Here is a 56,880-nt window from a genome sequence, read left to right as displayed (position 1 = left end):
AACTCGCGCATATCGCGGGGCTCCAGATCGACCGGCTCGCCAAGCGGCTGGCCGACCGGCGGCTCACCCTGGACGTCACCCCCGAGGCCCTGGAGTGGCTGGCCGAGGAGGGCAACGACCCGGCCTACGGCGCCCGGCCGCTGCGCCGCCTCATCCAGACGGCGATCGGCGACCGGCTCGCGAAGGAGATCCTCGCGGGCGAGGTCGCGGACGGCGACACGGTGCGCGTCGACCGGGCCGGTGACGGACTGCTCGTCGGCCGGGCGGTCTGAGCCGCCGCCGGAACGCGGACGTCGGGAATACGGTGATTACCGAGGAATAGGCGGGACGTCCCCCGTCCGGAGCGGTCCATTCCCCGGCATCGGTATCGCGCCAAACGTGCTGCCCCGCCCCCTGCGCGCGAACGCCCTTCCCAGGGCTTCGGTGACCACCTCGAACCCCCTCTGGCAAGGGAGTTCGAGGTGCGGAGCCCCGCTGCCCGGCCAGGGGTGCGCGTATAAACAGGACACCGCACCCCACCTGCGGCGACCTGCCCGCGGCTGGGAATAGAGGTCGAATTGTGAGGCCGGTAGCGTGCCCGCATGAACGAGCGGACAGGCGATGAGATAACCAACGGACCCAAGAAGTCCAGATCTGACAATCTCTTTCACCTTGGCGAATTCCGTACCCTTTGGGCTGCTTACGCTCAGTCGATCCTGGGCGACCAGCTGGCCCGTGTGGCGCTTTCGTTGCTTGTCTTCGAACGTACGGACTCGCCGGGATGGACCGCGGCGACCTATGCCCTGACCACCTTGCCGGCGCTGCTCTCCGGAGTGCTGCTCTCCGGTCTCGCGGACCGGTTCCCCCGGCGTACGGTCATGGTCAGCTGCGATCTGACCCGGATGGTGCTGGTCGGGCTGATGGCGCTGCCCGGGATGCCGCTGCCACTGCTCGCCGGACTGCTGGTGCTGGCGCAGCTGGCCGAGGCGCCCTTCGGCGCCGCCCAGGGCGCGCTCCTGCCCACCGTGCTGGGCGTCGAGCGGTACGAGCGCGGCCAGCGGGTCATGCAGATCACCCATCAGGCGGGCCAGCTGGTCGGGTTCGCCGGGGGCGGGCTGCTGGTCGCGTGGCTGGGCAGCAACCGCTCGCTGGCGGTGAACGCGGCGACCTTCCTGGTCTCGGCGGCCCTCATCCGGTTCGGTGTGAAGGCCCGCCCGGTGACGAGCGCCGAGGCGCGTACGGCGAAGCTCGGCGCCCAGGTCGGCGGCGCCGCAGCACTGATCTGGTCGGACCGCAGGCTCCGCTCGCTGCTGGCCCTGGGCTGGCTCGCGGGGTTCGTCGTCCTGCCGGAGGGGCTGGCCGCCCCGTTCGCCGACGAGGCCGGCGGCGGGACCTACGCGGTGGGGCTGCTGCTCGCCGCGCATCCGGCGGGCATGGTGCTGGGCGCAGCCCTGCTGGGACGGTCCGGGGTCGGGGACGAGACCCGGCGCCGGCTGCTCGGCCCGCTGGCCGTCGCCGCGAACCTGCCGCTGGTCGTCTACCTGCTCCACCCCAGTACGGAAGTGGCGATGTTCCTGCTGCTGGTCGCCGGGGTCTGCTCGGCGTACCAGATCACCGCGGGGGCCACCTTCGTCCTGCTGACCCCGCCCGACCGGCGCGGCCAGGCGCTGGGGCTCGCCCGGTCCGGGGTGACCGCCATGCAGGGCATCGGTGTGGCCGCCGGCGGGGCGGTGACCGAGCTGACCGGCTCCTCGGGGACCACCATCGGGGCCTCCGGGGTCCTCGGGGTGATCTGTGCCGTCCTGGCCGCCACCGCCTGGGCACGGGCACGGGGGACCGGGGCCGAGATGCTTCCCGGGAAGGCGTAGCACCCCTCGCACCGTCCCGCCCGGTCCGGACGCACGGCCAAGGCCCCGGGCGGTCTACGCTCCGGCGCCCAAACGCGGCTAGGGTCGTCGGCAGGAAACCACGCGCGATCCACAGGAGTACCCAGCGATGTCTATCGACCCGTCCTCGATCCCCAACTTCGGGGGCCAGCCCGAACCGCAGGCGGCAGGACCGGAGGGCCCCGTCGTCCCCGACCAGGACCTCGTCAAGCAGCTCCTGGAGCAGATGGAGCTCAAGTACGTCGTCGACGACGAGGGCGACCTCGCCGCGCCGTGGGAAGAGTTCCGCACGTACTTCATGTTCCGCGGCGAGGGCGAGCAGCAGGTCTTCTCGGTCCGTACGTTCTACGACCGCCCGCACGACGCGGACCAGCGCCCGGTCCTCCTCGACGCGATCGACGACTGGAACCGCCGCACCCTGTGGCCCAAGGTCTACACCCACACCCACGAGCCCGAGGAGGGCTCCGAGGAGACCGGCACCTCGATCCGGCTGATCGGTGAGGCGCAGATGCTCATCGGCACCGGCGTCTCGCTGGAGCACTTCGTCTCCTCGACGGTCAGCTGGGTGCGCGCCTCCATCGAGTTCGACAAGTGGCTGCTGGAGCGCCTGGGCCTGGCCCCGGCCGAGGAGAAGACGGAGGGCGCCGAGGGCGACCCGACGCCGCCGGGAGTCTGAGCCCCCGCGTCACGACACCGGGCCCGGCCCGGGAGCGGTCCCTGCGGACCGCCCCGGACCGGGCTCCGTCATGTCCGGGACGGGGCGGGCGGGAGCCCGGCCGCCCCCAGCGTCTTCAGCCGGGCCACGGCCTCCTCCAGGACCTCGGTGCGCTTGCAGAAGGCGAAGCGCACGAAGGGCGCGCCCTGTTCGCGGTGGTCGTAGAAGACGGCGTTCGGGACGGCGACCACACCGCAGCGCTCCGGGAGCGAGCGGCAGAAGGCGAAGCCGTCGCCGGTGGGGTCGAGGGGGCCGATGCCGGTGGTGACGAAGTAGGTGCCGGAGGGGCGGTAGACCTCGAAGCCGGCCTCGGCCAGCCCGTCGCTCAGCAGGTCGCGCTTGGCCCGCAGATCGGCGCGCAGCCCGTCGAAGTACGCGTCGGGCAGACGCAGCGCCTCGGCGACCGCGTACTGGAAGGGCCCCGCCGAGACATAGGTGAGGAACTGCTTCGCCGAGCGGACCGCCGCCACCAGCTCCGCGCCCGCGGTGATCCAGCCGACCTTCCAGCCGGTGAACGAGAAGGTCTTGCCGGCCGAGGAGATGGTGACCGTGCGCTCGCGCATACCGGGGAACGAGGCGATCGGGATGTGCTCGCCCTCGAAGACCAGGTGCTCGTAGACCTCGTCGCTGACCACGAGGAGGTCGCGTTCGCACGCCAGCTCGGCGATCGCGGCGAGTTCCTCGCGGTCGAGCACGGTGCCGGTGGGGTTGTGCGGGGTGTTGAGCAGCAGCAGCCGGGTGCGGGGGGTGACGGCGGCGCGCAGCTCGTCGAGGTCCAGCCGGTAGGTGCGCGTGGACGGTTCGGGGTGCAGGGTCACGGGGACGCGGGTGGCCCCGGCGAGGGCGACGGACGCGGCGTACGAGTCGTAGTACGGCTCCAGCGCGACGACCTCGTCGCCCGGTTCCAGCAGCGCGAGCATGGCGGCGGCGATGGCCTCCGTGGCGCCCGCCGTGACCAGGACCTCGGTGTCGGGGTCGTACGCCAGGCCGTAGCGGCGCAGCTGGTGGTCCGCGATCGCGGTGCGCAGCTCGGGGACGCCGGGGCCCGGTGGGTACTGGTTGCCGTGGCCGGCCCGCAGGGCGCGGACGGCGGCCTCGCGGACCTCCTCGGGGCCGTCGGTGTCGGGGAAGCCCTGGCCGAGGTTGATGGCTCCGGTGCGGGCGGCGAGCGCGGACATCTCCGCGAAGATCGTCGTGCCGAACTCGGCGAGGCGGCGGTTGAGCAGCGGTCGGCGCTGTGTCATGGACGTCATCCTGCGCGGAAGCTCTGGAGTTGCTCAAGTCGGCTTTGGTGCGGCGGCGGCGGGGGCATCCCCCAGGCACGCGGGAATCGGCAGGGAGCGGGGGCTCCGCCGCGGGGACGGAAGGACGTGAGGTCGATGGTGGCTCTGCTCGTCGGGGTGATCGTGATCGTGGGGGTCGTGCTCCTCGTCGTGAGGCTGGCGAACGCCGGAGGCCGGGGGAATCCGCTGGGCGGTGCGCCCCGGGGCCGGCGCGGGGCGCGCAGCGGGGGCGCGGCCGGGGGCAGCTGGTGGGTCGGCGGCGGGGACGGCGGCAGCGGCGGTGACTCGGGCGGTCACTCCGGGGGGCACTCGGGCGGCCATTCCGGAGGTCACGGGTGCGGTGGAGGCTCCTCGTGCGGCGGCGGCTCGTCGTGCGGGGGCGGGGGCGGATGCGGCGGAGGCAGCTGACACGGGGCAGCTGGTCCGCGCGGGCGGGCCCGTCCGGCCGGTCCGGTCAGGTCCGGCAGAAAGGTGTTCGGAGGGACCGGGGGGATGCATCGAAATCCCCCTAAGTCCCTTCGGACACCTTTTTGTTGGCCGTCCGGCGCGTGCGCGGTGAACATCAGAACCGGAGGGCCCCCGGGGGGATGGAAACCACGTCAAGTTGGGCAAAAACGCTGCGAGTGCGGCGTAGTCCGTGATTCCCTCATGAGAGAGAACATTCAGCCCTCGGACCCCAGTTGGACCTGATCGGGCGCTTCCCACCTCCCACGTGCACCACGTCGGGGCGCCCCCTGTCCACGTGTCCCATGTGTGTTTTGCGGAGCCGACCCATGCTCACGACCCTTCATACGGCCTATTCCGACACCCGCGCCGCCGATCTGGCCTGGGCGCTGGGGCGCGAACCGCTCCCGGCGCTCGCCGTGCTCGACCTCGAACTCGGCGGCGCGCAGTTGCAGCTGCGCCTGCTCGGCGCCTCCCACCAGGTGCTCCTCAAGGAGGAGTACGGCGACTGTTCCGAGACCGTCGCCTGTATCCCGGGCAGCAGCACCCCGCTGCCCCTCGGCGTCTCCAAGCGGCTGGGGGAGTGGGACTACGAGTTCGCCGCCCGCGTCGAGACGCTCACGCCGGGTTCGTTCGCCGGGCGGGCGCAGGAGCTGCTCGCGCTCGTCGCCGACCACCCGCACGGCCTGGCGGGAACGTTTCCCGGCAGCCCGCACGCCTTCACGGCGATGCTCGCCCAGCGGACCGAGGGCCAGGTGCGCTGGCGCACCTGGCACGCGTATCCGCAGGAGGGGCGCCTCGTGGTCACACGGACCCGGGTCGGTGTGCGGATGCCGGCCGCGGCAGCGCTGTGACCGGGCCCAACTCCGGTGCGCGTGCGCCGATTACACCCTTGTGGGTGACAAGCGGCGACGGGTCCGTGACGTAGCGTTCGCGGCATGATCGACCAGCAGGTGTCGCTGCGAGGGGGCGCGGCGCGGCTCCCCGTGCGGCCGAGGACCGGCCGGTACCTCGTGCTGGCCGCCGTCTTCATCTGCGCCGCCTGCGGGCTGGTGTACGAACTGGAACTGGTGGCGCTCGCCTCCTATCTGATCGGCGACTCCGTCACCCAGGCCTCCGTCGTGCTGTCCGTGATGGTCTTCGCCATGGGGATCGGCTCGCTCTTCGCGAAACGTTTACGCAACCACGCGGCGGTCGGGTTCGGACTGATCGAGGCGGCGCTCGCCCTGATCGGCGGCTTCTCCGCCCTGGTGCTCTACGCCTCGTTCGCCTGGTTCGGGGAGTCGAGAGTCGCCCTGGTCGGGTTCTCGCTGGCCATCGGCATTCTGATCGGTGCGGAGATCCCCCTGCTGATGACGCTGATCCAGCGGGTGGACCGGCAGGACGCGGGCGGGGCCGTGGCCGATCTCTTCGCGGCCGACTACGTGGGCGCACTGGTCGGCGGACTGGCCTTCCCGTTCCTGCTGCTCCCGATGTTCGGGCAGCTCACCGGCGCGCTGCTCACCGGCGCGGTGAACGCGGCGGCGGGCGGGGCACTGGTCCTGTGGGTGTTCCGCCGCGACCTCACCACGCGCTCGCGCTGGCTGCTGGTCGTCGCCAACGTCGGGGTGATCGCCGTACTGGCCACGGCGGCCCTGCTCTGCGACGACTTCGAACGGGCGGCGCGGCGGGCGGTGTACGGGGACGGGGTGCGCGTCGCCGTGCAGACCGAGGTCCAGGAAGTGGTGCTCACCGGCAGGGGCCGGGACTCCCTGGACCTGTATCTGGACGGGCGGCTGCGGGTCAGCTCCAAGGACGAGTACCGCTACCACGAGGCGCTGGTGCACCCCGCGATGAACGGGCCGCACGCCCGGGTGCTCATCCTGGGCGGCGGGGACGGCCTGGCCGCCCGCGAGGTGCTGCGCTACCCGGACGTACGCCGGGTGACGCTGGTCGAGCTGGACCCCGGCGTCACCCGGTTGGCCCGGACGGACCGCGCCCTGTCCGCGCTGAACGCGCACGCCTACCGCGACCCCCGGCTGACCGCCGTGACCGGGGACGCGTTCACCTGGCTGCGCACGGTGCGGGACCGCTTCGACGTGGTGATCGCCGACCTCCCGGACCCGGGGATCTCGGCGAGCACGAAGCTGTACTCCGCCGAGTTCTACGGGCTGGTCGCCGGGGCGCTGGCCCCCGGTGGCCGGCTGGTGGTGCACGGCGGCCCCCCGGTGAGCCGGCCGCACACGTTCTGGACGGTGGAGGCCTCGGTCCGGGCGGCGGGGCTGCGGACCCGCGCCTACCGGGTGAGCGGACGGTACGCGGGGTCCCCGGCCGGCCCCGACCGGTCGAGCCGCCGGGCCGGGGAGGTGCACGGCTGGGGGTTCGTGCTGGCGGCCCCCGGTGCGGTGCCGCGCCTCGGGCTGGCTCCCGGGGCCCCGCGCCTGCGCTCGCTGACCGGCCCCCTGCTGCGGGACGCCGGGCGGCTGGCGGAGGCCGGGCGGCTGCCGGACCAGGCGCCCTCGACGCTGGTGCACCCCCGGTACTGGGAGCGGTGAGCGGGGGTGTGCCGGGCCGGGGGAGGAGGGGGTGCGCCGGTCCGGAAGCGCTGACGCGGCGGCCGGGGTCCGAGTAGCCTCGGGTGCCATGGAGCATGAGGTGTTCGTACCGGTTCCGGTTCCGGCCCTGCGGCGGGCGCTGGACGATCCCGCCCGTGTCGCGCGCTGTGTGCCGGGGCTCCAGCGGGACGCCGACGCGTCCGCGGGCCCGCTGAGCGGCCGGCTCAGGATCAGGGCCGGCGGCCACACCATCACGTACCGGGGCGCGCTGCGGCTGACCCCGTCGCCGGACGCGGCGGACGGCGCGGCGTACGCCCTCTCCGTGGAGGGCGAGGGCGCCGAGGCCCGCGGCGGCGGTTCCGCCCTGCTGTCCCTGACCCTCCGCCTGACCGCCCGCGACGACGGCACGGCGATCACCTTCGCGGGCACCGCGACCGGCGAGGGCCGCATCCTGGAGCTCGACCCGGCCGCGGCCCTCTCGGCCGCCCACCGCCTGCTGGACCGCTTCGCGCGGCAACTCGTGACGGAATCCCTGGCCGCCCACGGGGAGGACGGCGCGGAGGGAGGCGACGGGGCCTCGGGTGGCTCCGCCTCGGGCGACTCCGTTGCGGATGACTCCGCTTCTGGTGACTCCGCTTCTGGTGACCCCGCTTCGGATGACTCCGCTTCGGGTACGGCGGTTCCGGCCGCCGGGAAGCCGCCCGTCCGCGGCGAGAAGACCTCCGGGGCGTCCGGAGAGAAGCCCGTCCCTGACGAGAAGGCTGTCCCGGACGAGAAGCCCGTCCGCGACGAGAAGGCCGTCCCGGACGAGAAGCCCGTCCCCGACGAGAGGCCCCCCGCCGTCTCCGCCGACGAGGAGCAGGCCGTCGGGGAGGCCGTGGAGCAGGCCATCGAGGAGGCCGCCGAGGAGGCGGACGAGGAGCGGGGGTCCGTGTTCGACGCCCCCGTGCCGCCGTCGTCGCTGGACCCGGTGGCCGGGATCGAGTTCACCGTTCCGGACGGGCCTCCGGCCGAGGCCGCGCACGCCCGGCGCACGATGATCGGGCGCAGCGCGGAGGAGGTCGACCACGCCCCGCCGCGCGGCCGGTACGCCCCGGTGCCGTCACCGGACGCGACCGGTGCGGGTGCCACGCTGCGCTGGGTGGCCCCGGCGGCCGCGCTGGCCCTCGCCTCGGCGGTGGTGGTCGGCCGGGCGCTGCGGCGCCGGAAGTAGGGGGTGGCTCCGGCCCGGCCGGTGGGACACCCCCGGTGGCCGACGTTTGGATCGGGTCCGGGCCGCGCCAGTAGTGTCGTCGGGTGAGCAGCAGCGAGAAGAGCGTCCGGCTGGCCGCCGGCGACGCAGAGTTGACCGTGAATCCCGACAACGGCTGCCGTATCGGCAGCCTGCGGATCGGTGGGACCGAACTGCTGCGGCAGGGGGAGCGCTACGGCTGCTTCCCGATGGTGCCGTGGTGCGGACGGACCGGTTACGGGCAGTTCCGCAACGGCGGTGTGCTGCACCGGCTCCCGCTGACCGCGCCGCCGCACGCCATCCACGGCACGGGCCGGGACACCGCGTGGCGCACCGCGCACGCGAGCGACACCGAGGCCGCCTTCTACTACGACCTGACCGACCCGTGGCCGTACCCGGGGCGGGTCACCCAGACCTTCGAGCTGACCGAGTCGTCGCTGACGGCCGCGTTCGGCATCGAGACGTACGGCGACTCCTTCCCGGCGCAGGCCGGCTGGCACCCCTGGTTCCGGCGCAGCCTCGGCGAGGGCGGGGACGTCCGGATCGCGTTCGACGCCGCCTGGCAGGAGGAGCGCGGCGACGACCATCTGCCGACCGGCCGCCGGATCCCGCCGCAGGCCGGCCCCTGGGACGACTGCTTCGGGATGCCCGACGGCGTCGAGGTGACGCTGACCTGGCCGGAGCGGCTGGAGCTCACGGTGAAGAGCCCGAGCGAGTGGGTCGTGGTCTACGACGAGCAGGACGAGGCGGTCTGCGTGGAACCGCAGTCGGGCCCGCCGAACGGGCTGAACACCGACCCGCGCTACGTCACCCCCATCGACCCCCTGGAGATCGCGACCACCTGGAGCTGGCGCACGCTCTGAGTGCCGGGGCGGACCGTGCCCGGCACGCCCCGTGCCCACGGCGCCTTATCCTCGTAGCCATGACTGACGTACGCGCTGAGCTGCTCCAGCAGATCAAGGACAAGGCCGTGGTGCACGGCAAGGTGACGCTCTCCTCCGGGCTCGAAGCCGACTGGTACATCGATCTGCGCCGCATCACGCTGGACGGCAAGGCCGCTCCGATGGTCGGTCAGGTCATGCTCGACGCGACCGCCGAGCTGGACTACGACTGCGTGGGCGGGCTGACGCTGGGTGCCGACCCGGTCGCCACCTCGATGCTCCACGCCTCCGCCGCGCGCGGTCAGGTGCTGGACGCGTTCGTGGTCCGCAAGGCCCAGAAGGCCCACGGGATGCAGCGCAGGATCGAGGGCGCGGACGTCAAGGGCCGCCGTTGCCTGGTCGTCGAGGACACCTCGACCACCGGTGGTTCGCCTCTGACGGCCGTCGAGGCGGTGCGCGAGGCCGGTGGCGAGGTCGTCGCCGTCGCCGTGATCGTGGAGCGGGGGGCCGCCCCGGCCATCGCCGAGGCCGGGCTGCCGTATGTCCACGCCTACACGGTCCCGGACCTCGACCTGTCCTGACCTGCGGTTCTTCGCGAAGGCGGTCGGTTTCACGTGAAACCGGCCGCCTTTGTCGTACCCCTTCAGACCCGGTCGCCGAACGCTGGGGGAGTACACCGGGTGGAGCCCAGGCCAGAGTCTGGGAGGATGGGGGCGACGATGACGTCGCCCCCAGGTCAGGGAACCAGCAACGCACACCCGCACATCCCAAGGAGCGGACAGATGCCCATCGCAACCCCCGAGGTCTACGCCGAGATGCTCGACCGGGCGAAGGCAGGCAAGTTCGCCTACCCGGCCATCAATGTGACGTCGACCCAGACCCTGCACGCTGCGCTGCGCGGCTTCGCGGAGGCCGAGAGCGACGGCATCGTGCAGATCTCGACCGGCGGCGCGGAGTTCCTGGGCGGCCAGTACAACAAGGACATGGTCACCGGCGCCGTCGCCCTGGCCGAGTTCGCGCACATCGTCGCCGCCAAGTACGACGTCACCGTCGCCCTGCACACGGACCACTGCCCCAAGGACAAGCTGGACGGCTATGTCCGCCCGCTGCTCGACATCTCCGCCGAGCGCGTCGCCAAGGGCCTGAACCCGCTGTTCCAGTCCCACATGTGGGACGGTTCGGCGGAGACGCTGGCCGACAACCTGGCCATCGGCCAGGAGCTGCTGGCCAAGGCCGCCGCCGCCAAGATCATCCTTGAGGTCGAGATCACCCCGACCGGTGGCGAGGAGGACGGCGTCACCCACGAGATCAACGACGAGCTGTACACGACCGTCGACGACGCGCTGCGCACCGCCGAGGCGCTGGGTCTGGGCGAGAAGGGCCGCTACCTGCTGGCCGCGTCCTTCGGCAACGTCCACGGCGTCTACAAGCCGGGCAACGTCGTCCTGCGTCCGGAGCTCCTCAAGGACCTCCAGGAGGGCGTCGGCGCGAAGTACGGCAAGCCCTCCCCGTTCGACTTCGTCTTCCACGGCGGCTCCGGCTCCACCACCGAGGAGATCGCCACCGCGCTGGAGAACGGCGTCGTGAAGATGAACCTCGACACCGACACCCAGTACGCCTTCACCCGCCCGATCGTGGACCACGTGTTCCGCAACTACGACGGTGTGCTGAAGGTCGACGGCGAGGTCGGCAACAAGAAGGTCTACGACCCGCGCAGCTGGGGCAAGTCCGCCGAGGGCGGCATGGCCAAGCGCGTCACGGAGGCCTGCGCCAACCTGCGGTCCACCGGCACCAAGCTGAAGTAGTCCCGTACGGATGTGCGGCGTGGGCCCGGCACCCCCTCGGGGTGTCCGGGCCCACGGCATGTCCGGACCCCACCCGCACGACCCGAGGGAACAGCTGTGAGCACGTCCTACGACTTCGACACCGTCATCGACCGCCGCGGCACCTGGTGCGTCCAGTGGGACGGGGTCGCGGACCGTTTCGGGGTGGACGGGCTGCTGCCGTTCACCATCTCGGACATGGACTTCGAGACCGCCCCCGAGGTGCTGGCCGCCCTCCGCGCCCGTCTCGACCACGGCGTCCTCGGCTACACCGACTGGCGGCAGGACGACTTCCGCTCCGCGATAGCCCACTGGTACGCCACCCGGTACGGCACCGCGATCGACACCGGGACCCTCGTCTACGGGCCCTCCGTGCTCAGCCAGTTCTCCCAGCTGCTCCAGATGTGGACCTCCGAGGGCGACGGTGTCGTCCTCCACACCCCCACCTACGACGGCTTCCGGAAGGCGATCACCGGCCTGGGCCGGGAGCTGCGCGGTGTGGCGCTCGGGGACACCGCCGCGTTGGAGCGGGAGCTGGCCCGGGAGGACAGCAAGGTCCTGGTGGTCTGCTCCCCGCACAACCCCTCGGGCCGGGTCTGGGCGGAGGCGGAGCTGGCGGACATGGCCGCGCTCGCCGCCCGCCACGGCGTCGCCGTGATCAGCGACGAGATCCACGCCGACTTCGTCCACGACGGCCGCCCGCACGTGCCCTGGTCGCGGATCGCGGGCGAGGGGCGCTGGGCGATCATCACCTCGGGCTCCAAGTCCTTCAACTTCCCGGCGCTGACCGGTTCGTACGGCTTCATCGGACGGCCCGAGGACCGCACGGAGTATCTGCGCCGGATGGAGACGGCGGAAGGCCTCGCCTCCCCGGCGGTGCTCTCGCTGACCGCGCACATCGCCGCCTACCGCGAGGGCGCGCCCTGGCTGGACGCCCTGCGCGACTACGTCGCCGGCAACCTGGCCCTCGTCGCCGAACGGCTGGACAGGGCCTTCCCCGGCCTGGGCTGGGAGCCGCCCCAGGCCGGCTATCTCGCCTGGATCGACGTACGGGCGGCGGGCGTCACGGACGACGAGGCGCTGCAGCGCGTGCTCGTCGAACAGGAACGGGTCGCCATCATGCCCGGCGGGGTCTACGGCGCCGAGGGATACGTCCGGCTCAACGTGGGCTGCCCCCGCAGCAAGGCGCTGGCCGGGATCGAGGCGCTGATCCGGGGGATCGAGACGGTGCGGTCCGCCGCGTAGGGCGTCGGGGCCGGCGGGTGCGGTGCGCCGCGTACGCCATCGGAACCGGGCGGTCCGGGGCGTCCGGGTAGGGCGTCCGGCCCACCCCGCTGGTCCGCCGCGCGCACGGCGGTGATGCTGGGGCCATGGCGAACAGCGAGGCGGACGGGCCCGGTATCCGGGTCGCCTCCGCCGCCGGGCGCTGGGTGGTGCTGACCACCGTGCTCGGCTCCGGCATGGCGATGCTCGACTCCACCGTCATCAACGTCGCCCTGCCCCGCATCGGCGAGGACCTGGGCACCGATCTGGCCGCGCTCCAGTGGACCGTCAACGCCTACATGCTCACGCTCGCCGGGCTGATCCTGCTCGGCGGCTCGCTCGGCGACCGCTACGGGCGGCGGCGGATCTTCGTCCTGGGCGTCGTCTGGTTCGCCGTCGCCTCGCTGATCTGCGGACTCGCGCCCAACGCCGCCGTGCTCATCGCCGCCCGCGCCCTCCAGGGGGTGGGCGGCGCCCTGCTCACCCCCGGTTCGCTGGCCCTGATCCAGGCGAGCTTCCACCCGGACGACCGGGCCCGCGCGGTCGGGCTCTGGTCCGGCTTCGGCGGGATCGGGGCCGCCGTCGGACCGTTCGTCGGTGGCTGGCTGGTCGACGGACCCGGCTGGCGATGGGTGTTCCTGCTCAACCTGCCGCTCGCCGCGCTCTGCGTGCCCGTCGCGCTGCGCCACGTACCGGAGTCCCGCGATCCGTACGCGCACGGCCGCTTCGACGTCCTCGGGGCCGCCCTCGGGGCGCTCGCGCTGGCCCTGGTGACCTATGCGCTGATCGAGGCGCCGGGGCGGGGCGCCTCCCCGGCGGTGATCGGCGCGGCGGTGGGCGGGGTGGTGCTCGGCGTGGTCTTCGTCGGGGTCGAGCGGCGGCGGGCCGACCCGATGCTCCCGCCGTCGGTCTTCGCCTCCCGGCAGTTCACCGCCGTCAACGTGGTCACCCTGTGCGTCTACGCGGCGCTCGGCGGCTACTTCTTCCTCTCCGCGATCCAGCTCCAGGTCGTCGCCGGCTACTCGGCGCTCGGCGCGGGCACCGCGCTGCTGCCCACCACCCTGCTGATGCTGCTGTTCTCGGCCGCCTCGGGCGAACTGGGCCAGCGCATCGGGCCGCGCATCCCGCTGACCGCGGGGCCGCTGATCGCCGCCGCGGGCATGCTGCTGATGCTGCGCGTGGGGCCCGGCTCGGCCTCCGTCACCGGCTACCTCACCGACGTCCTGCCCGCCGTCGTGGTCCTCGGCACCGGGCTCGTCGTCGTCGTCGCCCCGCTCACCGCGACCGTCCTGGCCTCCGTGGACACCGCCCGCGCCGGGCTCGCCAGCGGGATCAACAACGCCGCCGCCCGCGCCGCCGGGCTGATCGCGGTGGCCGCGCTGCCGCTGCTCGCCGGGATGGGGCCGGAGGCCTACCGGGACGCCGGGGAGTTCGCCGCGACCTTCCGGCGGGCCATGCCGATGTGCGCCGGGCTGCTGGCCGCCGGCGCGCTGATCGCCTGGGCGACCGTCCGCGACCCCGCGCCCGCCGTGCGCGACGCCGCCCGGCCCGAGTGCACCGTGCACTGCGGCGTCGCCGGCCCGCCGCTGGAACCCGCGCCGGAGACCGCCCGCCCGGACGGCGGCACGGCCACGACCGACGCCGACTGAACCGGCGTGCCCCGCGCGGCGCGAACCGGCGCGGACCGAACCGGCGTGCCCCGCGCGGCGCGAACCGGCGCGGACCGAACCGGCGTGCCCCGCGCGGCGCCCGGGACAGGCACACTGGAACCCATGTCGATCCACGAGAACCTGCTCGGGGGCCCGCCCCCGACCCACCTGCCCGACGACCCGGAGCCGCGCGACCTGCTCGCCGCCGGCACCGCGCCCGCCGACGTCGCCGCGAAGTACCCGACCTCCTCGCTGGCCTGGGCGCAGCTCGCAGACGAGGCCTTCGAGGGCGGCCGGGTCGTCGAGTCCTACGCGTACGCCCGCACCGGCTACCACCGCGGCCTGGACGCGCTGCGCCGGGCCGGCTGGAAGGGCCACGGCCCCGTCCCGTTCGAGCACGAGCCGAACCGCGGCTTCCTGCGCGCCCTGCACGCCCTCGCGCGTGCCGCGCAGGCCATCGGTGAGCAGGACGAGTACGAGCGCTGCTCGACGTTCCTGCGCGACTCCTCGCCGACCGCCGCCGAAACCCTCGGCTAGCCGATTCCCGCCCTGTGGGCCCCGCGGACGCCGCCGTCCGCGGGGCCTGCGCGTTCGCGGGGGCCGTGGTTAGGATGCGAACAGGGGACCGGGGCTCCACTTCCTCACCGGAAGGGGCGGACCGCTACCCGGAAGCTCGTGTCGAGGAGACAGCGATGTCGACGATCCACCCCGACCCCGAAGCCACCGGTGCGGCGACCCCGCACCTGGACTTCGCGGGAACGACTCCGTACGAGGACTATGTCCAGGCGGATGTTCTCACCCACCTCCAGCACCTCCGCTCGGACGATCCCGGCGAGATGGTCTTCCTGGTCACCACCCAGGTCATGGAGCTGTGGTTCACGGTCATCGTCCATGAGTGGGAGACCGCGGCGCACGCCCTGCGCCAGGACCGGCTGACGGTGGCGCGCGACGCGCTGAAGCGGTCGGTGCGGGAGCTGGAGGCGCTGAACGCCTCCTGGACGCCGCTCGCCCAGCTCACCCCCGCCCAGTTCAACTCCTACCGGTCCGCCCTCGGCGAGGGTTCCGGTTTCCAGTCGGCGATGTACCGGCGGATGGAGTTCCTGCTCGGCGACAAGTCCGCGTCCATGCTCGTGCCGCACCGGGGCGCGCCCCGCGTCCACGCCGAACTGGAGAAGGCGCTCGGCGAACCGGGGCTGTACGACGAGACGCTGGCCCTGCTCGCCCGGCGCGGGTACGCGATCCCGCCGTCCGTGCTCGAACGCGATCTCACCCTGAAGTACGAGCCCTCGCCCGAGGTCGAGGCCGTCTGGGCGGAGATCTACGCCGACCCCGACCAGCACGGCGAACTGGTCCGGCTGGGCGAGGCGCTGACGGACGTCGGCGAACTCGTGTGGCGCTGGCGCAACGACCATCTCGTCGCCACCCGCCGCGCCATGGGTTCCAAGACCGGCACGGGCGGTTCGGCCGGGGTGGCCTGGCTGGAGAAGCGCGCCACGAAGAACGTGTTCCCCGAACTCTGGACGGCCCGCAGCCATGTCTGACCTCCAGGAGCGCGCACAGGCGCTCGACACCGCCGACGCGCTCGCCCCGCTGCGGGCGCTGTTCACCCTCGACGACACCGTCTACCTGGACGGCAACTCGCTGGGCGCGCTGCCCCGGCACGTCCCCGCGCGGATGCAGGAGGTCCTCACCCGTGAGTGGGGCGAACTGCGCATCAGGTCCTGGGACGAGAGCGGCTGGTGGACCGCGCCGGAGCGGATCGGCGACCGCATCGCCCCGATCGTCGGCGCGGCCGCGGGGCAGATCGTCGTCGGCGACTCCACCAGCGTGAACGTCTTCAAGGCCGTCGTCGCCGCCTGCCGGCTCGCGCCGGAGGGCCGCGACGAGATCCTGGTCGACGCCGCCACCTTCCCCACCGACGGCTACATCGCCGCGTCCGCCGCCCGGATGACCGGCCACCGCATCACCCCGGTCGCCCCCGCCGACGTGCCGGACGCGCTGGGGCCCCGGACGGCCGCGGTACTGCTCAACCACGTCGACTACCGCACCGGCCGGCTCCACGACCTGCCCGGTCTCACCGCCGCCGTGCGGGCCGCGGGCGCGGTCTCCGTCTGGGACCTCTGCCACAGCGCGGGCGCCCTGCCCGTCGGCCTGGACGCGCACGGGGTCGACCTGGCCGTCGGCTGCACCTACAAGTACCTGAACGGCGGCCCCGGTTCGCCCGGGTACCTCTACGTCGCCGCCCGCCACCAGGACGCCTTCGACTCGCCCCTGCCCGGGTGGACCTCGCACGCCGACCCGTTCGCCATGACCCCCGGCTACACCCCCGCCGACGGGGCCGTGCGCGGCCGGACCGGAACGCCCGACATCCTGTCCATGCTGGCCCTGGAGTCCTCCCTGGACGTCTGGGACGGGGTCTCCGTGGAGGCCGTGCGCGCCAAGTCGCTGGCCCTGACGGACTTCTTCCTGGAATGCGTCGAGGCGTACGCGCCCCGGGACCGGGTCACCTCCGTCACCCCGGCCGCGCACGCCGAACGCGGCAGCCAGATCGCGCTGCGGTGCGAGGACGCCGAACCGGTCATGCGCGCCCTCATCGCGCGCGGGGTCGTGGGGGACCTGCGCCGCCCCGATGTGCTGCGGTTCGGATTCACCCCGCTGTACGTGGGGTTCGCGGACACGGAACGCGCGGCGCGCGTGCTCGCGGACGTGCTGGCCGCTCCCTCGGCGTAGGCTTCCGGCTCCGTCCGGTGACCGGCTCGCCCCGGTCACCGGACGGCTGTACGGGCCTTCGGGAGCCCGAGGGTTCCCGCCGGGCGCGCACCGGCGTCGTACTGGTACCGTCCCCGCAGGTCAGGCCAGTTGACTATGGATCAGGGACGGTTGGAGCAGCATGTCGGATTCTGCCGCGCGCGATCGGGATGCCGTCGAGACCGAGTCGGCCTTCTCCCATCCGGCCGTCGCGCCCGACGCCTCCGCCGCCTATGGCAGCCACCCCGACCAGGTGATCGACTTCTACGCGCCGCGCGACGGGCGCGCCGGCGCCCCCGTCGTGGTCGTGCTGCACGGCGGGGCGTGGCGGGCGCCGTACGACCGGGGCCATGTGTCGCCGTTCGCGGACTTCCTGGCCCGGCGCGGCTTCGCGGTCGCCAGTGTGGAGTACCGGCGCGGCAGCGAACTCCCGCAGCAGCGGGGCTCCGGTCCGGTCGCCGGCCGCTGGCCCGAGACCTTCGACGACATCGCGGCGGCCATGGACGCGCTGCCCGTCCTGCTGGCGCGGGAGCTGCCCGCGGCGGACGCCCGGCGGACCGTCGTCACCGGGCACTCCGCGGGCGGGCAGCTCGCCCTGTGGGCCGCCGCCCGGCATGTGCTGCCCGAGGGCTCGCCCTGGCGGCTGCCGCGCCCGCCCGCGCTGCGCGGGGTGGTCGCGCTGGCCCCGATCGCGGACTTCGCCTCGGCCGTGGAACTGGACGTGTGCTCCGGCGCGATCGGGCAGTTCCTGGGCCGGGCGGAGGACTACGCGGAGCGGTCCGCGTACGCCGATCCGGCGTGCCTGCTGCCCACCGGCATCGCGACCGTGGTCGTCCAGGGCACCACGGACCTCACCGTTCCGCAGGCCGTGTCCGAGGCGTTCGTCGACGAGGCCGCGCGCCGGGGCGAGACGGTGGGCCTGACGCTGCTGCCCGAGGTCGGGCACTTCCCGCTCATCGACCCGGCGGCCGACGCCTGCGCCGTCGTCGCCGAGGAGATCGCACAACTGGCCTGGTAGGACCCGGTGCGGAGGCGGAGGAGGGCCGCGTAGTACTTGCGACGGACGGTCCAGGATCCGCAGCGCTGCTGACGACCGGGGGCCCCTGTCCCCGTACGTTGGAAACGTGACCGAGACCAAGACCAGGAGCCCGGAGCTCCGTGTGGCCGCAGGGGCGATAGGCGGCCTGCGGCAGGACCTGATCCACGACGCGTTCGCCTACCGGCCGCTGGCGCCGATGCGGACCGACGGGGTGCTGACCCGCAGGCTGCCGGACCGCTTCCGCGCCCGGGTCGCGTGGACCCCGCACGCGGTGGTCCTGACCGCCGCCCTGATCTCCTTCTTCCTGGGGTTCTCCAGCAACGGCGACGCGGGCATCCTCGTGTCGGGGCTGCTGCCCGCCGTCTGCATCGCGATGACGCTGGTGCGGCCGGTCGGCGCCTTCTGGATGTCGATGGTGCTCATGCCGCTGTCCATGGCGACCTCGGCGTCGGACGGGCCGTGGGTGGCGAGCACCTTCTTCGCGCACCTGGTGGTGGTGACCGTCGTCGCCGCCCGGACCCGGCCCCGGGCCGCGGCCTGGATGTGGGGCCTCACCTTCGGGTTCGGGGTGCTCCTGGAGAACGCCGTCGGCTGGCACTCCGGACCGCCCACCACCGCGATGGCCGTCGCCTCGGCGTTCTCGCTGCTGGTGGTGAGCCTGGTGCAGGTGCGGCGCGAGGCCGAGCGCGAGGTGACCGTGCAGCGCACCGTCACCGCCGTCGAACGCGACCGGCGCACCCTGCTGGAGGAGCGCACCACCATCGCCCGTGAACTGCACGACGTGGTCGCCCACCACATGTCCGTCGTCGCCATCCAGGCCGAGGCCGCCCCCTACCGGGTGGAGAACCCGCCGCCCGAGCTGGAGCAGGCCTTCCTCACCATCCGGGAGAACGCCGTGGCGGCGCTCACCGAACTGCGCCGGGTGCTCGGCGTCGTCCGCGCGGAGGACTACGAGGTGCCGGACGCCCCGCAGCCCACCCTCGCCGAACTCGACGGACTGATCGCCAATGTCGGCGAGGCCGGGCTGCCCACCGAGAAAACGGTCACCGGCGCGGTGCGCGAACTCCCCCAGGGCGTCGAGCTGTCGGCGTACCGGATCATCCAGGAAGCTCTCAGCAACAGCCTGCGGCACGCCCCCGGGGCCACCGCTAAGGTCGAGATCGGCTATGTGCTCGGCGGGCTCGGGCTGCGCGTCGTCAACGGGCCGCCGACCGGCCCGGTCAAGCCCTCGCCCGGTGCCGGGCACGGGATCACGGGGATGCGGGAGCGGGTCGCGATGCTGAACGGCGAGATGACGGCCGAGGCGACGGCGGAGGGCGGTTACGAGGTCACGGCGTTCATCCCCGTGCAGACGGCCCCGGCCGACGCCCCCTCCGACGGCCGCCCCGGCACTTCCGGGGGGACGGCATGACCGCCGCCGCCGGAGCACCGATCCGGGTGCTCATCGTCGACGACCAGATGATGGTCCGCGAGGGCTTCTCGGTCCTGCTCAACGCGATGCCCGGCATCGAGGTCGTCGGCGAGGCCGTCAACGGGCGGCAGGCCGTCGCCCAGGTCGCCGCGCTCCGCCCCGACGTCGTGCTGATGGACATCCGGATGCCGGAACTCAACGGCATCGAGGCGACCCGCGAGATCGTCGCCGCCGACGCGGACGCCAAGGTGCTGGTCCTCACCACCTTCGACCTCGACGAGTACGTCTACCAGGCGCTGCGCGCCGGGGCCTCCGGCTTCCTCCTGAAGGACGCCTCCGCCCGCCAGCTCGCCGACGGCGTCCGGGTGGTCGCCTCCGGCGAGGCGCTGCTCGCCCCGACCGTCACCCGCCGGCTGATCACCGAGTTCTCCAAGCTCGCGGCGGCCGCCCCGCGCCCTCCGGCCCTGGCCCAGATCGGCGATCTCACCGAGCGCGAGACGGAGGTGCTGGTCCTGATCGCGCAGGGCCTGTCGAACGCGGAGATCGCCTCGCACCTGGTGGTCGCGGAGTCGACGATCAAGACCCATGTGAGCAGGATCCTTGTGAAACTGGGGCTCCGCGACCGCACCCAGGCCGCCGTCTTCGCCTACGAGGCCCGGTTGGTCACCCCGTCCTGAGACGGGCCCGGGACAGGCCCGGCGGCGGGTCCGGGACAGGTCCGGCCGGGCAGGGCTGGCCCGGGGGCGGGTGGCCGGTTAGCGTCGCTGCATGGACCAGCCCACGCACCCCTCCTCCGGCCCCGCCGCCCCGTTCGATCCCTGGTCGGCGGCGTTCGTCGCCGATCCGTACCCCGCCTACGCCGAGCTGCGCGCCACCGGCCGGGTGCACTGGTTCGAGCCGACCGGGCAGTGGCTCGTCCCGCACTACGCGGACGTGTCGGCGCTGCTGCGGGACCGCCGGCTGGGCCGGACCTATCTGCACCGCTTCACCCACGAGGAGTTCGGCCGGACACCCCCGCCGCCCGAGCACGAGCCCTTCGACACGCTCAACGGCAACGGGCTGCTGGACCTGGAGCCCCCGGACCACACCCGGATCCGGCGCCTGGTCTCCAAGGCCTTCACCCCGCGCACCGTCGAGCGGCTGGTCCCCACGGTCCGGCGGCTGGCCGCCGGGCTCGTCGACGACTTCGTCGCCGAGGGCGGCGGCGATCTGCTCACCGCCGTCGCGGAACCGCTGCCCGTCGCCGTCATCGCCGAGATGCTGGGCATCCCGGAGTCCGACCGCGCCCCGCTGCGCCCCTGGTCGGCGGCGATCTGCGGGATGTTCGAGCTCAACCCGTCCGAGGAGACCGCCCGCGCCGCCGTGCGCGCCTCGCTCGACTTCTCCGCGTATTTGCGCGAACTGATCGCCGACCGGCGCGGCAACCCGGGCGAGGACCTGATCTCCGCCCTGATCGCCGCCCACGACGAGGGCGAGCGGCTGACCGAGCAGGAGATGGTCTCCACCTGCGTGCTGCTGCTGAACGCCGGGCACGAGGCGACCGTCAACACCACCGTGAACGGCTGGCGGACCCTGCTGGGCCACCCGGAACAACTGGCCGCGCTCCGCGCGGACCACGGGCTGCTGCCCACCGCGGTGGAGGAGCTGATGCGGTACGACACCCCCTTGCAGATGTTCGAACGCTGGGTGCTCGACGACATCGAGATCGACGGCACGGTGATCCCCCGGGGCTCCGAGGTGGCCCTGCTCTTCGGCTCGGCCAACCGCGACCCGGCCCGCTTCGCCGACCCGGACACCCTGGACCTCGCCCGTCAGGAGAACCCCCACATCACCTTCGGCGCCGGCATCCACTTCTGCCTCGGGGCGCCGCTGGCCCGGGTGGAACTCGCCGCCTCCTTCGGCGAACTCCTCCGCCGCGCTCCCGGCATGCGGCTGGTGGCCGAACCGGAGTGGAACCCGGGGTATGTCATCCGCGGGCTGAAGGAACTCCGGGTCGCGCTCTGACCCCGCGCGCCGGGTCGCTCCTGCGGACCCGGTGGCCCCGCCGCCGGACCGGTCTCCGGCGGCGCGGGCCCCGCGCCTCTCAGGTCAGCAGGTCGCGCCGGCGCAGCGCCGCCAGCCCGGACGCCACCAGGGCGGCCGCGATCACGGTCAGGAGCACCACGGGACCCCAGGCCATGCCCGCCGCCCCCGGCAGCTTCGGCAGATGCGTGAACGGCGACAGGTCCATGACCGCCTGCGGCAGGTCCAGCGCGGGGCCGATCCAGCTCAGCGCCAGGCATATCCCCACCAGCCCCCATCCGGCGGCGGCCAGCCGGGGCAGCGCCCCGTACAGCAGGACGGTCACGCCGCCCAGCAGCCAGACGGCGGGCAGCTGCACCAGGGCGGCGCCGAGCACCGCCGGTATCGCGTGGCCGTAGCCGACCGCCAGTCCGAGGCCGCCGGCCGCCATGAGCAGGGCGGCTCCGCCGAAGGCGATGAGGAGATGGCCGCCGGCCCAGCCGACGCGACTCACCGCCCCGGCGAGCACCGGCTCCGCGCGCCCTGCGGTCTCCTCGGCGGAGAGCCGCAGCACGGAGGAGACGACGTAGAGCGCGGCCACCGTGCCCAGGACGGACACCATCGAGGCGAGGAAGGCGTCCGTGAGTCCGGACTGGCCGCCCATCCGCTCGAAGATCTCCCGGGTCTTCTCGTTGTCCCCGACGAGATCACCGACCCCGTCGGTCAGCCCGCCGAAGACGAACCCGACCACGGCGAACGACAGCGTCCAGCCCCAGAGCGCGCCGCGCTGGAGGCGCAGGGCGAGACCCCGGGCGGAGGCGAGCCGGCCCCGGGCCGGTCCGGGCCGGGTCGGCAGGAAGCCCATGCCGACGTCGCGGCGCCCGGCCAGCGCGTACGCCACGATCCCCTGGACGGCAACGGCCCCGGCGATCACGAGGAGCACCCACCAGCGCTCGTCCGCGTACGGCCGGACGTTCTCCGCCCAGCCGAGGGGGGAGAGCCGGGTGAGGACGGACGAACCGTCGTCCGTCGCGGAGTCGCCCGCCGCCTTCAGGACGAACGCGGCCCCCACGACCGCCGCCGTCAGCCCCTTCGCCAGCCGGGCGCTCTCGGTGAACTGCGCGGCGATCGCCGCGGTGCAGGCGAACAGCATCCCGACCCCGGCGACGGCCGCGGCGAGCGCCACCGCCCCGGCGCCGCCCGCACCCGAGCCCGCCATTCCGGCGACGATCACCAGGGCCAGCGCCGCGTTGGCGACGAGAGCGGCGAGCAGGGCCGCGGTGAGCGGGGCGCGCCGCCCCACCATGGCGGAGGAGAGCATCTCCTGACGGCCCGTCTCCTCCTCCTCGCGGGTGTGGCGCACGACGACGACCAGGCTCATCACCCCGGCCAGCGCGGCGCCGAAGGCGAGCATGCGCCAGCTGACCAGTCCGCCCACGGAGTCGCCGAATACGGGCCCGTACAGGGCGCGCACGGAGCTGTTGGCGTTCATCGACGCGGCCAGCTCGGCGCGCTCGGCGGCCGTTCCGTAGAGCGCGGAGATCGACCGTCCGACGGAGGAGAAGGAGCCGCCGAGCACGAGCACCCAGACGGGCAGAATGATCCGGTCGCGCCGCAGGGCGAGCCGGAGCAGGGTCCCGGTCCCGGCGAGCTGCCCGGTCCCCGCCCGGTGCCGCTCGCCCGTGGCGGCGGCCATGGTCGCGGTGGTCATCGCGCGCCCACCTCCGCGTCCTGTCCGGTCTCCGCCGTGTAGTGCCGCAGGAACAGCTCCTCCAGCGTGGGCGGCGTGCTGGTCAGGGAGCGGACCCCGGCGGCGGAGAGCGATTTGAGGACGGCGTCCAACTGCTCGGTGTCGACCTGGAGGGAGACCCGCCGGCCCCGCACGTCGAGGTCGTGCACCCCGGGCAGCCGGGACAGTCCGTCCGGGGCGGCGGCCAGCTCGGCGGTGATGTTGGTCCGCGTCAGATGGCGCAGTCCGGCCAGGGTGCCGGTCTCCACCGTCCGGCCCCGGCGGATGATGGAGACCCGGTCGCAGAGTGATTCGACCTCGCTGAGGATGTGGCTGGAGAGCAGCACGGTCCGTCCCCGGTCGCGCTCCTCGGTGACACAGCTCTGGAAGACCTCCTCCATCAGCGGATCGAGGCCGCTGGTCGGCTCGTCCAGGATCAGCAGGTCCACATCGGAGGCGAAGGCGGCGACCAGGGCCACCTTCTGCCGGTTCCCCTTCGAGTACGTCCGGCCCTTCTTCGTCGGATCGAGCTCGAAGCGCTCGACGAGGTCCGCGCGCCGGGCCGGGTCGAGCCCGCCGCGCAGCCGGCCGTAGAGATCGATCACCTCGCCGCCCGACAGATTCCGCCACAACGTGACGTCACCCGGCACGTACGCCACCTTGCGGTGCAGCTCCACCGCGTCGCGCCAGGGATCGCGGCCGAGCAGCTGGGCCGCGCCGGAGTCGGCGCGCAGCAGGCCCAGCAGCACTCTGATGGTGGTGGACTTCCCCGATCCGTTCGGTCCGAGGAAGCCGTGCACCTCACCGGACTCGACGGTCAGATCGAGCCCGTCCAGCGCATGCGTCCGGCCGAACGACTTGTGCAGCCCGGCCACGGTGATTGCCTTCGTCATGCTTCTGAACGTACGCTACTTTCACAAAGTTGTGAAGTTAAGGAAACGTATAAACTCGAAGGAGTGACCCGGGCGAAGGGCAGGGGCCGGGGCCGCGGAGAGGACGAGGAACCGATGAGCAGCGAATCCGCAGAGGTCGTACGCGAGGCGCCCGGCGCCGCCCGGGGGAGCGGGGAGCGGGACGCGGAGGCCGTCTCGCGGTTCGTCGAGCGGTTCGCGTCGGAGATGACCGAGGCGGGGATGCAGCGGATGGCGTCCCGTGTCTTCGCCGCGCTGCTCGCCGACGACGACGCGTCGATGACCTCGGCGGAGCTGGCCCTGGCCCTGCAGATCAGTCCGGCGGCCGTGTCCGGCGCGATCAACTACCTCACGCAGGTCAGCATGGTCGGACGGGAGCGCGAGCCGGGCTCGCGCCGCGACCGCTACCGGCTGCACAACGAGATCTGGTACACGACCTTCGCCAGCCGCGACCGGGTGCTCACCCGTTGGGAGCAGACCCTGCGCGAGGGGGCCCGCACCCTGGGCGAGGACACCCCCGCGGGCGCCCGCATCGCCGAGACGGCGGCCTTCTTCGAGTTCCTCCAGAACGAGCTGGGGGCCCTGATGGGCCGGTGGGAGGAGCACCGCAGGACCCTCGGCCTGCCGGGGGACGGAAAGCCGCGCGAGGACGCCTCCGGATCCGCCCGCCAGGGATCGCGGCACACCCCTTAGGGCCGGCCGGCGAAGATCCGGACGGCCCTCAGCCGCCCGACACCGGCAGCATCAGCCCCCAGGCGCCCGCCCGGACCGTCCACGTCCGGGTCCGGACCGGTCCCCCGACCTGTATGTCCGCCCGGTAGCGGAAGTCCGCGCCGGAGACGGTGACGGCCTTGGCCTCCGTGGTGAGGGGGCCGCCGTCCGGCGGGTGGATGGTCACCTCGGCGACGCCTCCGTCGGCGCCCGAGGTGACCGTCACCGACTCCACAGGTCGGCCCAGGTCCGTCAGCACCACGCCGTCCGCCTCGACGCGCAGCCGGTGGGTGCCGGGCCCGTCGGCGGGGGCGGCCGGGGCGGGGCGGACGAGCGTGCGGACCAGGGAGCGGCAGGTGTTCCAGACGGCCGTGACACCCGAACGGTCCTGACGGGCCCCGGGAGCGTCGCCCGGGGCGGGGATGCGCAGCGCTCCCAGGACCACGCCGTCGCTGTCGTCGACCAGCAGGTCCAGTCGGCGCACCACCCCGTCGAGCGCCGTGCGCGCCGCCGCCACCGCGCCGGCGGGCACGCCCAGAGCGTGCGCCAGCTCCAGCCGGGCGGCCGTGCCGACGGGGATCAGCGAGAGGGTGCTCATGGCCGGTTCCCGCTCCCGATGGAGCAACGCGACCGCACGGCGCAGAGCCCGGTCGTCACCGATCACCACGGGCCTGCGGGAGCCCCGCCGGGAGAGCGCCCGGTCGAACTCCGCGGGGCCGTCCGGAAGGCAGATCTTGGCGTGCGCACCGGCGCTCAGCACGTCTTTCGCGATCCGGACGGACTCGCCGTCGGTCCGGCGGGCGTCCGGATCGATCACCACCAGCAGATGGGGCGCACCGTTGCCGGGGGGCTGGGCAGCCGACACCTCGGTCCTTCCTCGGGTAGCATCTTGGTGCAAGAGCCCCTTGCGCTATTGCGCCAGGGGCTTCGTCTATTCCGGGGCACCCGGTTCGACGGTTCAGGCCGTGTCGTACAGCGTCGTACGGCATGTACGGCGTTTACGTACGCCCCCTGACCTTGGACATGCCCCGCCCGGAAGGGGTGTACGCCTGTGCCCGCACTTGTGCTGCTCGGTGCTCAGTGGGGTGACGAGGGCAAGGGAAAGGCCACCGACCTCCTCGGTGGGTCCGTGGACTATGTGGTGCGCTACCAAGGGGGCAACAACGCCGGACACACCGTCGTCGTCGGTGACCAGAAGTACGCACTGCATCTCCTCCCCTCCGGAATCCTTTCGCCGGGGTGCACCCCGGTCATCGGTAACGGTGTCGTCGTCGACCCGGCGGTCCTGCTCTCCGAGCTGAGTGGGCTGAACGAGCGTGGCGTGGACACGTCCAAGCTGCTGATCAGCGGCAATGCTCATTTGATCACTCCGTACAACGTCACCGTCGACAAGGTGACGGAACGGTTCCTCGGCAAGCGCAAGATCGGTACGACCGGGCGCGGTATCGGCCCGACGTACGCGGACAAGATCAACCGGGTCGGCATCCGCGTCCAGGACCTCTACGACGAGTCGATCCTGGAGCAGAAGGTCGAGGCGGCCCTGGAGCAGAAGAACCAGCTTCTGGCCAAGGTCTTCAACCGGCGGGCGATCGAGCCCGGCAAGGTCGTCGAGGACATGCTCCAGTACGCGGAGCAGATCAAGCCCTACGTCGCCGACACGACGCTGATCCTGAACAACGCCATCGACGAGGGCAAGGTCGTCCTCTTCGAGGGCGGCCAGGGCACGCTGCTCGACGTCGACCACGGCACGTACCCCTTCGTCACCTCGTCGAACCCGACCGCGGGCGGAGCCTGCACCGGGGCCGGCGTCGGCCCGACGAAGATCACCCGTGTCATCGGCATCCTCAAGGCCTATACGACGCGTGTGGGTGCCGGTCCGTTCCCGACGGAGCTGCTCGACGAGGACGGCGAGGCGCTGCGCCGGATCGGCGGGGAGCGCGGTGTCACCACCGGCCGCGACCGCCGCTGCGGTTGGTTCGACGCGGTCATCGCGCGGTACGCGACCCGGGTCAACGGTCTCACCGACTTCTTCCTCACCAAGCTGGACGTGCTGACCGGCTGGGAGCAGATCCCGGTGTGCGTGGCGTACGAGATCGACGGCAAGCGCGTCGAGGAGCTGCCGTACAGCCAGACCGACTTCCACCACGCGAAGCCGGTCTACGAGATGCTGCCGGGCTGGTCGGAGGACATCACGAAGGCCAAGACCTTCGGTGACCTGCCGAAGAACGCCCAGGCGTACGTGAAGGCGCTGGAGGAGATGTCCGGCGCCCCGATCTCCGCGATCGGCGTCGGCCCCGGCCGGACCGAGACCATCGAGATCAACTCCTTCCTGTAGACGGGACGGGCGGCCGGAGGGCCGGGGCGCGATGCGCTCCGGCCCTCCGGCGCGTCCGGGATCAGCGCGCCCCGCACAGCCGCAGCCCCTCGGGCGTCGCGCACGGCAGGTGCCCGTGGGTGCGGACGACGTCCTGGCCGCTGCCCCGGCTCAGGTAGGCGAGGAAGCTGGAGACCAGGGAGTCGGCGGGCGGGTGGCCGTAGGTGTACGCGTACTCGATCTCCCGGTACGGATAGCGGCTGGTGGCGAGGGTGTCGACGGAGGGGGCCGCGCCGTCCAGGGAGACCGGATGGGCTCCGGAGGGTTTGGTTCCGGCCCGTAGTTCGCTGTAGCCGATCGCGCCGGGCAGTTTTCCGACCTCGGTGAGGACCTGGTCGGTGGAGTCCAGTTCGCAGCGGACGACGGGGGCCCGGGGGTCGTCCTTGGTGGTGCAGTCGCGGGAGGACTGGGCGGGCTCGTTGCGGCCCAGGACGCGGCGCTGGAAGACCTCCCGGGTGCCGGAGTTGGCGTCCCGGCTGACCAGGAGCACCGGCAGGTCGGGGCCGCCGAGCGCGCTCCAGTTGCGGATGTCGCCCCGGTAGAGCGCGCGGACGGTGTCGAGGCCCAGGTTCTTCAGCGGGACCTTGTCGTTGACGACCAGGCGGAAGAGGGAGACGGCGACGCGGTTCTCGCGCAGCTGCGGGAAGCCGCTCGGCTTCGGGCCGTCGGAGAACGCCACGAGGGCGGGCGAACCGGAGCGGCCGGCCCGTGCGCCGCGTTCGGCCAGCTCCCGTATCCCGGCGGTGCTGCCGTGCGCGTCCACGGTGACGGTGGCGCCCGCGCAGGCCTCGGCGTACTTCCGGGCCAGCTCGCGCAGGACCGGTTCGAAGGCGGTGGAGCCGGTCACGGTCAGCTCGCCGCGCGCGCAGCCGATCGGGGGCGGGGTGTCGTCGCGGACCAGGATGATCGTGGACAGGGTCATGACGCAGACGGTGAGCGCCACGGTGATGAACCGGGCGGCGCGGCCGAACAGCGGCGGCTTCTCGTCCGGCCGGGCGGCCGAGTTGGGCCGCACCTCGCCGTCCCGGATGCCGCCGGTGATCCGGACGGGGCTGCCGACGCGCGCCCCGGTGAGCAGGACCAGGAGCTTGAAGTGCTCGCCGCGGTTGAGCGGGACGCGCGGCAGCCGGATCAGCGAACCGCTCTCGCGGAGCCCGGCGGACGGGGTGAAGTGGTCCATCAGATGGTCGGCGCCGGGGGAGTGCGTGACGGCGATCCCGCGCACCCGGCGGTCGGTGAACTCGACGACCAGCCCGTGCAGCTGCTCGTCGGGCCCGGTGTAGTCGCCGCGCGCGATCGACTGCGAGCCGTCGTTCTCTATGCGGAGCAGGACGAGGGTGGCGTCGGCCATGTCCGGGGTCTCGTCGAAGAGCCCGAGCCGGACGTTGGCCCGGCCCTGTCCGGCGTCGCCGCCGATCGGGGTGTCCATCTGCACGCGGTAGCCGACGCGTTTGCGGCGCGGGACGCGGCGCTCGTACCAGAGCACGCCGATCGAGGCGAGGACGCCGAGGACGGCGGTGAGGACGGCCACGACGTTCTCGGCGGTGAACCATTCCACGGCCCGTTCTCCCCCTCGGCTGCCGGACGGCTGTGCGCGTGTGCGCGTCACCGTAGGGCGGCCGGGGCGGGCCCGGCGGGCCGTACGGGGACCCGTCGCCCGTTGTTCGCCCGCTGTTCGGCGGGGGCCGGAACGGGGGCCGCGCGCACGGCACTTGGTCCAGACCTTGACAGGTCCAGACCAATCACGGTTGGGTGTCCGGGTGCCCGACGGCATGCCGGAGCCTGTTCGGGGTGCCCTGCCGAAGGAGTGAGCAGCGCTGAACCGCATCAAGAGCGTTCTGACCGTACTGAGCGCCGTCGTCGCGACGGCGGCCTTCCTCCCCGGTGCGGCGCAGGCCGCGCCCGCCCCCGCGGCCGAGGTGTCGTGCGCGCCCCTGTGGAGCTCGTCCACGGCGTACGGCGCGGGCGGGACCGTGTCGCACCACGGCCGCAACTGGACGGCCAAGTGGTGGACGCAGAACGAGAACCCGGGCGCCACCTCGGTCTGGAAGGACGAGGGTGCCTGTACGGGCGGCGTCTCGGACTTCGTCATCAGCGAGGACGAGTTCGACGCGATCTTCCCGGACCGCGCCCCCTTCTACACGTACCAGGGGCTGATCGACGCCCTGCACGCCTATCCCCGGTTCGCGAACACGGGGACGGAGACGACCAGGGCCCGGGAGGCGGCGGCGTTCCTGACGCACGCCGACTTCGAGTCGGTCGGTCTGCGGTACGTGAAGGAGATCAACGAGGCCAACTACTGGATCAAGTGCGACTACAGCCAGCCCTTCGGCTGCCCGGCCGGCCAGAAGGCCTACTACGGGCGCGGGCCGATCATGTTCAGCTGGAACTTCAACTACAAGGCGGCCGGCGACGCGCTGGGGCTGGACCTGCTGAACGATCCGTGGATGGTGGAGCGCGATCCCTCGGTCGCCTGGCAGACCGCCCTCTGGTACTGGAACACCCAGAACGGTCCCGGCACCATGACCTCGCACGAGGCCATGGTCGGCGGTGCGGGCTTCGGTGAGACGATCCGCTCGCTCAACGGCTCCCTGGAGTGCAACGGCGGCAATCCCGCCTCGGTGGAGGCGCGGGTCGCCAAGTACGAGCGGATCACCGGCATTCTCGGGGTGAACCCCGGTTCGGGGCTGACCTGCTGACGCGATGACGAGCGCGGGCGCCGTGGGACGGCGTTCCGCATGCTGGACGGGCCCGGAGGATTTTCCTCCGGGCCCTTCTTCGTGCGGCCGCCCGATCCGGATGGACCTCCTCCGGAAGAAGGGCTGTTGGGGGGCGTGGTGCGCAAGTGGAAAGCGGTGAACGGTGGTTGATGCGCCCCTGTCGTAAAAATGTTCGGCGATGGTCTAGACCTTGACAGGTTCAGACCATTCCCGCTTGAGTGACGGCATCCCCCCATGGCGGCGCGCCGACGAGAGCGGTGCGCCGCGCCGAAGGAGTGCTCACATGATCAAACGTGTCATGGGCCTGTTCGCCGCGCTCAGCGCGGTCGTCGCGACGGTCGTCATCCTTCCCGCCACCACCGCCTCCGCGGCCGAGTGCGCGTCCCCCTGGAGCTCCTCCGCCGTCTACACCGGCGGCGGCTCCGCCTCGTACAACGGCCACAACTGGACCGCCAAGTGGTGGACCCAGAACGAGACCCCCGGCAACGCCGACGTCTGGGCCGACCAGGGCAGCTGCGGCGGCGGCGGTACGGACCCGGGCGGTCCGGGTTCCTCGGACGGCTTCGTCGTCAGCGAGGCGCAGTTCAACCAGATGTTCCCGAACCGCAGTTCCTTCTACACCTACAGCGGTCTCACGGCGGCCCTCAGCGCCTACCCGGGCTTCGCCAACACCGGCAGCGACACGGTGAAGAAGCAGGAGGCCGCGGCCTTCCTCGCCAACGTCAGCCACGAGACCGGCGGGCTGGTGTACGTGGTCGAGCAGAACACGGCCAACTACCCGCACTACTGCGACACCAGCCAGTCCTACGGCTGTCCGGCGGGCCAGGCCGCGTACTACGGGCGCGGACCGATCCAGCTCAGCTGGAACTTCAACTACAAGGCGGCCGGTGACGCCCTCGGCATCAACCTGCTGGCCAACCCCTACCTCGTCGAGCAGGACGCGGCCGTCGCCTGGAAGACCGGCCTCTGGTACTGGAACACCCAGAACGGCCCCGGCACCATGACGGCCCACAACGCCATGGTGAACGGTGCCGGCTTCGGCGAGACCATCCGCTCCATCAACGGCTCCCTGGAGTGCAACGGCGGCAACCCCGCCCAGGTCCAGAGCCGGATCGACCGCTACCAGTCCTTCACGCAGATCCTGGGCACCACGCCCGGATCGAACCTGAGCTGCTGAACCGGCGGACACCCCGATGACGAGGGGCGCACCGGACCCGAACGGTCCGGTGCGCCCCTTCCGCCGTACGCGGACGCGGTCAGCCGTCCTGGGCCAGTTCCAGGGTCCGGAACGCCAGCCACAGGTCGTGACGGGCGCTCGGCGTCCGCAGCAGCGAGCGCTGGAGCACGCTCTCCAGCCGGGTCAGCCGCTTGCGCACCCCCGGCACGGAGATCTCCAGCGCCTCGGCCGCCGGACCGAGCTGCGCCTCGCAGTCCAGCCAGGTGCGCAGGGTCGTGTACGGGTCCGAGCCGCTGCCCGGTTCCGTGGAGCCCAGCGGGCGCACCTGCTGCACGGCCCAGGAACGGACCGCGGGCTGCCGCAGCACGTCGTCCAGGCAAGGCGCCGGTTCCGCCGCGGCCCCGGGACCCGGCGGGCGGGGCAGGCTGGGCGTGGCGCGGATGCTCAGGGCCAGGTCCAGGGCCGCCTGGTCGGCCACCCGCTGCAGATCGTGGCCCAGCAGCTCACCGATCAGCCGCAGCCGCGCGGCCAGGGTGTTGCGGTGGATCTTCAGATGGTCCGTGGCGTGCGAGGAGAAGGCGAGCCAGGAGGCGAGCGTGGCCGCGAGTTCCTGGGCGCCCGGGTCCTGGGCGCGCCGGGGCAGATGCGTGAGCAGCGGGGCGAGTACGGCGTCGGCCCAGGCCGCTCCCCGGGCGCCGGCCACCAGGGCGGGGGAGGGGGCGGTGCCGAAGCGGGCGCTGCGGCCGGGCAGTCCGCGCGCGACGGCCAGGGCGTGGAACGCCTGCCGGTACGCGGTCGGGGTGTCGGCCAGCGGGGCGTCCTCGCTGATCCCGACATGGCAGTCGGCCACGGCCGACGCGACCGCCTGACCGAGACGGTCCCGCTCCGGCCCGGGGCCCACCGGGGTGATGAGGATGAGATGGCGCGCGTACACCGGGCACCGCACGATCCAGGACCGCCCGCCGGACAGCTCCGCGCAGATCCGGGCCACCTCGTCGCGGCTGCTCCCCGGGCACTCGACGACGCAGACCCGGACCGGGTCCGGCAGTCCGGGCTTCAGGGCGCCCGCCACCTGATGGGCGATCGACAGCTGTCCGGTCATCAGCAGATGCAGCACCGCCTCCCGGCCGCGCGACTCCGCGAGGTCCACGCGCCGGCGCTTGCGCTCGACGGCCTCGGCCGACCAGCACAGGGCCAGCGGCAGGGCGGCGTCCGCGAGCAGCGTGGTCAGCCCGGCGGCGGTGGGCCGGCGGGCGACCACGCCGAGGACCGGAGGTGCGACACCGGGGGGCGCGTCCAGCGAGAACAGCAGCACGGTGTGCGCCCCGCGGTCGAAGGAGAGCGAGCGGGCGCCGAGTCCGGTCAGCTCCCGCGCCCCCTCGGCGGCCAGTCCGGGGGCGTCGGCGGTCGCGGTGTCCGGGGCGCGGGCGACGCCGTGCAGGACGGTGCCGTCGCCGTCGAGCAGCCCGGCCCAGCCGTCCGCCCGCCCCGAGAGCCAGCGCAGCAGTTCCCGGGTGCCGCCCGATCTGGCCAGGCCATGCATCCGGATGACGTCGTCCGCCCGCCTGCGCGTCTGCACGTTTCCCCCGCTCCCGCCCCAAACCGGAGTGCAGCGTACCGGTTCCGTTGTGCGGACTGATACCTCTGCCCGGCCTCACCGTGCGAACTGATTCTTTCGTTCGTCTGCCCCGCGACCTAGAGTCCGAACGCGGTTGCGGGCCTTTCGGGGGAGAGGAACGGGGACGACGGCATCGGCTCACGGGGGTGGCCGCTGCGGTCGGCCGCAACCGCCCTCCTTCCACTGCCGCCGGTGACCTGTCCCGGCGGCGGTGTCCGTTCGCGGGGGTGACCCGCCGAGCGGCGCCGGTGCCGTCGGACCCTGTCCGGCGCACCGGCGTTGTCAGTGGTGCCCTCTACCGTCGGAAGGGTCAGGACCGGTCCGCCCGCATGGCTCGGGCGGCCGGCGTGCGGCCGAGGAGAGGGCGTCACCGTGGAATTCCGTATCGAGCGCGGCGCGTTGGCGGACGCCGTGGCCTGGGCGGCCCGGGTGCTGCCCACCAGGTCCCCGGTGCCCGTCCTGGGCGGACTGCTGCTGGAGGCGGCGGACGGCCGGCTCGGCATCTCCGGACTGGACTACGAGGCGTCCGCCCGCATCGAGATCCCCGCCGAGACGCTCCGGCCCGGCCGCGTCCTGGTCATGGGACGGCGGCTCCTGGACGTGTGCCGGGTGCTGCCCGAGGGCGCGGTGGAGTGCGGGACCGAGGGCTCGCGGTTCACGGTCACCGGCAGCGGGGCGCGCTTCGGCCTGTCGGTGCTGCCGCTCGACGACCGCCCCACGCTGCCCCCGCTGCCCGAGGTGCTGGGGGCGGTGGACGGACGGGAGTTCGCGGCGGCGGTGGCCGATGTGGCGGTGGCGGCCGGGCGGGACGAGGCGCTGCCGGTCCTCACCGGGATCCGGCTGGGGCTCGACGGCGACCGGATGACGCTCGCGGCCACCGACCGCTACCGCTTCGCGGTGCGCACGCTGGGATGGAAGCCCGCGGCCGGGGAGGCGTCGGCCGATGTCGTCGTCTCCGCGCGCCGGCTCGCGGAGATCGCCCGCTCCTTCGACGGCACGGGCCCGGTCAGCCTGGCGCTCGACGCGGGTTCGGCCGGTTTCGAGCGGGACGGGATGCGCACCACGGTCCGGCTCGTGGACGGCAGACTCCCGCGCCACGACAAGCTGTTCGCCCTCGCCGACCCCGTCGAGGCGGTGACGGAGCGGGAGCCGCTGGTCGAGGCGGTGAAGCGGGTCTCCGTCGTCGCCGAGGGCGACAGCCCCCTCCAACTGGCCTTCGAGGAAGGCTCCGTGCTGCTCCGGGCCGGTTACGAGGACGACGTGGCCTCACAGCGCCTTCCGGCGGTCCTCGAAAGCCCGGACCCCGTCACCGTCGCCTTCAAGCCCTCGTATCTGATGGACGCCCTGTCGTCCTTCGACGAACCGGTCGTCCGGTTCCGGATGATGGGCCCCGGCCAGCGCGCCCTGGTCTCCGGCCACGCGGACCGGGAGGACGCGCTGCGTCCGACGGGGGAGCCGGCCCACCGGCATCTGCTGATGTCGCTGAAACCGCTGGTGTAGCGGGCGGCGCCGGTCTGCCGGGAGGGCTGTGCCGATCCGTCCGGTGCGGGATCCGGTCAGTCCGACTTCGTGTACGTGAGCCGGTCGCCGGTGTCCGTGTTCACGCGGCTCAGGCTTCCGTCCGGAAGGAGGGTGAGGGTGGTGGCGCCGCCCGGGGTGCAGGACGTCATCGGCTCGCCCTCCGTCACCGTGGACGGGCCGATGCTGACCGGCGAGCCCGTGGAGGGCCGGGCCGCCAGATCGGCGCTGAAGACGCAGTGGTAGGTGCCGCCGGTGTCCAGCGGCCCTTCGGCGGTGAGGGTGAGGACGGTCTCGCCGACCGCGCCCTGACCGATGACCAGGGTGCGGGTGGAGTGGCCGGAGGCGTTGTCCAGCCCTGCCGCCCAGGTGCCCACGTAGCCGTCCGGCACGTCGCCCGCGGCCGGGGTCCCGCCGTTGCCGCCGTCGTCACCGTCGTCGCCCGGGGAGGGGGACGGGGGATCGGCGGACTCGTCGGTGGCGGTCGGATCCGGAGTGCGGCTCGGGGAGGCCTTGGGCGGCGGCCCCTTGTCGCTCATCAGCGCGTACACCGAACCGCCCGCGCCCAGCGCGACCAGGACCGCGATCACGATCAGGGCCACCGTCGATCCGGTGCTCCGGCGTTCGGGCCGCTCCGGACCGCCGTCGGCCGGGCCGTAGGGGGGCGCGGTGCCGAAGCCCGGCTGCTGGGGATAGGCGTAGGCGTAGCCCTGATGCGGCTGTCCCGGCTGTCCCGGCTGTCCCGGCTGTCCGGGCTGCGGGTAGCCGTACGCGGCGGGAGGGCCGGAGGTCTGCGGGGGGTAGCCGTAGGCGGGCGGGCCGGGGGCGGGCTGTGGACTGCCGTACGCGGGCGTGGCCGGTGTCGCGTGCGGATCGCCGAAGGCGGGTGCGCCCGGGGCCGTGCCGCCCGGTGGGGGTGTGCCCTGGGCGGCCGTCGGGGCGTAGGGCGACTCGGGATAGGCGGCCCCGGCCCGGGTGGGCGGGACGACCGGTGCGGTCGGTGCGGTGTCCTGCGGTGCCACGGCGGTCGCCGGGGTCGGATCGGGGGCCGGGGCGGGATCCGGAACTGGAGGCGGGGGCGGGTCGGCGGGGGCCGTGACGCGCAGGACGGCGGTCGACGGACCGGACCCGGGGTCCGCGTCCTGCGGGTCCTCCGTGTCGAGCAGACCCACGGCCTGGCGCCCCAGTTGGGCGATGAGCGCGGCGGGCAGCCAGGGCTCCGCGGTGTCGCCCTCGTCCAGCCGGTCCAGGATCTCGTCCGTCGTGGGGCGGGCCGGAGGATCCTTGCGCAGGCAGTCGCGGACCAGCTCCACGAGGTCGACGGGGACCCCGGTGAGGTCCGGCTCCTCCTGGGCGATCCGGAAGAGCTGGGCGTGCACCCCGGTGGCCGCCGTCCCGAACGGGAGCCGCCCGGTGGACGCGTACGCCAGCACCGAACCCAGGCAGAACACGTCGCACGCGGTGGTCACCCGCTCGCCGCGCACCTGTTCCGGGGCCATGAAGCCGGGGGAGCCGACCAGCGCGCCGGTGCGGGTGAGACCGCCGTCCGTGACGGTGTCCAGCGCGCGGGCTATCCCGAAGTCGATGACGCGCGGACCGTCGATCGTCAGCAGGATGTTGGACGGTTTGAGGTCCCGGTGGATGAGCCCGGCCGCGTGGATGGCCCGGAGCGCGTGCGCGAGGCCGGTGCCCAGGATGTGCACGGAGCGGTCGGGCAGCGGGCCGTACGCCCCCGGGGCGGGGCCGGCCGAGAGGAGAGCGCGTCCCGAGACGGTGGTCTGGAGGGACGGTCCGGCTACGTACCCGGTGGCCACCCACGGCACCGCGGCCTCGGTGTCGGCGTCCAGGACGGGGGCCGTCCAGGCCGAGCCGACCCGGCGGGCCGCCCCCACCTCCTGGCGGAACCGCTCGCGGAACTCCTGCTTCTCGGCCAGTTCCGCGCGGACCAGTTTCAGGGCGACGACCCGGCCCCGGTCCGAACGGGCCAGGTAGACCTGCCCCATGCCGCCCGCGCCGAGTCTGCCCAGCAGCCGGTAGCCGCCGATGCGTTGAGGATCGGCGGACCCGAGCTTCTCCATGGTGTGCGGTCTCCCCCCGTACGACGACACGCCGGACGGGGTCGAGAATAGCGGCGCGGCTGCGGCCCGCCGCGTCCGCCCGGAACCGGTCCGGCCGCCCGGACTCCGGGAGCGGGCGGCCCCGCGCGACGGCCGATGCGCCCCGCTCACGCCCCCGGCGTACCGGGCCCGTCCGCAGCGGCCGGCGGCTCCGGCGGACCCACGGCGTCCAGGGCGCGCGACAGCCGCTCCAGGACCCGGACCGTCCGGTCGAACTCCTCCTCGCCCAGCTCCTGCGCCAGCCGCTCGGCGAACGCCGCGTGCCCCGGGCCGATCCGGCCCACCGCCGCCAGGCCCTCGGCGGTCGGGCGGAGCAGTTTCGCGCGGCGGTGGGCCGGGTTGGGCGCGTACTCCGCGAGACCCCGGTCCACCAGGAGATCGGCGATGCGCTGCACGCTCTGCCGGGTGATGCCCATCGCGCGGGCGATCCCGGCGACCGGCAGCGGTTCGGCGAGCACCGCGCCGAGCACCTGCCACCGGGCGGCGGTCAGTCCGGCCGGACCGGCCAACTCCTCGGCCACGGACAGGAACTGGCCGTTCAGCCGGAAGACGGTGAGGGCGCCGGCGCTCAGCCGGTCCTGGTTCCCGCGGCTCATCCCTGGAGCACCGGGTAGGCGCTCGCGTCCGAGTCGTGGAAGAGCCGGTACCAGGCGTCGAGCCGCGTCGCGTCGTACACCCCGAGCAGCGCGAGGATCTCCCGGGCGAACGCGACCGGTTCGGTCGGGCCGGCGGTGATCAGGCCGCCGTCGGTGAGCGCGTCGGCCTCGGTGTAGTGGGCGCCGCCCGCGTAACCGGTGGCCGCCAGATAGACGTCGGCCGCGCTCGTGTGCGGCCGCGCGTCGAGCAGTCCCTCACGGGCCAGGCCCGCCGTGGCCCCGCAGATCGCGGCGACGGGCACGTCCGCGTCCAGGAAGGCGCGTGCGGCGCGGGCGAAGGGGGCGAGCGCGTCACCCGTGTCCCAGAGCCCGGCCCCCGGCAGGATCAGCAGTGCGCTGTCCTCGGGGCGCAGCGCGTCGAGCGCCAGATCGGGGCGGACCACGAGCCCGCCCATGCTGGTGACCGGGTCGGTCGTGGGGCCGACCGAGCGGACGGTGAAGCCGTTGGCGGCGAGGTGGGCGGTGGCGTACCCGGGCTCCCAGTCGGCGTAGGTGTCGTACACGGCCAGATGAACGGTCCCGCGGGTCATGACGGCCTCCTCGGAAGAACTCTGATGACAACATGCTGTCATTTCGACAGTGTGCTGTCAATGGAGGGCGGGGTCGCGCGCCGGGCTTCCGCGCGGGGGACACGACACCCTGCCGAACCAGGCGGCCCCCGCCATACAAGATGGCCATACCGGCGGGCGCGGAGCGCCGCCTACGCTCGGGGCATGACCCCTCATCCCCCTGTCGACTCCGCCGCCGGCGCGGCCGTCAAGGCCGCCGACCGCGCGCACGTGTTCCACTCCTGGTCCGCCCAGGGCCTGATCGACCCGCTCGCCGTCGCCGGCGCCGAGGGGGCGTACTTCTGGGACTACGACGGCAACCGCTACCTCGACTTCACCAGCGGTCTCGTCTACACCAACATCGGGTACCAGCACCCCGTCGTCGTCGCCGCGATCCAGGAGCAGGCGGCGAAGATGACGACCTTCGCGCCCGCGTTCGCCATCGAGTCGCGCTCCGAGGCCGCCCGCCTCATCGCCGAGCGCACCCCCGGCGACCTCGACAAGATCTTCTTCACCAACGGCGGTGCCGAGGCCGTCGAGAACGCCGTCCGGATGGCCCGGCTGCACACCGGCCGTACGAAGGTGCTCTCCGCCTACCGCTCCTACCACGGCGCCACCTCCACCGCGATCAACCTGACGGGTGACCCGCGCCGCTGGCCCTCGGACAACGGCTCCGCCGGTGTCGTCCGGTTCTGGGCCCCGTTCCTCTACCGTTCGCCGTTCTACGCGCAGACCGAGGCGGAGGAGTGCGCCCGCGCGCTCCAGCACCTGGAGGACACCCTCGCGTTCGAGGGTCCCTCGACGATCGCCGCGATCGTGCTGGAGACGATCCCGGGCACGGCCGGCATCATGACGCCGCCGCCCGGCTATCTGGCCGGCGTCCGGGAGATCTGCGACCGGTACGGGATCGTCTTCGTCCTGGACGAGGTCATGGCCGGCTTCGGCCGGACCGGCAAGTGGTTCGCCGCCGACCACTACGACGTCGTCCCCGACCTGATGACCTTCGCCAAGGGCGTCAACTCCGGATACGTGCCGCTCGGCGGTGTCGCCATCTCCGCCGAGATCGCCGCCACCTTCGAGACCCGCCCCTACCCGGGCGGACTCACCTACTCCGGCCACCCGCTCGCCTGCGCCGCCGCCGTCGCCACCATCCAGGTGATGGAGGACGAGCAGGTCATCGAGAACGCCGCCCGCATCGGCGAGACCGTCCTCGGCCCCGGCCTGCGCGAACTCGCCGAGATCCACCCGTCCGTCGGCGAGGTCCGCGGTCTCGGCGCCTTCTGGGCGCTGGACCTGGTCCGCAACAAGGAGACCCGCGAGCCGCTGGTCCCGTACAACGCGACCGGCGAGGCCAACGCGCCGATGGCCGCCTTCGGCACGGCGGCCAAGAAGAACGGCCTCTGGCCCTTCATCAACATGAACCGCACCCACGCCGTGCCCGCCTGCACCATCTCCGAGGAGGAGGCCAAGGAGGGCCTGGCCGCGCTCGACGCCGCGCTGTCGGTGGCCGACCAGCACACGGTGTGACCGCCGGCGCGCGGTGAACCGTCCGCGCGCCCGGCGCTTCCGTACGCCCGCCGCTTCCGCGCCCCTCCCCGTGGCCTCGTTCAGGGTCTTTCGTTCGGATCAGGCTGGATCAGGGAGCGGGGTGTGGCGCGTGCGGCTGCAAGGCGGAGGAGGGCGTCAACGCGGAGCGTTGGCAACCGACGACAACGCCGCAGACGCGCGTGCCACACCCCGCGAGCCCAGCATGATCCGAACGAAAGGCCCTAAGGTGACCCGAGGCCGAACAGGGGAGGGGCGCGATGCGCGCGAGCGGAGCCGTCACCCGCAGTACGCTGCGACAGCAGATCGCGGACGCGCTGCGTGACGAGGTGCTCGCGGGGCGTCTCCAGCCCGGCCGGGAGTTCACCGTCAAGATGATCGCCGAGCAGTACGGGGTCTCCGCGACGCCCGTCCGCGAGGCGCTGTTCGACCTCTCGGCGCAGGGGCTCCTCGAATCCGACCAGCACCGCGGATTCCGGGTCCACCAGTTCAGCGTCGCCGACTACCGGGCGATGGTGGAGGCCCGCACCCTGGTCATGGACGGGGTCATCCGCGACGTCTTCGAGGGGCCGCCCGCCCCGGGCGCCCGGCAGGCCGCCTACCGCGAGGCCCTCGTCTCCGTGCGGCGCCGGGCCGAGGAGGCCGCCCGCGCCGCGCGCGGCGGCGACCTGGACATCCTCATCGGCTACGACCTGCGCTTCTGGCGCGAACTCGGTGCCCTCGTCGGCAACCCGTACATCACCGACTTCCTCCACCGGCTGCGCGTCCAGGCCTGGGTCTTCGCCGTGCCCTACCTGCGCGGTGACGCGGACGTGCGGGACTGGCTCTGGCGCGGGCACCCCGACCTCGTCGCCGCGATCTCGCTCCGCGACCGCGCCGCGCTGCGCGCCGCCGTCGACGACTACAACAACCACGCGCTGAGCTGGGCCGACCGGCTCGCGGCCGGCGACCCGCCGCACCCGGGACCGGCCGCGGACCGCCCCGGCCCCGGCGGCCCCGCCGCCTGAGCCGTCCCGCCGGGGGCGAGGACCGTCCCGCGACGGCCGGAGGGGCACTGTCCGCGACGTCCCGACCGCATTACGCTGTCCCGACCATCGCACCACCCCGCGCATCCCCGTATGAGAGCGAGACTTCGTGGCCTGTGACCTGTGGCTGGTCCCCCTCGTCGACGTGCTGTGCCACAGCCCCGACAATCCGTTCGCCGAAGAGATAGCCGTCTACGACAAGGCGCTGGGCGACGCGGGCCTGCCGCCCGTCCCCGTCTACGCCTACATGCCCGGACTGACCGGTGACGTCGCCCCGGTCGCGGGCTTCGACTACGACGCCCTGCACTTCCTGCGCCGCGCCTATCTCCTCCGGCTCAGCGGCCTCGCCGTGACCCCCGTCGACGAACTGGGCGGGGACTACGAACAGCTGCTGGAGATGTTCGAGCCCACCGCCCAGCAGTCGCACCTGGTGTGGCACTACGACCACGCGGGGGCGTACGTCCCGGTGGACTTCGCCACCCCGCTGACCACCGACGCCCTGCTGGAGGGCGGCGGCCCGCTCGGCTCCTCGTACGGACTGCTGCGCGAGCTGGAGTTCGTCGCCCCGTCCATCGGCATCGACCCGGGCAATCCGCCGGCCGCGCCGCTGCCGCCCGCCGCGCCCACCTCGCTGGAGGAGCCCGCGGTGCCGTTCCCCTACGACGACAATCCGTTCGCCCGTGAACGCCACGTCTGGCTCGGCCTCCACGCGGCCGTCACCCGCAGCCTGGCCCAGGGCTCGATGATCATCTTCAGCTGAGGCCGACGGCCGCCCGAGTCCCGCACCGGGCGGCCCCGCGCCGGCTCGGAGGCCGTTTCTGGGACGAGGCGTCGGGCGAGGACCGACCTCTCACCTCGGGGACTCCGGCGGCCGCTGCCGGGGCATGTTCGGCCGGCCCATCGACTGCAACGGGAAGCGGCCCGGCTGCGCGCCCGACTCGGCACGGCCGCCGCCCGGCCCCCCGGACACCAGCGCCTGCATGCCCATCGGCGCCGGACCCGCCCGGAACTCCACCATCCAGTCCGCGGTCTCCGAGCGCACCAGCTCCGTCACGTCCTCCGAGAACCGCCGCAGCACGCCGAGGCAGCGCTCGGTCGCCTCGCTCGCCGTCCCCTCGGCCGGTCCCAGCACCTCGCGCACGCACTCCGACGCCCAGTCGAAGTGCAGCACCTGCAGCCTGCGCTGCACGGCCTGGGCGGTGGCGAGGCTCCTTATCCAGCCCGAGGTCAGCCCGAAGTAGCGGTCGCAGGCCATGCACGCGGCACCCAGCAGCAGCGACAGATACCCCCAGCCGGCCGCCCCGTGCAGCGCGCCGGTCAGATCCAGCAGCGGCAGCGCGGCACCGGCGACCGCCCCCGCCGCGGTGCCCATCCGCAGCGCCCTGGCCCCCCGCCGCTTCCACAGCCGGTCGCCCAGATACCAGTCGGCGGTGCGCAGCGCGTCGGCCTCCAGCCAGCGGTACAGCTCGTCGAGCCGCTGCGCGGGATCCCCCCAGTCACCGGCCGGAAACGGGGCCGCGGTCAGATCCCCGCCCCGCGGCCGCGCCGTTTTCCGGCCGCGCTCGCCGGAGCCCGTCGCGGAGGGCGCGGACGGACCGGGCACACCGGATTCGTTGCGGGGCGGCCCTTCGGGCTGCATCTCCGGCTGACTCACCGGGGTACTCCTCTGCATGCTGGATCACGACGCGTGGTTCTCGACGGCGTACTCGACGACGGGCGGGTCTCTGCTCTCTGCGCACTCGCTGCTCATCGGCCCGGCGCCACGGGCAGTCCCCCATGCGTAACCTTGCGTGACGGGAGGGGTGAGTGCGCGTACCGGGACGCATGCCCTTCCTACCGCCGAATGGTGGGCCGTGGGGTCGAAATCGCGGTATTCCCGGGTGCGCCGGGCCTCTGGTCAGGTATAGGAGTCCCGCCACCGCCCACCCGAACTCACTCGAAAGAGTTGCCCGCCAGTGGGTGGGGCGCGCCGCCCGGGGACCACGTAGGCTCGGCGTACCGAAACATTTGTCGTCGAAATGCCTGGAGTGACCCGTGATTCCCGGTGGCGGTCAGCCCAATATGCAGCAGCTCCTTCAGCAGGCCCAGAAGATGCAGCAGGACCTCGCCCAGGCGCAGGAGGAACTGGCCAGGACCGAGGTGGACGGCCAGGCGGGCGGCGGCCTGGTGAAGGCGACGGTCAACGGCTCCGGCGAGCTGCGCGGCCTGGTGATCGACCCGAAGGCGGTCGACCCGGAGGACACCGAGACGCTCGCCGATCTCGTCGTCGCGGCGGTCCAGGCGGCGAACGAGAACGCCCAGCAGCTCCAGCAGCAGAAGCTGGGCCCGCTGACCCAGGGCCTGGGCGGCATGCCCGGCCTCCCCTTCTGACCGAGTCCGTACCCAAGACCGTACGTACCCCCTACGGTACGTACCACGACCCGGCCGAGCCGGCACGAAAGGCGATCCGTTGTACGAAGGCGTGGTTCAGGACCTCATCGACGAGCTGGGCAGGCTGCCCGGCGTCGGTCCCAAGAGCGCGCAGCGGATCGCCTTCCACGTCCTGCAGGCGGAGCCGACCGATGTGCGCCGGCTGGCCCAGGCGCTGCTGGAGGTCAAGGACAAGGTCCGCTTCTGCGCGGTCTGCGGCAACGTGGCCCAGCAGGAGGAGTGCAACATCTGCCGCGATCCGCGCCGCGACCGCACGGTCATCTGTGTGGTCGAGGAGCCGAAGGACGTCGTGGCGATCGAGCGGACCCGTGAGTTCCGGGGGCGCTACCACGTCCTGGGCGGGGCGATCAGCCCGATCGAGGGCGTCGGCCCGGACGATCTGCGCATCCGCGAGCTGCTGGCCCGTCTCGCCGACGGCTCCATCACCGAACTGATCCTGGCGACGGACCCCAATCTGGAGGGCGAGGCCACCGCGACGTACCTGGCGCGGATGGTCAAGCCGATGGGGCTGCGCGTCACCCGGCTGGCCAGCGGTCTTCCGGTCGGCGGGGACCTGGAGTACGCGGACGAGGTCACCCTCGGCCGCGCCTTCGAGGGGAGGCGTCTCCTCGATGTCTGACCCCCGTCGCCGCACCGTCGCCCGGTGGCCTCACCGCGGTTTTACGGTCTGCGTAGTCAACTGCTTCCCACCGTCCGCGACCGTGCCCACGGGAGGTCTCCTCGATGTCTGACGCCACGCTCGACACCGTCACCCAGGACCCCGACGACTTCGCCGTCCAGATCGCCGACCAGATCAAGACGTTCATCGTCGCGGTCACGGAGGTGTCCAAGGTCGAGGAGCCCGAGGAGGCCGTCCCGGTCCTGCTCCTCCAGATCTCCCAGCTCCTGCTGGCCGGCGGCCGGCTGGGCGCGTACGAGGACATCCTTCCCGACGAGCGCTACGAGCCCGATCTGGGCGCCGAGCCGGACGCGGACGGCCTGCGCGAGCGCTTCGCCGTCCTGCTGGAGCCGATCGACGTCTACTCCGAGGTCTTCGACCCGTACGAGCCCCGCAAGGCCCCGGTGGCCGCCCGGATCTCCGACGACCTGGCCGACCTGGTCACCGATCTGCGCCACGGCCTGGCCCACTACGAGGAGGACCGCGTCACCGAGGCCCTCTGGTGGTGGCAGTTCTCCTACTTCTCCAACTGGGGCTCCACCGCCTCCGCCGCCCTTCGCGCCCTCCAGTCCCTCATCGCCCACATCCGCCTCAACCAGCCCCTCCAGGAGCTCGACGGCCTCGACACCGACCAGGACGCCGGCGACGACGCCCTGGCCGAGGAGGCCGGCCGCGTCATGGCCGAGGAGATCGCGGGTCCGCTGGGGCTGCGGCCGGTGCAGTAATCCAGGTGCCCGCTGTCGGTTCCCCCTGTTAGCGTCCCCTGCTGTCCGTGATCACCACGGACAGTGAAGGGGAGGGGACACACAGGCATGTGGGAAAGAACGAGGCGTCGAGGGAGAACCGGCTGGCTCGGCGCGCTGTCGGCCGGTGCGGTTCTGGTGCTGGCTGCACCGGGGGCGGCCGTCGCGGCGGACAACCTGCCGCCGCTTCAGCCGACGGCGGCGGATCTGACGACCGATTCCGAGGCGTGCGCAGCGGGAGAGGACCGGCCGTTCGTGCCGGCGTCCCCACGGGCCAACGCGGTGCTGAACGACCCGGTCGAGGACGACCTCCCCGCGGAGGGCAATGTCGTCTCCGGTGAGTTCGAGGCATGGTGGCAGGACGCCGATGGCGTGGAGCAGCGTCGCACCTACCGCTCTCCCGTGTCCCTTCCCTCGGGGTCGACGTTCTCGTGGCAGCTGCCCTCCGGCATTCCGGCGGGGACGGTCGTCTCCTGGCGGGTGCGGGCCGACGACGGCGAGGCCGTTTCGCCCTGGAGCGCCGCCGACGCCGGTGGCGGGGCCTGCGAGTTCGTGATCGACGACACGAACCCGGAGCCGCCGGCGGTCAGCTCGACGGAGTATCCCGAGGGCTCCGTGTGGTCCGACGGCGTGGGGTCCTACGGCACCTTCCGCTTTGACTCCCCCTCCGACGACGTCGTCGGATACACGTACAGCTTTCTCGGCGGTGCCCGCACGACGGTAAAGGCCGACCGACCGGGCGGTCCGGCGGAGATCCGCTTCCTCCCCACGTCGACGGGGCCCAGCCGGATCGAGGTGTACGCGAACGACCGCTCCGGCCGCCGCAGCGCGACCACCAGCTACTCCTTCTACGTCAAGGAGGGCCGTTCCCCCGTCGGGCAGTGGGCCCTGGCCGATCCGGCCGGTTCCCGGACGGCCGAGGCGACGGCGGGCCCCGTGGCCCGTGCCGGGACGGGCGTCGCCTTCGGGGGCCCGGCGCCCTCGGGCACCGCGCTGACGTCCACGGCCACGCTGGACGGGACCGGGCACGGCTTCCTGACGCCGGATGCGCCGGTGGTGGACACCGGCAGGACGTTCGCGGTCGGCGGCTGGGTGCGTCCGGCGGCACTGGACCACGACATGACGGCCGTCAGCCAGGACGCGGGCACCGCCCCCGGATTCACCCTGGGGGTGCGTACGGCGAGCGGTGAGCCGGTCTGGTCCTTCGGCACGGGTGGCACGCGCGTCGAGGGCGGCAGCCCCGAGGCCGGCGAGTGGGCGTACGTCCTCGGGCTGTACGACGCCGAGACCGGGCTGGCGCGTCTGTACGTCAACGGCGAGGAGGCGGGCACCGCCGCCGCGGCCACGCCCGCGACGGCGGCGGGCGACTTCCAGATCGGCCGGGCCCGCGGCAAGGCGGGTTACCGGGACCGCTGGCAGGGAGAGATCGGCGACGTCCGCGCGTACGACCGGGTGGTCGTTCCCGCCGAGACGGCGCGGCTGGCCCGTCGCACCCCGCAGGAGCGGGGGCACTGGGCGCTGGAGACGGCACCGGGCGGTCTCAGCCCGGAGGCGCACGGCGGTGAGCCCCTGGTCCTCGCCGCGGGCGCCTCGGTCTACACCCGTCCGGCCCCGTCGTGCGAGCCGGAGTCCGACCCGTTCTGCGAGCCCTCTCCGGCACCCGCTCCGCTCGTCGGCGCGGGCCATCTGGACCTCGACGGGGCCGGCGGCCACGCGGCCACGGCCGGTCCCGTGGTCGACACCCGCGACAGCTTCACCGTCGGTGCGGTCGTCCACGTCGCGGAGGGGGCGGACGAGCCCATGACGGTCCTCTCGCAGGGCGGTGCGTACGGTGACGCGTTCAAGGTCCGCTACGTGCCGGCGACGCGGTCCTTCGAGCTCGCGATGGGCCACGGGGACGCACCTGGCGCGCAGGAGACCGTGATCACGGGGAAGACCCCCGGGTCGGACGGCGGCCGGGGCTACCGCGTCGCCGTCGTGCACGACGCGCAGCTGAACCGGGTCACGCTCTACGTGGACGGCTTCGCCAAGGCCGAGACCTCCTTCCGCTCCGCCTGGACGAGCACCGGCGGCCTCCAGGTGGGGCGCGGCCGCACGGCCGACGGCTGGGGCGAGTACCTGCACGGATCGGTCGACGAGGTGCACGTCTTCTCCGGGGCGCTGAGCGTCGTCTCCCTCGGCCAGCTCGGGTCCGGCGCGGAGCCCTGCCTCAGCTGCTGATCCCGCTCCCGGTGCGGCCCGGCCCCGTGTGGGCTGGGCCACACCGGGGAGTGGTCCGGCGGTGGGCGGGCAGCAGGCTCGTACGAGCGGTCCGGGGCGACACGCCGATGATCACGTTCTGAGCGGGACATCTCAGCATGTGGTATCAGGAGGGCGTTTCCGGGCTGCTCGTTAGACTGAGCCGACCGCGATAAATGGATTGAGCGAGGAGCGCACGTGGGCCTTGTCGTGCAGAAGTACGGAGGCTCCTCCGTAGCCGATGCCGAGGGCATCAAGCGGGTCGCCAAGCGAGTAGTCGACGCCAAGAAGAACGGCAACCAGGTGGTTGTCGTGGTGTCGGCGATGGGCGACACGACGGACGAGCTGATCGATCTCGCCGAGCAGGTATCCCCGATGCCTGCCGGGCGTGAGTTCGACATGCTGCTGACCGCCGGAGAGCGGATCTCCATGGCCCTGCTGGCGATGGCGATCAAAAACCTGGGCCACGAGGCCCAGTCGTTCACGGGCAGCCAGGCGGGTGTCATCACCGACTCGGTCCACAACAAAGCGCGCATCATCGATGTCACGCCGGGCCGCATCCGGACCTCGATCGACGAGGGCAACATCGCCATCGTCGCCGGGTTCCAGGGCGTCAGCCAGGAGGGCAAGAACATCACCACCCTCGGCCGCGGCGGGTCGGACACGACCGCCGTCGCGCTGGCCGCCGCGCTGGACGCCGAGGTCTGTGAGATCTACACCGACGTCGACGGCGTCTTCACCGCGGACCCCCGGGTCGTGAAGAAGGCGAAGAAGATCGACTGGATCTCCTTCGAGGACATGCTGGAGCTGGCCGCGTCCGGCTCCAAGGTGCTGCTGCACCGGTGCGTCGAGTACGCACGCCGTTACAACATCCCGATCCACGTCCGCTCGTCCTTCTCGGGACTGCGCGGGACCTGGGTCAGCAACGAGCCGCAAGGGGACCAGAAGGTGGAGCACGCGATCATCTCCGGAGTCGCCCATGACGTCTCCGAGGCCAAGGTCACGGTCGTCGGCGTGCCCGACAAGCCGGGCGAGGCGGCGGCGATCTTCCGCGCCATCGCGGACGCCGAGATCAACATGGACATGGTCGTGCAGAACGTGTCCGCCGCGGCGACCGGACTGACCGACATCACGTTCACGCTGCCCAAGTCGGAGGGCCGCAAGGCCATCGACGCCCTGGAGCGCAACCGGGCGGGCATCGGCTTCGAGTCGCTGCGCTACGACGACCAGATCGCGAAGATCTCCCTGGTCGGCGCCGGTATGAAGACCAACCCGGGGGTCACCGCGGGCTTCTTCGAGGCGCTGTCCAACGTCGGTGTGAACATCGAGCTGATCTCGACCTCCGAGATCCGTATCTCGGTCGTCACCCGCGCCGACGACGTCAACGAGGCCGTGCGCGCCGTGCACACCGCCTTCGGACTCGACAGCGACTCGGACGAGGCCGTCGTGTACGGGGGCACCGGCCGATGACCGCACGCCGCCCTTCGCTCGCGGTCGTCGGTGCGACCGGGGCGATCGGTGGCGTCATGCTCCAGATCCTCTCGCAGCACGCGGATGTCTGGGGCGAGGTGAGACTCGTCGCCTCGTCGCGTTCGGCCGGCCGCAAGCTGGTCGTCCGCGGCGAGGAGTCCGAGGTCCTCGAACTCACCGAGGACGTCTTCGACGGCATCGACGTGGCCCTGTTCCTGGTGCCCGACGAGGTGTCCGCGCGCTGGGCCCGCGTCGCCACGTCCAAGGGCGCCGTCGTGATCGACGACTCGGCCGCCTTCCGCATCGCGGACGACGTCCCGCTCGTCGTTCCCGAGATCAACCCCCATGCCGTACGGATCAGACCGCGCGGCATCGTCGCCAACCCCAACGGCACCACGCTGGCGCTGATCGTCGCGGTCGGCGCCCTGCACGCCGAGTTCGGGCTGCGCGAGCTGGTCGTCTCCTCGTACCAGGCCGTGAGCGGAGCCGGGCGTGACGGCGTCGCCGCGCTGCGCGAACAGCTCGCGATCGTGGCCGGGACCGAACTCGGCACCAAGCCGGGCGATGTCCGCCGGGTCATGGGCGACGGGGACGAGAGCCCCTTCGCCGCCCCCGTCGCCCTCAACGTCGTCCCCTGGGCCGGTACGGACGCCGGGGACGGCTGGTCCTCGGAGGAACTGGCGATCCGCGACGAGTGCCGCAAGATCCTCGGCCTGCCGGAGCTGCGGGTCTCGGCGACCTGTGTGTACGTCCCCGTGATCGCCACCCACTCGATGTCGGTGCACGCCCGTTTCGAGAACGAGGTCGAGGTCGACCGGGCCCACGAGATCCTGGCCACCGCGCCGGGTGTCGTGCTGTACGACTCCCCGGGCGCGGGGGACTTCCCCACCCCGTCCGACGTGGTGGGCACCGACCCGACCTGGGTCGGCCGGGTCCGCCGCTCGAAGGACGATCCCAGGGCGCTGGAGCTGTTCGTCTGCGGCGACAACCTCCGCAAGGGGGCCGCGCTGAACGTCGCCCAGATCGCCGAAGCGGTCGCCGCCGAATTTCCCCGGTCCTGATCGAACCTGTTTTGTACGCTCTGTGAACGCCCTGTGAGCAAGTTGCTGGTCTGAACCTCTTGAGCTGGGGCGTTGCGGTGGCCGACGATGACCTTTCGGTCTGTTGCAACCGCTGGTCGGACGACAGGCGTCTAAGCGGTCACTTCTTGCGCGGCGGGGCGCATGTTCGGGGTATTTGCGGAAGAACGGGTTCGTATGAGGGCATTTCGCATGATGTCAAACGCGGTGCCGTATGCGTACAACCCTGACGGGGGGAAGCGTGTCCAACTGGCGTGGCAGAGGTTCTCGATATCACAGTGGTGGGCCCCCTGCGCGGCGCCGCGGTGCGACCGCTGGGACGGCCCCGCGCGTCCGGCGGCATGCCGGTGATCGCGCCCATGCCGGCCGCCCGACCGACAGCACTGCCGTCGCAGCGCGAGGGCGCTGACGAGAGCGTGGCAGCCGGAACCACCGTCGACCATCTCACCGAGACCTACCGCGCCCACTACCGTTCGCTGCTCGGGCTCGCCGCCCTGCTGCTGGACGACACGGCGTCCTGCGAGGACGTCGTGCAGGAGGCGTTCATACGCGTGCACTCGGCGCGCAACCGGGTGCGGGAGCCCGAGAAGACCCTGGCCTATCTGCGCCAGACCGTCGTCAACCTCTCCCGCTCCGCCCTGCGCCGCCGCATCCTCGGGCTGAAGCTGCTCTCCAAGCCGATGCCGGACATGGCGAGCGCCGAGGAGGGCGCGTACGACCAGCTGGAGCGGGACGCGCTGATCAAGGCGATGCGCGGACTGCAGCGGCGCCAGCGCGAGGTGCTGGTGCTGCGCTACTTCGCCGACATGACCGAGGCACAGGTCGCCGAGACGCTGGGGATCTCCCTGGGCTCGGTGAAGGCCTACGGATCGCGCGGCATCGCGGCGCTGCGCGTCGTCATGGAGGCGCAGGCATGAACCGCCACCACGACGAGCAGGGGCACACGGGCGGAGGCCGGTTCCGCCGGGGGCCCCTGCGCGGACACCGGACAGACCCGACTGGAAACGGAACTGTGAACCACGGGCCGGAGAACACCCCGCACGCCGACCGGGACGGGGAGGAACCGGACACCCCGGCATTCGGCGCGCCCGGCGCGCCGTTCGGGGAGGACTCCCTCGACGAGGATGCGCTGCGCCGGATGCTGCGCGGCGCCGTGCAGGGCCTCGAACCGGGTGAGGGCACGCTCGACCGGCTGCACCGCGCGGTGCCCGCCCGGCGGGCCCGCCGCCGCCAGGCCCTGGTCGGTGCGGCCGCCGCCGCCCTCCTCATCGGCACGGCGGTCCCCGCCTTCGTCCACGTCGCCAACTCCGAGGGCTCCAACGCCGCCAACCCCGCCATCGCCGGCCACGGCGAGCAGGCGCAGGGCGGCAACGGGGAGGACGCCGGCGCGCAGACCGGCAACGGGGGAGGCTCCGGCGGCGGTGGCGGCGAGCAGACCAGCGGGCAGGGCCTCCCGGACGGGACGGCGAGCCCGACCGACACCAGCGGGCCCGGCTCGGGCAGCGAGGTGAACGGCGGTTCGGCGGACGGTCCCGTCGCCAGCGCCGAGGCCGCGATGCCGGCCTGTTCCCCCGAGCAGCTCGGCGTCGCCTCCGCGACGACCGGTGCGGCCGGGGCCGACGGCACGGTCTACGGGAGCTTCCGCATCGCCAACGTCTCCGGTACGAACTGCTCGGTCAGCAGCGGCGGGACCGTGGGCTTCCAGGCCGCCGGCGCCGCCGACCCGGCCAAGATCGTCGTGGTCCGCCACACCCAGGGCGACCCCGCCTCCGGACTGCCCGATCCGGCGGAGGAGGAGTCCACGATCCTCCTGAAGCCGACCATGGTCTACGAGGTGAAGTTCGCCTGGATTCCCCAGGAGACCTGTCCGACCTCGGGTGGATCGCCGTCGCCGACGCCGACGGACGGTGCCGCGGGCAGCACCGGGGTCGCGGCCGGTTCGTCCACGGCGGGCACGGGCAGCGGGGACGGCGAATCGGGTGCCGACACCCAGCTGGGCGGCGAGGACGGGGCGAGCACGGCCCCGGGCAGCGTCTCCGTGCAGCACACCCCGGAGCCGGGAGCCCCGGTCGCCGAGGCGAAGATCCCCAACGCCTGCGCGGGCACGATCTACCGCACGGGCGTCCTCGAACCCGGCGCGTAGAACCGCGCTGCCGTGGGGCGGCCCCTCGTCCGGTCAGTGCGGTCCGGACGAACCCGGCCGACGGTCCCGCCGGGCCGCGCGCACACGGCCCGCGGTCCGGGTACGGAAGGCCTGTCAGCGCTCCGCGCGCACACGGCCCGCGGTCCGGGCGGGCACGGAAGGCCCGTCAGCGCTCCGCGCCGACCGGCGCCGACGGTGCGTCGGGTGACGCGGTTTCCGGCTCCGCGTCCGCGTCGGGAACCAGGCCCAGGGCCACGTCCCGGGCGGCCTCGGCCTCGCGCCGCAGCAGCCGGAACCACATGAAGAGCACGAACGCGGCGAAGACGAACCACTCGCCCGTGTAGCCGAGGTTCTGGAACGCCTTCAGATCGAGCCCGGTGCCCTGGGGCGCCGCGGCCGGTACGGGGCGCAGCCCGCCGCCCGCCTTCGAGGGGGTGTCGGCGGCGGTCCCGGACGCGCCCCGGCCGGCGCCGGTGTCCTGGAGCGTCACCCAGGCGTCGTAGACGTCGTACGGCACCAGGTTGACCAGCGACGCGGCGCCGATGATGCCGACCTGGCCCTCGGGCAGTCCGCCCGAGGCGTCGACCCCGGTACTGCCCGCGTTCTCCGAGGCCTGGAGATCGCCGGTGACCGTGACCCGGCCGGTGGGCGCGTCCGGGACCGCCGTCTCCCCGGGCTTCCCGGGCAGCCAGCCGCGCACCACGGGCAGCGCCTTGCCGCTGTCGGTGCGGAGCATGTCCAGGACGTAGAAGCCGTCGCGGTCGTCCAGCTTCCGGCCGGGGACCACGAACTGGTCCGCGTACCGTCCGCTCGCGGTGGCCGGACGGCCGGAGGTCTCGGTGTCGACGGGCAGCAGCTCGTCGAGCGGAGCGGCGGCCCGCGTGCCCGGATCGGGCCGCTTCTCGGCGGCCTCGTGCGTCTGCACGCGGTCCTCGAAGCGGCCGAGCTGCCAGGTGCCCATGAACACGCAGAACGGGATGGCCAGCACGACGAAGACGTTGATCCCCCACCAGCGCGGGGTCAGCAGGAACCGGTACACCCCTCCACGGTACGGTCCCCGCCCCGGCGCCCCGGCGCGGGGGCACCCCCGCGCCGCCCGTTTATACGGCCCCTACGCCCCGGACACACCTCTCCTCGATCCTCTCCGTCCCGGGGCGGAGGAGGACCCCGCGCTCACGCCCCCTCGTCGGGACCTCCCAGATGACGTCGCGCGAAGTCCAGCTCCAGGCGCACCTGCTTGATCCGCTCCTCCACGACGAGCGAGCCGTGCCCGGCGTCGTAGCGGTAGACCTCGTGCACCGCGTCGCGGCCCTTGAGCCGGTCCACGTAGTTCTCCACCTGCTGGATGGGGCAGCGGGGATCGTTGACGCCCGCCGAGATGTAGACGGGGGCCCGCACCGCGTCGACGTACGTGAGGGGTGAGGAGGCCTCGAACCGCTCCGGCACCTCCTCCGGTGTCCCGCCCAGCAGCGTGCGGTCCATCGCCTTCAGCGCCTCCATCTCGTCGTGGTACGCCGTGACGTAGTCCGCGACCGGGACCGCCGCCAGCCCCACCGCCCAGGCGTCGGGCTGGGTGCCGAGGCCGAGCAGGGTCAGATAGCCGCCCCAGGAGCCCCCGGCCAGGACCAGCTTCGCCGGGTCCGCGAGACCCGACTCCACCGCCCAGCCGCGCACCGCCGCGATGTCCTCCAGCTCGATCAGACCCACCCGGTGCTTGAGGGCGTCCGTCCAGGCCCGTCCGTATCCCGTCGAGCCCCGGTAGTTGACGCGCACCACCGCGTACCCGTGGTCCACCCAGGCGGCGGGACCGGCCGCGAAGGCGTCGCTGTCGTGCCAGGTCGGTCCGCCGTGGATCTCGAAGACCGTGGGGAACGGGCCCTCACCGGTGGCCGGGCGCTGCACCAGCGCGTGGACGCGGCCCCCCGGTCCGTCCACCCACACGTCCTCGACCGGCACCGACGCGGGAGCCTTCGCCCCCGGCGGATCGAGGACCACCGCGCCCGTCGTGGATCGGACCACGGGCGGCTCGGCGGCCGACGACCACAGATACTCCACGGTGCCGTCCGGCCGGGCCGTGGCACCCGAGACCGAACCGGCGGGTGTCTCCACTCGGGCGAGCGTCCCCCCGGCGGCGGCCGGGGCGTACCGCCACAGCTCGCTGCGGGCCTCGAAGTCGTGCTCGACGAGGAGCGCGGAGCCGTCCGCGTACCACTCGGCGCCCACATCGCCCGGCAGCTCGATGGACAGGTCCGTCTCCGTGCCCGCCACCGGATCCCAGATCATCGGCTCCCAGCGGCCCCGCCGCTGGTGCCCGACCAGCAGACGGGGGTCCCCGGCGACGGGCGCGAAGCCCAGCACACTGAGCCCCAGCTCCTTCGTGCCGCCCTCGGTGTCGTCCAGCTCCGCGACCGTCGAGCCGTCGGGACGCACCACGCGCAGCGCGGAGTGCATCGCGTCCCCGTGCTCGGTGTGCTCCAGCGCGATCAGCGTCCCGTCGTACGACAGATCACCGACCCCGGCCGACTCGCGGTGCCGGTAGATCTCCACGGGCTCCTGCCCCGGGCGCACGACATGGACCGTCGACCCGTCCTCGTCCGTCGAACGGCCGATCACCGCCGTCCCGTCCCGTCCGATCGCGAGCCCCGCCGGATAGGAGGGGTCGAGTCCGGGCGCCGCGGGCTCGTCCACGTCCTCCTCGCTGCCCGCGCCGAACGGCCGGCGCATCCACACCCCGAACTCGTCTCCGTCGGTGTCGCTGAACCACCACACCGCCTCGCCGTCGGGGGTCAGCACGCCGTCCGTCGTCCCGTTCGGCCGGTCGGTGATCCGGCGCTGCTCGCCCGTCGAGCGGTCCCATGTGTACAGCTCGTACGTCCCCGTCGCGTTGGACACGAACAGGGAGCGGTCCGGCGCGTCCTGCGCCCAGTCGGGCAGGGACACCCGAGGCGCGCGGAAGCGCCGCTCCCACTCCGGGACGGACTCGGTCGTCGCACCATTGCTCTCAGTCATGTCCCCCATTCTGCGCCGGACGGCCGACAATCCGTTCGCCTCGTCCTCAGCCTGTGGATAACCTCGCGGACATGCATGGACCGATACCCGACGACTGGCGCGAGGCCAACCGGGCCCTGTGGGACGAGCGCGTGCCCATCCACGCGGGCAGCGACTTCTACGACCTCGCCGCCTTCCGGGCGGGCAAGGACGCCCTGCGCCCGTTCGAACGGGCCGAGGTCGGGGACGTCACCGGGCGGACGCTGCTGCACCTGCAGTGCCACATCGGCGTGGACACGCTGTCCTGGGCCCGGCACGGCGCGGCGCAGGTGGTCGGCCTGGACTTCTCCGAACCGGCCGTCGAGACCGCCCGCGCGCTCGCCGGTGACCTGGGTCTCGGCCCGGAGCGGGCGGCGTTCGTCGCCGCCGACGTGTACGACGCGGCCGAGGCCGTGCCGGACTCCGCGTACGACATCGTCTACACGGGGGTCGGTGCGCTGAACTGGCTGCCCGACATCGAGCGCTGGGCCGACACGGCCGCCTCGCTCGTCGCGCCCGGCGGGTTCCTGTACCTGGCGGAGTTCCATCCGATGACGGACTGCCTCGACGACGCGACGGGGTCGCGCGTCGTGCACGACTACTTCAGCCGCGAGGCCTGGGTGGACGAGACGCCGGGCACGTACGCGGACTTCGACGCGGCGACCGTCCACAACCGCAGCGTCGAGTGGCAGCACCCGGTCGGCAGCGTGGTCTCCGCGCTGGCGGCGGCGGGCCTGCGCATCGAGTTCCTGCACGAGCACGACGCCTCGCTCTTCGCCCGCTTCCCGGTCCTGGAGCGCTACCCGGACGGCTTCTACCGCTTTCCGGAGGAGCGTCCGAGGATTCCGCTCATGTACTCGCTCAAGGCGTCGCGACCGGGCCGGCCCTGAGACCCCGGACGGTTGGCACATCCGGCCGGTCCCCGGGGCGGGAACCGGGAGCCCGGACCGATTGTCAGTGGCGGGGTCCACACTCGGAACCATGACCACGAATGCTGATCTGCGTGCCACGGTCGAGCGTTACTGGACCGCGGCCGACCTGCGCGACTGGGACGACTTCGCCGCGACGCTCGCCGACGACGTGGTGTACGAGCTGCCGCAGAGCCGCGAGCGCATCCGCGGCAAGGAGCGGTACGTGCAGTTCAACCGGGAGTATCCGGGGGACTGGCGGGCGAGCGTCGTGCGTGTCGTGGCCGACGCGGAGGAGCTGCAGGCCGCCGCGCGGACGAGATTCGTCGTCGACGGCGAGGAGGCGCACGCGGTGCACTTCTTCACCTTCGACGCCGAGGGCCGGATCAGCGCGGTCACCGACTTCTGGCCGGAGCCGTACGAGCCCCCGGCCGGGCGCGCGCATCTGGTGGAGCGGTACTGACACGCGGGAGGCCGTCGTCGCCGAGAGCACGGCGACGACGGCCCGGGGCCCCAGCGGGCTATGCGGCCGAGCGGAAGGCGGGGAGGTAGCCGTTCGACTGGCCGATGGCCTTGGGGTGGTACGAGTTGTAGACCGGGATCGAGACGCTGTGCAGCCACGGGTCACCGGAGCACAGCTCGTGCCCGGTGAACTCGTCGGCGACACCCGAGAAGGTGAAGCCGGCGTTGGCCGCCTGCTTGGCGATGACGCCGTTCAGGACGTCGGAGGCGTTGTTGATGGCCGTGCGCGACTTGTCCGAGAGACCGAGGAGGCAGCTGCCTCCGATCTTGTAGAAGCGCGGGTAGCCCAGCACCACGACGCGCGCCGAGGGCGCTTTGGCGTGGATGGACGAGTAGAGCGAGCCGAGCCGGGAGGGCAGGGTGCTGTTGATCTTGCCCACGGCGGTGTTCACGCTCGCGATGCAGGTGGCCTCGCCGGACAGCACGCAGTCCTGCATGACATCGGCGAAGCCGACGTCATTGCCGCCCGCGGTGACGCTCACCAGCGAGGTGGACGAGCTGAGCGCGCCGAGCTGGCCGCCGGCCACCGTGCTGGTGGTGGCACCGGAACAGGCGACGAAGGCGAACGAGGACGGGGAGTTCGCCTTCGCCCAGAGGTAGGGGTAGGCGTTGGTGCTGCGACGGCAGTCGCCGCTGTCGGACAGATAGCTTCCGGCGCCGACGCCGGACGAGTACGAGTCGCCCAGGGCGACGTACCCGCCGGTGGCGGCCGAGGCCGGCTGGGCCATGCCCAGGGCGGCCGCGGCGGCGAGGAGCAGAGTGGATGCGGACGCCCAGAATCTCCGTACTGACATAGCTGTCAGCCCTCCGAAGTGTGGGGGGTGGGTGGGGGGTTGAGTGAGCGTCACCTGTTGTAGCAGCTTCGGGTACCAGTCGGTAATAGGCAGACGAGAAGCTGCCGGAATTGCCCGAATGATCGTTCGGGGCCCGTAGCTCCGCGCGTAGACAACCCATGAACTCCCTGTGAAACAAAGGAGGGACGGCTATGGGGCAGACCACTTCGCAGGCCGCCTCGCGGGGGTCGCGCGGCGCGCGGCAGGGGCTTCGGCACGCCGAAAGGGCGGCGGCCCCGACCGGTGTCGGGGGCGCCGCCCTTCGGTGGACGGAGGCGGGGTTACGCCGCTTCGCTGTCGAACCTCGCGGTGGCCCACAGATAGCCGAGCACGGCCAGGGCGACGCACCAGCCGAGGGCGATCCAGCCGCTGTTGCCGATCTCGGTGCCGAGGAGGAGTCCGCGGAGGGTCTCGATCGCGGGGGTGAAGGGCTGGTACTCGGCGATGGGCCGGAACCAGCCGGGCATGGAGTCGAGCGGGACGAAGGCGCTGGAGAGGAGCGGGAGCAGGATCATCGGGAGCGCGTTGTTGCTGGCGGCCTCCGCGTTGGGGCTGATGAGGCCCATGCCCACGGCGATCCAGGTGAACGCGGTCGCGAAGAGGACCAGGAGGCCGAAGGCGGCCAGCCACTCCAGCGCCGTCGCGTCCGTGGAGCGGAAGCCGATGGCGACGCCGACCGCGCCCACGAGGACCACGCTCGCGACGCACTGGAGGACGCTGCCGACGACATGCCCGACGAGGACCGAACCGCGGTGGATCGCCATCGTGCGGAAGCGGGCGATGATCCCCTCGGTCATGTCGTTGGAGACCGAGACCGCGGTGCCGACGGTGGTGGAGCCGATCGTCATGAGCAGCACCCCGGGCACCAGATACGCGATGTACCGGGCGCGGTCCGCCCCTCCGCCGTCGATCCCGCCGCTCATGGCGTCTCCGAAGATGTAGACGAAGAGGAGGAGCAGCATGATCGGGGTGAGGAGGAGGTTGAGGGTGAGGGAGGGGTAGCGGCGGGCGTGGAGGAGGTTGCGGCGGAGCATGGTGGTGGAGTCGCGGACGGCGTGGGTGAGGGTGCTCATCGGGTGGTCTCCTTCACGGGCGTGGCGGGTGTGGTGGTTTCGGTGGTGTCGTCGTGTGCGGTGAGGGCGAAGAAGACGTCGTCGAGGTCGGGGGTGTGGACGGTGAGTTCGTCGGCTTCGATGCCGTGGGTGTCGAGGCGGTCGAGGAGGGTGCGCAGGGCGTGTTGGCTGCCGTCGCTGGGGAGGGTGAGGGCGAGGGTGTCGTCGTGGGGGGTGGCGT

50 protein-coding genes and 1 pseudogene (1 of these 51 only partly in view) are annotated in these 56,880 nt (G+C 72.9%); 36 read left to right on the top strand and 15 right to left on the bottom strand.

Annotation, left to right across the window (positions count from 1 at the left end; translation table 11 throughout):
* The 3 genes from clpB to ACFVDM_RS00245 all read left to right on the top strand — a co-directional run.
* Positions 1–272, top strand: the 3' end of a protein-coding gene (gene clpB, locus ACFVDM_RS00255) for an ATP-dependent chaperone ClpB (protein ID WP_383630742.1). The gene continues 2,323 nt to the left of window position 1, outside the view; the window shows 272 of its 2,595 coding nt (coding positions 2,324–2,595); its start codon lies beyond the left edge, outside the window; its stop codon occupies positions 270–272.
* A 309-nt stretch (positions 273–581) separates the two neighbouring features.
* Positions 582–1,847 (top strand): MFS transporter, encoded by a 1,266-nt coding sequence (locus ACFVDM_RS00250; protein WP_383630740.1) that lies wholly within the window; start codon positions 582–584, stop codon positions 1,845–1,847.
* Positions 1,848–1,974: 127 nt separating this feature from the next.
* Entirely contained in the window at positions 1,975–2,541 is a 567-nt protein-coding gene (locus ACFVDM_RS00245; RefSeq protein ID WP_383630737.1) for a YbjN domain-containing protein, read from the top strand.
* Between the two features lie 68 nt (positions 2,542–2,609).
* On the opposite strand, the gene ACFVDM_RS00240 is transcribed toward ACFVDM_RS00245, so the two are convergent.
* A complete protein-coding gene (locus tag ACFVDM_RS00240; RefSeq protein ID WP_383630734.1) occupies positions 2,610–3,824 on the bottom strand; it encodes a pyridoxal phosphate-dependent aminotransferase in 1,215 nt (404 codons plus the stop codon).
* Positions 3,825–4,636: 812 nt separating this feature from the next.
* Between ACFVDM_RS00240 and ACFVDM_RS00235 the strand changes: the two genes are divergently transcribed.
* The 15 genes from ACFVDM_RS00235 to ACFVDM_RS00165 all read left to right on the top strand — a co-directional run bounded on the left by ACFVDM_RS00235 (position 4,637) and on the right by ACFVDM_RS00165 (position 20,890).
* Positions 4,637–5,161, top strand: a complete 525-nt coding sequence (locus ACFVDM_RS00235) for a DUF2617 family protein (RefSeq protein ID WP_383630731.1) — start codon at positions 4,637–4,639, stop codon at positions 5,159–5,161.
* 84 nt (positions 5,162–5,245) lie between these two features.
* On the top strand, positions 5,246–6,841 hold the full coding sequence (locus ACFVDM_RS00230; RefSeq protein WP_383630728.1) for a polyamine aminopropyltransferase: 1,596 nt from the start codon (positions 5,246–5,248) through the stop codon (positions 6,839–6,841).
* Positions 6,842–6,929: 88 nt separating this feature from the next.
* Entirely contained in the window at positions 6,930–8,054 is a 1,125-nt protein-coding gene (locus ACFVDM_RS00225) for an SRPBCC domain-containing protein (RefSeq protein ID WP_383630725.1), read from the top strand.
* Positions 8,055–8,137: 83 nt separating this feature from the next.
* Positions 8,138–8,935, top strand: coding sequence for an aldose 1-epimerase (locus tag ACFVDM_RS00220; RefSeq protein ID WP_383630722.1), 798 nt, complete (start codon positions 8,138–8,140; stop codon positions 8,933–8,935).
* 59 nt (positions 8,936–8,994) lie between these two features.
* Complete coding sequence (gene pyrE / locus ACFVDM_RS00215) at positions 8,995–9,534, top strand: orotate phosphoribosyltransferase (RefSeq protein ID WP_383630719.1); 540 nt, start codon at positions 8,995–8,997, stop codon at positions 9,532–9,534.
* A gap of 201 nt (positions 9,535–9,735) precedes the next feature.
* Positions 9,736–10,758, top strand: coding sequence for a class II fructose-bisphosphate aldolase (fbaA, locus tag ACFVDM_RS00210; RefSeq protein WP_383630716.1), 1,023 nt, complete (start codon positions 9,736–9,738; stop codon positions 10,756–10,758).
* A gap of 96 nt (positions 10,759–10,854) precedes the next feature.
* A complete protein-coding gene (locus tag ACFVDM_RS00205; protein WP_383630713.1) occupies positions 10,855–12,021 on the top strand; it encodes a MalY/PatB family protein in 1,167 nt (388 codons plus the stop codon).
* A 125-nt stretch (positions 12,022–12,146) separates the two neighbouring features.
* Positions 12,147–13,688, top strand: coding sequence for an MFS transporter (locus ACFVDM_RS00200; protein WP_383630709.1), 1,542 nt, complete (start codon positions 12,147–12,149; stop codon positions 13,686–13,688).
* Positions 13,689–13,811: 123 nt separating this feature from the next.
* The gene (locus ACFVDM_RS00195) at positions 13,812–14,225 is read left to right on the top strand and encodes a DUF3151 domain-containing protein (RefSeq protein WP_383630706.1); all 414 of its coding nucleotides are present in this window, start codon (positions 13,812–13,814) and stop codon (positions 14,223–14,225) included.
* A 155-nt stretch (positions 14,226–14,380) separates the two neighbouring features.
* Positions 14,381–15,229, top strand: coding sequence for a tryptophan 2,3-dioxygenase family protein (locus tag ACFVDM_RS00190; protein ID WP_383630703.1), 849 nt, complete (start codon positions 14,381–14,383; stop codon positions 15,227–15,229).
* Entirely contained in the window at positions 15,222–16,418 is a 1,197-nt protein-coding gene (gene kynU / locus ACFVDM_RS00185) for a kynureninase (RefSeq protein WP_383630700.1), read from the top strand. The genes ACFVDM_RS00190 and kynU overlap by 8 nt, the downstream gene beginning before the upstream one ends.
* 160 nt (positions 16,419–16,578) lie before the next feature.
* Complete coding sequence (locus ACFVDM_RS00180) at positions 16,579–17,454, top strand: alpha/beta hydrolase family protein (protein ID WP_383630697.1); 876 nt, start codon at positions 16,579–16,581, stop codon at positions 17,452–17,454.
* Between the two features lie 106 nt (positions 17,455–17,560).
* Positions 17,561–18,886: a sensor histidine kinase gene (locus tag ACFVDM_RS00175; RefSeq protein WP_383630694.1), complete on the top strand. Its 1,326-nt coding sequence runs from the start codon at positions 17,561–17,563 to the stop codon at positions 18,884–18,886.
* The gene (locus ACFVDM_RS00170) at positions 18,883–19,563 is read left to right on the top strand and encodes a response regulator (RefSeq protein ID WP_383630690.1); all 681 of its coding nucleotides are present in this window, start codon (positions 18,883–18,885) and stop codon (positions 19,561–19,563) included. Before ACFVDM_RS00175 ends, ACFVDM_RS00170 begins: the two co-directional genes overlap by 4 nt.
* A gap of 91 nt (positions 19,564–19,654) precedes the next feature.
* Positions 19,655–20,890 carry a cytochrome P450 gene (locus tag ACFVDM_RS00165; RefSeq protein WP_383630687.1) on the top strand — a complete coding sequence of 412 codons (1,236 nt, stop codon included), beginning with the start codon at positions 19,655–19,657 and terminating at the stop codon, positions 20,888–20,890.
* Between the two features lie 79 nt (positions 20,891–20,969).
* Here ACFVDM_RS00165 and ACFVDM_RS00160 read toward each other — a convergent pair whose 3' ends face one another.
* On the bottom strand, positions 20,970–22,598 hold the full coding sequence (locus ACFVDM_RS00160; RefSeq protein WP_383630684.1) for an ABC transporter permease: 1,629 nt from the start codon (positions 22,596–22,598) through the stop codon (positions 20,970–20,972).
* Positions 22,595–23,509, bottom strand: a complete 915-nt coding sequence (locus ACFVDM_RS00155) for an ATP-binding cassette domain-containing protein (RefSeq protein ID WP_383630681.1) — start codon at positions 23,507–23,509, stop codon at positions 22,595–22,597. The genes ACFVDM_RS00160 and ACFVDM_RS00155 overlap by 4 nt, the downstream gene beginning before the upstream one ends.
* 114 nt (positions 23,510–23,623) lie before the next feature.
* On the opposite strand from ACFVDM_RS00155, the gene ACFVDM_RS00150 reads away from it, so the two are divergent.
* On the top strand, positions 23,624–24,220 hold the full coding sequence (locus tag ACFVDM_RS00150; protein ID WP_383630678.1) for a GbsR/MarR family transcriptional regulator: 597 nt from the start codon (positions 23,624–23,626) through the stop codon (positions 24,218–24,220).
* Between the two features lie 28 nt (positions 24,221–24,248).
* Here the strand turns inward: ACFVDM_RS00150 and ACFVDM_RS00145 are convergent, their stop codons facing one another.
* Entirely contained in the window at positions 24,249–25,103 is an 855-nt protein-coding gene (locus tag ACFVDM_RS00145; RefSeq protein WP_383630675.1) for a diacylglycerol kinase, read from the bottom strand.
* A gap of 186 nt (positions 25,104–25,289) precedes the next feature.
* Here ACFVDM_RS00145 and ACFVDM_RS00140 point away from each other — a divergent pair, with 186 nt between their 5' ends.
* Positions 25,290–26,573: an adenylosuccinate synthase gene (locus ACFVDM_RS00140; RefSeq protein WP_383630672.1), complete on the top strand. Its 1,284-nt coding sequence runs from the start codon at positions 25,290–25,292 to the stop codon at positions 26,571–26,573.
* 61 nt (positions 26,574–26,634) lie between these two features.
* On the opposite strand, the gene ACFVDM_RS00135 is transcribed toward ACFVDM_RS00140, so the two are convergent.
* A complete protein-coding gene (locus ACFVDM_RS00135; RefSeq protein ID WP_383630669.1) occupies positions 26,635–28,170 on the bottom strand; it encodes a substrate-binding domain-containing protein in 1,536 nt (511 codons plus the stop codon).
* Between the two features lie 259 nt (positions 28,171–28,429).
* Here ACFVDM_RS00135 and ACFVDM_RS00130 point away from each other — a divergent pair, with 259 nt between their 5' ends.
* A complete protein-coding gene (locus ACFVDM_RS00130) occupies positions 28,430–29,311 on the top strand; it encodes a glycoside hydrolase family 19 protein (protein WP_383632078.1) in 882 nt (293 codons plus the stop codon).
* 304 nt (positions 29,312–29,615) lie between these two features.
* Positions 29,616–30,509 carry a glycoside hydrolase family 19 protein gene (locus ACFVDM_RS00125; protein WP_383630666.1) on the top strand — a complete coding sequence of 298 codons (894 nt, stop codon included), beginning with the start codon at positions 29,616–29,618 and terminating at the stop codon, positions 30,507–30,509.
* 79 nt (positions 30,510–30,588) lie between these two features.
* Here the strand turns inward: ACFVDM_RS00125 and ACFVDM_RS00120 are convergent, their stop codons facing one another.
* Entirely contained in the window at positions 30,589–32,052 is a 1,464-nt protein-coding gene (locus ACFVDM_RS00120; protein ID WP_383632076.1) for a helix-turn-helix domain-containing protein, read from the bottom strand.
* A gap of 447 nt (positions 32,053–32,499) precedes the next feature.
* Between ACFVDM_RS00120 and dnaN the strand changes: the two genes are divergently transcribed.
* Positions 32,500–33,627, top strand: a complete 1,128-nt coding sequence (gene dnaN / locus ACFVDM_RS00115; protein WP_383630663.1) for a DNA polymerase III subunit beta — start codon at positions 32,500–32,502, stop codon at positions 33,625–33,627.
* A 56-nt stretch (positions 33,628–33,683) separates the two neighbouring features.
* Here dnaN and ACFVDM_RS00110 read toward each other — a convergent pair whose 3' ends face one another.
* From ACFVDM_RS00110 to ACFVDM_RS00100, 3 genes are all read right to left on the bottom strand, one after another.
* Positions 33,684–35,723: a protein kinase gene (locus ACFVDM_RS00110; protein WP_383630660.1), complete on the bottom strand. Its 2,040-nt coding sequence runs from the start codon at positions 35,721–35,723 to the stop codon at positions 33,684–33,686.
* 146 nt (positions 35,724–35,869) lie between these two features.
* Complete coding sequence (locus ACFVDM_RS00105; protein ID WP_383630657.1) at positions 35,870–36,358, bottom strand: MarR family winged helix-turn-helix transcriptional regulator; 489 nt, start codon at positions 36,356–36,358, stop codon at positions 35,870–35,872.
* Positions 36,355–36,948, bottom strand: a complete 594-nt coding sequence (locus ACFVDM_RS00100; protein WP_383630654.1) for a DJ-1/PfpI family protein — start codon at positions 36,946–36,948, stop codon at positions 36,355–36,357. Before ACFVDM_RS00100 ends, ACFVDM_RS00105 begins: the two co-directional genes overlap by 4 nt.
* A gap of 183 nt (positions 36,949–37,131) precedes the next feature.
* On the opposite strand from ACFVDM_RS00100, the gene ACFVDM_RS00095 reads away from it, so the two are divergent.
* From ACFVDM_RS00095 to ACFVDM_RS00085, 3 genes are all read left to right on the top strand, one after another.
* A complete protein-coding gene (locus tag ACFVDM_RS00095) occupies positions 37,132–38,493 on the top strand; it encodes an aspartate aminotransferase family protein (protein ID WP_383630651.1) in 1,362 nt (453 codons plus the stop codon).
* A 278-nt stretch (positions 38,494–38,771) separates the two neighbouring features.
* Positions 38,772–39,518 (top strand): GntR family transcriptional regulator, encoded by a 747-nt coding sequence (locus ACFVDM_RS00090; protein WP_383630648.1) that lies wholly within the window; start codon positions 38,772–38,774, stop codon positions 39,516–39,518.
* 127 nt (positions 39,519–39,645) lie between these two features.
* Positions 39,646–40,296, top strand: a complete 651-nt coding sequence (locus ACFVDM_RS00085; RefSeq protein WP_383630645.1) for a hypothetical protein — start codon at positions 39,646–39,648, stop codon at positions 40,294–40,296.
* A 90-nt stretch (positions 40,297–40,386) separates the two neighbouring features.
* On the opposite strand, the gene ACFVDM_RS00080 is transcribed toward ACFVDM_RS00085, so the two are convergent.
* Positions 40,387–41,175 (bottom strand): SLATT domain-containing protein, encoded by a 789-nt coding sequence (locus ACFVDM_RS00080; protein ID WP_383632073.1) that lies wholly within the window; start codon positions 41,173–41,175, stop codon positions 40,387–40,389.
* A 395-nt stretch (positions 41,176–41,570) separates the two neighbouring features.
* On the opposite strand from ACFVDM_RS00080, the gene ACFVDM_RS00075 reads away from it, so the two are divergent.
* The 8 genes from ACFVDM_RS00075 to ACFVDM_RS00040 all read left to right on the top strand — a co-directional run bounded on the left by ACFVDM_RS00075 (position 41,571) and on the right by ACFVDM_RS00040 (position 50,297).
* Complete coding sequence (locus ACFVDM_RS00075; protein WP_148022075.1) at positions 41,571–41,906, top strand: YbaB/EbfC family nucleoid-associated protein; 336 nt, start codon at positions 41,571–41,573, stop codon at positions 41,904–41,906.
* A 79-nt stretch (positions 41,907–41,985) separates the two neighbouring features.
* Positions 41,986–42,585 carry a recombination mediator RecR gene (gene recR, locus ACFVDM_RS00070; RefSeq protein WP_383630642.1) on the top strand — a complete coding sequence of 200 codons (600 nt, stop codon included), beginning with the start codon at positions 41,986–41,988 and terminating at the stop codon, positions 42,583–42,585.
* Between the two features lie 104 nt (positions 42,586–42,689).
* The gene (locus ACFVDM_RS00065; RefSeq protein WP_383630639.1) at positions 42,690–43,349 is read left to right on the top strand and encodes a DUF5063 domain-containing protein; all 660 of its coding nucleotides are present in this window, start codon (positions 42,690–42,692) and stop codon (positions 43,347–43,349) included.
* Between the two features lie 156 nt (positions 43,350–43,505).
* Positions 43,506–45,587 (top strand): LamG-like jellyroll fold domain-containing protein, encoded by a 2,082-nt coding sequence (locus tag ACFVDM_RS00060; protein WP_383630636.1) that lies wholly within the window; start codon positions 43,506–43,508, stop codon positions 45,585–45,587.
* A 216-nt stretch (positions 45,588–45,803) separates the two neighbouring features.
* The gene (locus ACFVDM_RS00055) at positions 45,804–47,075 is read left to right on the top strand and encodes an aspartate kinase (RefSeq protein WP_383630633.1); all 1,272 of its coding nucleotides are present in this window, start codon (positions 45,804–45,806) and stop codon (positions 47,073–47,075) included.
* Positions 47,072–48,136: an aspartate-semialdehyde dehydrogenase gene (locus ACFVDM_RS00050; RefSeq protein ID WP_383630630.1), complete on the top strand. Its 1,065-nt coding sequence runs from the start codon at positions 47,072–47,074 to the stop codon at positions 48,134–48,136. Before ACFVDM_RS00055 ends, ACFVDM_RS00050 begins: the two co-directional genes overlap by 4 nt.
* A 359-nt stretch (positions 48,137–48,495) precedes the next feature.
* Positions 48,496–49,071 (top strand): SigE family RNA polymerase sigma factor, encoded by a 576-nt coding sequence (locus tag ACFVDM_RS00045; RefSeq protein WP_383632070.1) that lies wholly within the window; start codon positions 48,496–48,498, stop codon positions 49,069–49,071.
* A 95-nt stretch (positions 49,072–49,166) separates the two neighbouring features.
* The gene (locus ACFVDM_RS00040) at positions 49,167–50,297 is read left to right on the top strand and encodes a hypothetical protein (RefSeq protein ID WP_383630627.1); all 1,131 of its coding nucleotides are present in this window, start codon (positions 49,167–49,169) and stop codon (positions 50,295–50,297) included.
* A gap of 166 nt (positions 50,298–50,463) precedes the next feature.
* Here ACFVDM_RS00040 and ACFVDM_RS00035 read toward each other — a convergent pair whose 3' ends face one another.
* Both ACFVDM_RS00035 and ACFVDM_RS00030 read right to left on the bottom strand, forming a co-directional pair.
* Entirely contained in the window at positions 50,464–51,336 is an 873-nt protein-coding gene (locus ACFVDM_RS00035) for an SURF1 family protein (protein ID WP_383630624.1), read from the bottom strand.
* A 134-nt stretch (positions 51,337–51,470) separates the two neighbouring features.
* Entirely contained in the window at positions 51,471–53,315 is a 1,845-nt protein-coding gene (locus tag ACFVDM_RS00030) for a S9 family peptidase (RefSeq protein ID WP_383630621.1), read from the bottom strand.
* Between the two features lie 62 nt (positions 53,316–53,377).
* On the opposite strand from ACFVDM_RS00030, the gene ACFVDM_RS00025 reads away from it, so the two are divergent.
* On the top strand, positions 53,378–54,214 hold the full coding sequence (locus ACFVDM_RS00025; RefSeq protein ID WP_383630618.1) for a class I SAM-dependent methyltransferase: 837 nt from the start codon (positions 53,378–53,380) through the stop codon (positions 54,212–54,214).
* Positions 54,215–54,305: 91 nt separating this feature from the next.
* A complete protein-coding gene (locus ACFVDM_RS00020) occupies positions 54,306–54,695 on the top strand; it encodes a nuclear transport factor 2 family protein (protein WP_383630615.1) in 390 nt (129 codons plus the stop codon).
* Between the two features lie 58 nt (positions 54,696–54,753).
* Here the strand turns inward: ACFVDM_RS00020 and ACFVDM_RS00015 are convergent, their stop codons facing one another.
* The 3 genes and pseudogenes from ACFVDM_RS00015 to ACFVDM_RS00005 all read right to left on the bottom strand — a co-directional run.
* Positions 54,754–55,548, bottom strand: coding sequence for an SGNH/GDSL hydrolase family protein (locus ACFVDM_RS00015; protein ID WP_383630613.1), 795 nt, complete (start codon positions 55,546–55,548; stop codon positions 54,754–54,756).
* Between the two features lie 320 nt (positions 55,549–55,868).
* Complete coding sequence (locus ACFVDM_RS00010; RefSeq protein WP_383630610.1) at positions 55,869–56,660, bottom strand: ABC transporter permease; 792 nt, start codon at positions 56,658–56,660, stop codon at positions 55,869–55,871.
* A pseudogene (locus ACFVDM_RS00005) lies at positions 56,657–56,880 on the bottom strand (ABC transporter); the annotation flags it as partial. The gene ACFVDM_RS00010 and the pseudogene ACFVDM_RS00005, both read right to left, overlap by 4 nt.

The sequence above is a fragment of the Streptomyces sp. NPDC057682 genome, from assembly GCF_042799575.1.
GTDB lineage: Bacteria > Actinomycetota > Actinomycetes > Streptomycetales > Streptomycetaceae > Streptomyces.
Note: the sequence above shows the minus strand (reverse complement) of the source record. Positions and strands in the feature narration are given on the sequence as shown.

Coding starts and splice junctions, on each gene's coding strand:
- kynU (WP_383630700.1), top strand. CDS start 15,222: ATGTCTGACCTCCAGGAGCGCGCACAGGCGCTCGACACCGCCGACGCG.
- ACFVDM_RS00160 (WP_383630684.1), bottom strand. CDS start 22,598: ATGACCACCGCGACCATGGCCGCCGCCACGGGCGAGCGGCACCGGGCG.
- ACFVDM_RS00080 (WP_383632073.1), bottom strand. CDS start 41,175: ATGCAGCCCGAAGGGCCGCCCCGCAACGAATCCGGTGTGCCCGGTCCG.
- ACFVDM_RS00010 (WP_383630610.1), bottom strand. CDS start 56,660: ATGAGCACCCTCACCCACGCCGTCCGCGACTCCACCACCATGCTCCGC.
- ACFVDM_RS00245 (WP_383630737.1), top strand. CDS start 1,975: ATGTCTATCGACCCGTCCTCGATCCCCAACTTCGGGGGCCAGCCCGAA.
- ACFVDM_RS00020 (WP_383630615.1), top strand. CDS start 54,306: ATGACCACGAATGCTGATCTGCGTGCCACGGTCGAGCGTTACTGGACC.
- ACFVDM_RS00240 (WP_383630734.1), bottom strand. CDS start 3,824: ATGACACAGCGCCGACCGCTGCTCAACCGCCGCCTCGCCGAGTTCGGC.
- ACFVDM_RS00045 (WP_383632070.1), top strand. CDS start 48,496: ATGCCGGTGATCGCGCCCATGCCGGCCGCCCGACCGACAGCACTGCCG.
- ACFVDM_RS00235 (WP_383630731.1), top strand. CDS start 4,637: ATGCTCACGACCCTTCATACGGCCTATTCCGACACCCGCGCCGCCGAT.
- ACFVDM_RS00050 (WP_383630630.1), top strand. CDS start 47,072: ATGACCGCACGCCGCCCTTCGCTCGCGGTCGTCGGTGCGACCGGGGCG.
- ACFVDM_RS00250 (WP_383630740.1), top strand. CDS start 582: ATGAACGAGCGGACAGGCGATGAGATAACCAACGGACCCAAGAAGTCC.
- ACFVDM_RS00190 (WP_383630703.1), top strand. CDS start 14,381: ATGTCGACGATCCACCCCGACCCCGAAGCCACCGGTGCGGCGACCCCG.
- ACFVDM_RS00170 (WP_383630690.1), top strand. CDS start 18,883: ATGACCGCCGCCGCCGGAGCACCGATCCGGGTGCTCATCGTCGACGAC.
- ACFVDM_RS00100 (WP_383630654.1), bottom strand. CDS start 36,948: ATGACCCGCGGGACCGTTCATCTGGCCGTGTACGACACCTACGCCGAC.
- ACFVDM_RS00120 (WP_383632076.1), bottom strand. CDS start 32,052: ATGCATGGCCTGGCCAGATCGGGCGGCACCCGGGAACTGCTGCGCTGG.
- ACFVDM_RS00065 (WP_383630639.1), top strand. CDS start 42,690: ATGTCTGACGCCACGCTCGACACCGTCACCCAGGACCCCGACGACTTC.
- ACFVDM_RS00025 (WP_383630618.1), top strand. CDS start 53,378: ATGCATGGACCGATACCCGACGACTGGCGCGAGGCCAACCGGGCCCTG.
- ACFVDM_RS00090 (WP_383630648.1), top strand. CDS start 38,772: ATGCGCGCGAGCGGAGCCGTCACCCGCAGTACGCTGCGACAGCAGATC.
- ACFVDM_RS00155 (WP_383630681.1), bottom strand. CDS start 23,509: ATGACGAAGGCAATCACCGTGGCCGGGCTGCACAAGTCGTTCGGCCGG.
- ACFVDM_RS00195 (WP_383630706.1), top strand. CDS start 13,812: ATGTCGATCCACGAGAACCTGCTCGGGGGCCCGCCCCCGACCCACCTG.
- ACFVDM_RS00110 (WP_383630660.1), bottom strand. CDS start 35,723: ATGGAGAAGCTCGGGTCCGCCGATCCTCAACGCATCGGCGGCTACCGG.
- ACFVDM_RS00125 (WP_383630666.1), top strand. CDS start 29,616: ATGATCAAACGTGTCATGGGCCTGTTCGCCGCGCTCAGCGCGGTCGTC.
- ACFVDM_RS00230 (WP_383630728.1), top strand. CDS start 5,246: ATGATCGACCAGCAGGTGTCGCTGCGAGGGGGCGCGGCGCGGCTCCCC.
- ACFVDM_RS00165 (WP_383630687.1), top strand. CDS start 19,655: ATGGACCAGCCCACGCACCCCTCCTCCGGCCCCGCCGCCCCGTTCGAT.
- ACFVDM_RS00180 (WP_383630697.1), top strand. CDS start 16,579: ATGTCGGATTCTGCCGCGCGCGATCGGGATGCCGTCGAGACCGAGTCG.
- ACFVDM_RS00200 (WP_383630709.1), top strand. CDS start 12,147: ATGGCGAACAGCGAGGCGGACGGGCCCGGTATCCGGGTCGCCTCCGCC.
- ACFVDM_RS00150 (WP_383630678.1), top strand. CDS start 23,624: ATGAGCAGCGAATCCGCAGAGGTCGTACGCGAGGCGCCCGGCGCCGCC.
- ACFVDM_RS00015 (WP_383630613.1), bottom strand. CDS start 55,548: ATGTCAGTACGGAGATTCTGGGCGTCCGCATCCACTCTGCTCCTCGCC.
- ACFVDM_RS00095 (WP_383630651.1), top strand. CDS start 37,132: ATGACCCCTCATCCCCCTGTCGACTCCGCCGCCGGCGCGGCCGTCAAG.
- ACFVDM_RS00105 (WP_383630657.1), bottom strand. CDS start 36,358: ATGAGCCGCGGGAACCAGGACCGGCTGAGCGCCGGCGCCCTCACCGTC.
- pyrE (WP_383630719.1), top strand. CDS start 8,995: ATGACTGACGTACGCGCTGAGCTGCTCCAGCAGATCAAGGACAAGGCC.
- ACFVDM_RS00030 (WP_383630621.1), bottom strand. CDS start 53,315: ATGGGGGACATGACTGAGAGCAATGGTGCGACGACCGAGTCCGTCCCG.
- fbaA (WP_383630716.1), top strand. CDS start 9,736: ATGCCCATCGCAACCCCCGAGGTCTACGCCGAGATGCTCGACCGGGCG.
- ACFVDM_RS00225 (WP_383630725.1), top strand. CDS start 6,930: ATGGAGCATGAGGTGTTCGTACCGGTTCCGGTTCCGGCCCTGCGGCGG.